This window comes from Arthrobacter sp. MYb23 (genome assembly GCF_002979775.1).
Lineage (GTDB): Bacteria > Actinomycetota > Actinomycetes > Actinomycetales > Micrococcaceae > Arthrobacter.
In genome coordinates, this window is record NZ_PCPR01000006.1 from 56,403 (window position 1) to 114,073 (window position 57,671).

Annotated in this window: 49 protein-coding genes, 1 tRNA gene and 1 riboswitch (2 of these 51 cut by a window edge); of the genes, 25 read left to right on the forward strand and 25 right to left on the reverse strand. The window is 63.0% G+C overall.

Annotated elements, in window-relative coordinates:
• The 4 genes from CQ020_RS08995 to CQ020_RS09010 form a co-directional block, all read left to right on the forward strand.
• Window positions 1–878, forward strand: the 3' portion of a protein-coding gene (locus tag CQ020_RS08995) for a molybdopterin molybdotransferase MoeA (RefSeq protein WP_105691534.1). It extends 481 nt beyond the left edge of the window; the window shows 878 of its 1,359 coding nt (coding positions 482–1,359); the start codon falls outside the window, past its left edge; it ends in the stop codon at window positions 876–878.
• A gap of 51 nt (window positions 879–929) precedes the next feature.
• Window positions 930–3,236 (forward strand): FdhF/YdeP family oxidoreductase, encoded by a 2,307-nt coding sequence (locus tag CQ020_RS09000; RefSeq protein WP_181151820.1) that lies wholly within the window; start codon window positions 930–932, stop codon window positions 3,234–3,236.
• A 1-nt stretch (window position 3,237) separates the two neighbouring features.
• Window positions 3,238–4,146, forward strand: coding sequence for a formate dehydrogenase accessory sulfurtransferase FdhD (gene fdhD / locus CQ020_RS09005; RefSeq protein ID WP_105691536.1), 909 nt, complete (start codon window positions 3,238–3,240; stop codon window positions 4,144–4,146).
• Between the two features lie 129 nt (window positions 4,147–4,275).
• Window positions 4,276–7,305 (forward strand): glycoside hydrolase family 38 C-terminal domain-containing protein, encoded by a 3,030-nt coding sequence (locus tag CQ020_RS09010; protein WP_105691537.1) that lies wholly within the window; start codon window positions 4,276–4,278, stop codon window positions 7,303–7,305.
• A gap of 45 nt (window positions 7,306–7,350) precedes the next feature.
• On the opposite strand, the gene CQ020_RS09015 is transcribed toward CQ020_RS09010, so the two are convergent.
• The 7 genes from CQ020_RS09015 to CQ020_RS09045 form a co-directional block, all read right to left on the reverse strand.
• Entirely contained in the window at window positions 7,351–8,361 is a 1,011-nt protein-coding gene (locus CQ020_RS09015; RefSeq protein ID WP_105691538.1) for a hypothetical protein, read from the reverse strand.
• A gap of 2 nt (window positions 8,362–8,363) precedes the next feature.
• The gene (locus CQ020_RS09020; protein ID WP_105691539.1) at window positions 8,364–9,275 is read right to left on the reverse strand and encodes a hypothetical protein; all 912 of its coding nucleotides are present in this window, start codon (window positions 9,273–9,275) and stop codon (window positions 8,364–8,366) included.
• 67 nt (window positions 9,276–9,342) lie between these two features.
• Window positions 9,343–10,149, reverse strand: a complete 807-nt coding sequence (locus tag CQ020_RS09025) for an amino acid ABC transporter ATP-binding protein (RefSeq protein WP_105691540.1) — start codon at window positions 10,147–10,149, stop codon at window positions 9,343–9,345.
• Window positions 10,136–10,795, reverse strand: a complete 660-nt coding sequence (locus tag CQ020_RS09030) for an amino acid ABC transporter permease (protein WP_024819820.1) — start codon at window positions 10,793–10,795, stop codon at window positions 10,136–10,138. The genes CQ020_RS09025 and CQ020_RS09030 overlap by 14 nt, the downstream gene beginning before the upstream one ends.
• Entirely contained in the window at window positions 10,796–11,611 is an 816-nt protein-coding gene (locus CQ020_RS09035; RefSeq protein WP_105691541.1) for an amino acid ABC transporter substrate-binding protein, read from the reverse strand.
• 230 nt (window positions 11,612–11,841) lie between these two features.
• Window positions 11,842–12,549 (reverse strand): hypothetical protein, encoded by a 708-nt coding sequence (locus tag CQ020_RS09040; RefSeq protein WP_105691542.1) that lies wholly within the window; start codon window positions 12,547–12,549, stop codon window positions 11,842–11,844.
• On the reverse strand, window positions 12,546–13,268 hold the full coding sequence (locus CQ020_RS09045) for a hypothetical protein (RefSeq protein ID WP_105691543.1): 723 nt from the start codon (window positions 13,266–13,268) through the stop codon (window positions 12,546–12,548). Before CQ020_RS09045 ends, CQ020_RS09040 begins: the two co-directional genes overlap by 4 nt.
• Before the next feature lie 210 nt (window positions 13,269–13,478).
• Here CQ020_RS09045 and CQ020_RS09050 point away from each other — a divergent pair, with 210 nt between their 5' ends.
• A complete protein-coding gene (locus CQ020_RS09050) occupies window positions 13,479–15,140 on the forward strand; it encodes an ABC-F family ATP-binding cassette domain-containing protein (protein ID WP_105691648.1) in 1,662 nt (553 codons plus the stop codon).
• A gap of 2 nt (window positions 15,141–15,142) precedes the next feature.
• Window positions 15,143–17,056 (forward strand): ABC transporter ATP-binding protein, encoded by a 1,914-nt coding sequence (locus tag CQ020_RS09055; RefSeq protein WP_105691544.1) that lies wholly within the window; start codon window positions 15,143–15,145, stop codon window positions 17,054–17,056.
• Window positions 17,057–17,113: 57 nt separating this feature from the next.
• Here CQ020_RS09055 and CQ020_RS09060 read toward each other — a convergent pair whose 3' ends face one another.
• The 3 genes from CQ020_RS09060 to CQ020_RS09070 all read right to left on the reverse strand — a co-directional run bounded on the left by CQ020_RS09060 (window position 17,114) and on the right by CQ020_RS09070 (window position 18,056).
• Window positions 17,114–17,527, reverse strand: a complete 414-nt coding sequence (locus tag CQ020_RS09060) for an NUDIX domain-containing protein (RefSeq protein ID WP_105691545.1) — start codon at window positions 17,525–17,527, stop codon at window positions 17,114–17,116.
• Entirely contained in the window at window positions 17,524–17,982 is a 459-nt protein-coding gene (locus CQ020_RS09065; RefSeq protein ID WP_105691546.1) for a DUF6314 family protein, read from the reverse strand. The genes CQ020_RS09060 and CQ020_RS09065 overlap by 4 nt, the downstream gene beginning before the upstream one ends.
• Window position 17,983: 1 nt before the next feature.
• Window positions 17,984–18,056, reverse strand: a tRNA-Arg gene (locus tag CQ020_RS09070).
• A gap of 108 nt (window positions 18,057–18,164) precedes the next feature.
• Between CQ020_RS09070 and CQ020_RS09075 the strand changes: the two genes are divergently transcribed.
• On the forward strand, window positions 18,165–18,950 hold the full coding sequence (locus tag CQ020_RS09075) for a DUF998 domain-containing protein (RefSeq protein WP_146116646.1): 786 nt from the start codon (window positions 18,165–18,167) through the stop codon (window positions 18,948–18,950).
• A gap of 358 nt (window positions 18,951–19,308) precedes the next feature.
• Here CQ020_RS09075 and CQ020_RS09080 read toward each other — a convergent pair whose 3' ends face one another.
• Window positions 19,309–19,935 carry a hypothetical protein gene (locus CQ020_RS09080; protein WP_105691548.1) on the reverse strand — a complete coding sequence of 209 codons (627 nt, stop codon included), beginning with the start codon at window positions 19,933–19,935 and terminating at the stop codon, window positions 19,309–19,311.
• Between the two features lie 33 nt (window positions 19,936–19,968).
• Here CQ020_RS09080 and CQ020_RS09085 point away from each other — a divergent pair, with 33 nt between their 5' ends.
• From CQ020_RS09085 to CQ020_RS09115, 7 genes are all read left to right on the forward strand, one after another.
• The gene (locus CQ020_RS09085; protein ID WP_105691549.1) at window positions 19,969–20,814 is read left to right on the forward strand and encodes an inositol monophosphatase family protein; all 846 of its coding nucleotides are present in this window, start codon (window positions 19,969–19,971) and stop codon (window positions 20,812–20,814) included.
• Between the two features lie 166 nt (window positions 20,815–20,980).
• Complete coding sequence (locus CQ020_RS09090; RefSeq protein WP_105691550.1) at window positions 20,981–22,270, forward strand: choice-of-anchor G family protein; 1,290 nt, start codon at window positions 20,981–20,983, stop codon at window positions 22,268–22,270.
• 42 nt (window positions 22,271–22,312) lie between these two features.
• On the forward strand, window positions 22,313–22,495 hold the full coding sequence (locus tag CQ020_RS09095; RefSeq protein WP_105691551.1) for a peptidase: 183 nt from the start codon (window positions 22,313–22,315) through the stop codon (window positions 22,493–22,495).
• Window positions 22,496–22,586: 91 nt separating this feature from the next.
• On the forward strand, window positions 22,587–23,948 hold the full coding sequence (locus CQ020_RS09100) for a glycosyltransferase family 2 protein (protein ID WP_105691552.1): 1,362 nt from the start codon (window positions 22,587–22,589) through the stop codon (window positions 23,946–23,948).
• A 5-nt stretch (window positions 23,949–23,953) separates the two neighbouring features.
• A complete protein-coding gene (xrtS, locus tag CQ020_RS09105; RefSeq protein WP_146116644.1) occupies window positions 23,954–24,544 on the forward strand; it encodes an exosortase S in 591 nt (196 codons plus the stop codon).
• Complete coding sequence (locus CQ020_RS09110) at window positions 24,534–25,427, forward strand: septum formation family protein (RefSeq protein ID WP_181151821.1); 894 nt, start codon at window positions 24,534–24,536, stop codon at window positions 25,425–25,427. The genes xrtS and CQ020_RS09110 overlap by 11 nt, the downstream gene beginning before the upstream one ends.
• Window positions 25,420–27,048, forward strand: a complete 1,629-nt coding sequence (locus tag CQ020_RS09115; protein ID WP_105691555.1) for a hypothetical protein — start codon at window positions 25,420–25,422, stop codon at window positions 27,046–27,048. The genes CQ020_RS09110 and CQ020_RS09115 overlap by 8 nt, the downstream gene beginning before the upstream one ends.
• On the opposite strand, the gene CQ020_RS09120 is transcribed toward CQ020_RS09115, so the two are convergent.
• Genes CQ020_RS09120 through CQ020_RS09130 form a run of 3 tightly spaced genes read right to left on the reverse strand, consistent with a single transcriptional unit; the run spans window position 27,041 to window position 30,113 of the window.
• Window positions 27,041–27,739: a LuxR C-terminal-related transcriptional regulator gene (locus tag CQ020_RS09120; RefSeq protein WP_105691556.1), complete on the reverse strand. Its 699-nt coding sequence runs from the start codon at window positions 27,737–27,739 to the stop codon at window positions 27,041–27,043. The genes CQ020_RS09115 and CQ020_RS09120 overlap by 8 nt on opposite strands.
• Window positions 27,733–28,881 (reverse strand): hypothetical protein, encoded by a 1,149-nt coding sequence (locus CQ020_RS09125; protein WP_146116643.1) that lies wholly within the window; start codon window positions 28,879–28,881, stop codon window positions 27,733–27,735. The genes CQ020_RS09120 and CQ020_RS09125 overlap by 7 nt, the downstream gene beginning before the upstream one ends.
• Window positions 28,878–30,113, reverse strand: a complete 1,236-nt coding sequence (locus CQ020_RS09130; protein ID WP_105691558.1) for a sensor histidine kinase — start codon at window positions 30,111–30,113, stop codon at window positions 28,878–28,880. The genes CQ020_RS09125 and CQ020_RS09130 overlap by 4 nt, the downstream gene beginning before the upstream one ends.
• 75 nt (window positions 30,114–30,188) lie before the next feature.
• Here CQ020_RS09130 and CQ020_RS09135 point away from each other — a divergent pair, with 75 nt between their 5' ends.
• From CQ020_RS09135 to sucD, 6 genes are all read left to right on the forward strand, one after another.
• Window positions 30,189–30,866 (forward strand): response regulator, encoded by a 678-nt coding sequence (locus CQ020_RS09135; protein WP_181151822.1) that lies wholly within the window; start codon window positions 30,189–30,191, stop codon window positions 30,864–30,866.
• A gap of 53 nt (window positions 30,867–30,919) precedes the next feature.
• Entirely contained in the window at window positions 30,920–33,466 is a 2,547-nt protein-coding gene (pcrA, locus tag CQ020_RS09140) for a DNA helicase PcrA (RefSeq protein ID WP_105691560.1), read from the forward strand.
• Window positions 33,467–33,611: 145 nt separating this feature from the next.
• Window positions 33,612–35,054, forward strand: coding sequence for a putative Ig domain-containing protein (locus tag CQ020_RS09145; protein WP_146116642.1), 1,443 nt, complete (start codon window positions 33,612–33,614; stop codon window positions 35,052–35,054).
• 8 nt (window positions 35,055–35,062) lie between these two features.
• Window positions 35,063–35,752, forward strand: coding sequence for a hypothetical protein (locus CQ020_RS09150; RefSeq protein WP_105691562.1), 690 nt, complete (start codon window positions 35,063–35,065; stop codon window positions 35,750–35,752).
• A gap of 264 nt (window positions 35,753–36,016) precedes the next feature.
• Window positions 36,017–37,186 carry an ADP-forming succinate--CoA ligase subunit beta gene (gene sucC / locus CQ020_RS09155; RefSeq protein WP_105691563.1) on the forward strand — a complete coding sequence of 390 codons (1,170 nt, stop codon included), beginning with the start codon at window positions 36,017–36,019 and terminating at the stop codon, window positions 37,184–37,186.
• Between the two features lie 12 nt (window positions 37,187–37,198).
• Window positions 37,199–38,101 (forward strand): succinate--CoA ligase subunit alpha, encoded by a 903-nt coding sequence (gene sucD / locus CQ020_RS09160; RefSeq protein WP_105691564.1) that lies wholly within the window; start codon window positions 37,199–37,201, stop codon window positions 38,099–38,101.
• A gap of 153 nt (window positions 38,102–38,254) precedes the next feature.
• On the opposite strand, the gene CQ020_RS09165 is transcribed toward sucD, so the two are convergent.
• Both CQ020_RS09165 and CQ020_RS09170 read right to left on the reverse strand, forming a co-directional pair.
• Complete coding sequence (locus CQ020_RS09165) at window positions 38,255–41,188, reverse strand: chitobiase/beta-hexosaminidase C-terminal domain-containing protein (RefSeq protein WP_258141793.1); 2,934 nt, start codon at window positions 41,186–41,188, stop codon at window positions 38,255–38,257.
• A 127-nt stretch (window positions 41,189–41,315) separates the two neighbouring features.
• On the reverse strand, window positions 41,316–42,107 hold the full coding sequence (locus CQ020_RS09170; protein WP_105691565.1) for a gamma-glutamyl-gamma-aminobutyrate hydrolase family protein: 792 nt from the start codon (window positions 42,105–42,107) through the stop codon (window positions 41,316–41,318).
• 75 nt (window positions 42,108–42,182) lie between these two features.
• Between CQ020_RS09170 and CQ020_RS09175 the strand changes: the two genes are divergently transcribed.
• Window positions 42,183–43,316, forward strand: a complete 1,134-nt coding sequence (locus CQ020_RS09175) for an LOG family protein (RefSeq protein WP_181151823.1) — start codon at window positions 42,183–42,185, stop codon at window positions 43,314–43,316.
• A 4-nt stretch (window positions 43,317–43,320) separates the two neighbouring features.
• Here CQ020_RS09175 and CQ020_RS09180 read toward each other — a convergent pair whose 3' ends face one another.
• The 3 genes from CQ020_RS09180 to CQ020_RS09190 form a co-directional block, all read right to left on the reverse strand.
• The gene (locus CQ020_RS09180) at window positions 43,321–44,256 is read right to left on the reverse strand and encodes a matrixin family metalloprotease (RefSeq protein WP_258141794.1); all 936 of its coding nucleotides are present in this window, start codon (window positions 44,254–44,256) and stop codon (window positions 43,321–43,323) included.
• A gap of 119 nt (window positions 44,257–44,375) precedes the next feature.
• Entirely contained in the window at window positions 44,376–45,269 is an 894-nt protein-coding gene (locus tag CQ020_RS09185; protein WP_181151824.1) for a matrixin family metalloprotease, read from the reverse strand.
• A 102-nt stretch (window positions 45,270–45,371) separates the two neighbouring features.
• On the reverse strand, window positions 45,372–46,538 hold the full coding sequence (locus tag CQ020_RS09190) for a VIT1/CCC1 transporter family protein (RefSeq protein ID WP_105691567.1): 1,167 nt from the start codon (window positions 46,536–46,538) through the stop codon (window positions 45,372–45,374).
• 266 nt (window positions 46,539–46,804) lie between these two features.
• On the opposite strand from CQ020_RS09190, the gene CQ020_RS09195 reads away from it, so the two are divergent.
• On the forward strand, window positions 46,805–46,996 hold the full coding sequence (locus CQ020_RS09195) for a hypothetical protein (protein ID WP_105691568.1): 192 nt from the start codon (window positions 46,805–46,807) through the stop codon (window positions 46,994–46,996).
• Here the strand turns inward: CQ020_RS09195 and CQ020_RS09200 are convergent.
• Window positions 46,993–47,319 (reverse strand): hypothetical protein, encoded by a 327-nt coding sequence (locus tag CQ020_RS09200; RefSeq protein ID WP_105691569.1) that lies wholly within the window; start codon window positions 47,317–47,319, stop codon window positions 46,993–46,995. The genes CQ020_RS09195 and CQ020_RS09200 overlap by 4 nt on opposite strands.
• A 16-nt stretch (window positions 47,320–47,335) precedes the next feature.
• A riboswitch (SAM riboswitch) is annotated at window positions 47,336–47,455 on the reverse strand.
• A 178-nt stretch (window positions 47,456–47,633) separates the two neighbouring features.
• Entirely contained in the window at window positions 47,634–49,169 is a 1,536-nt protein-coding gene (locus CQ020_RS09205; RefSeq protein ID WP_181151825.1) for a sodium:solute symporter, read from the reverse strand.
• Between the two features lie 266 nt (window positions 49,170–49,435).
• On the opposite strand from CQ020_RS09205, the gene CQ020_RS09210 reads away from it, so the two are divergent.
• Window positions 49,436–50,011: a helix-turn-helix domain-containing protein gene (locus CQ020_RS09210; RefSeq protein ID WP_024819844.1), complete on the forward strand. Its 576-nt coding sequence runs from the start codon at window positions 49,436–49,438 to the stop codon at window positions 50,009–50,011.
• 30 nt (window positions 50,012–50,041) lie between these two features.
• Here the strand turns inward: CQ020_RS09210 and CQ020_RS09215 are convergent, their stop codons facing one another.
• Complete coding sequence (locus CQ020_RS09215) at window positions 50,042–50,947, reverse strand: DUF559 domain-containing protein (protein ID WP_105691571.1); 906 nt, start codon at window positions 50,945–50,947, stop codon at window positions 50,042–50,044.
• Between the two features lie 203 nt (window positions 50,948–51,150).
• Window positions 51,151–53,124, reverse strand: a complete 1,974-nt coding sequence (locus CQ020_RS09220; protein ID WP_105691572.1) for an APC family permease — start codon at window positions 53,122–53,124, stop codon at window positions 51,151–51,153.
• A 228-nt stretch (window positions 53,125–53,352) separates the two neighbouring features.
• Between CQ020_RS09220 and speB the strand changes: the two genes are divergently transcribed.
• Together speB and CQ020_RS09230 are read left to right on the forward strand one after the other, a co-directional pair.
• Window positions 53,353–54,414 carry an agmatinase gene (gene speB / locus CQ020_RS09225; RefSeq protein WP_105691573.1) on the forward strand — a complete coding sequence of 354 codons (1,062 nt, stop codon included), beginning with the start codon at window positions 53,353–53,355 and terminating at the stop codon, window positions 54,412–54,414.
• Window positions 54,411–56,111 carry a thiamine pyrophosphate-binding protein gene (locus CQ020_RS09230; protein ID WP_105691574.1) on the forward strand — a complete coding sequence of 567 codons (1,701 nt, stop codon included), beginning with the start codon at window positions 54,411–54,413 and terminating at the stop codon, window positions 56,109–56,111. The genes speB and CQ020_RS09230 overlap by 4 nt, the downstream gene beginning before the upstream one ends.
• Window positions 56,112–56,184: 73 nt before the next feature.
• Here CQ020_RS09230 and CQ020_RS09235 read toward each other — a convergent pair whose 3' ends face one another.
• Both CQ020_RS09235 and CQ020_RS09240 read right to left on the reverse strand, forming a co-directional pair.
• On the reverse strand, window positions 56,185–57,519 hold the full coding sequence (locus tag CQ020_RS09235) for an MFS transporter (RefSeq protein ID WP_105691575.1): 1,335 nt from the start codon (window positions 57,517–57,519) through the stop codon (window positions 56,185–56,187).
• Window positions 57,520–57,553: 34 nt separating this feature from the next.
• Window positions 57,554–57,671, reverse strand: the final stretch of a protein-coding gene (locus CQ020_RS09240; protein ID WP_105691576.1) for an MBL fold metallo-hydrolase. It continues 911 nt past the right edge of the window; only the last 118 of its 1,029 coding nucleotides appear in the window; its start codon lies off the right edge, out of view; it ends in the stop codon at window positions 57,554–57,556.

A 57,671-nucleotide genomic window follows, 5' to 3' on the forward strand; every position in this document is an offset into this window, starting at 1 on the left:
CCCATATTGCTGTGGCAGCGCTGGCGGGCTTGGATCATCTTGAGGTTCTCGGAAAACCGTTGGTCCGTTTCTTGCTGACGGGTTCGGAAGTGGTATCCCATGGGGTTCCACGGCCCGGCCAGGTCAGGGATACTTTCGGCCCGCAACTGGGGGCCGTGGTGGAGCTTTTGGGCGGCATTGCCGGGGAACAGCTAAGGGTAGGTGACAGCTACGAAGAGTGGATTGACGCGCTCCAGGATACTGAGCCGACGCTGGGCGAACTGACACCCGAGGAACCGTACGTTGAAGCGGAACCGCCTGCCGACGTCGTTATTACTACGGGCGGAACGGGACGCTCGGGAACGGACCACCTTCGAAAAGCCGTCGCTGAACTGGGTGGCAGTTTGCTGATTGATGGCATTGCCATGCGTCCGGGACATCCGGCAGTGTTGGCGGAGCTGCCCGATGGCCGGTTTGTGTTGGGACTGCCGGGAAATCCCCTGGCCGCCATGATGGCTTTGTTCACCGTGGGGGCACCCCTGCTGGCTGCTTTGGGTCACGGCCGTTTGAAGGAGGTGGGTGAGGTGCCTTGCGGTACCACCCTTGATGCCGAGCCCGGGCGCACGCGCCTGATGCCATTCAAGCTGGTGTACGGACTGGCATCGCCGGCCCAACATGCAGGCCCTGGAATGATGCGTGGCCTGGCCGGCGCGGATGGGGTGATGGTGGTGCCGCCCCACGGAGTCCAGCTGGGTGAGATGGTGCCTGCGTTCGCACTGCCTTGGGGCAAAGCGCTGCCTGTGCCGAAGGCCCCGGAAGAGAAGGCGCGGAAAGCGGCACCACGGCAACAAAGGAAGGCTCCTTCCGGCCCGGTGGACTGGAGCGGGCTGGACGCTTGAAGCGTGTCATAAGGGGCTTTGGGTCTGGTGACAAAGTGCAATGATGGACTCATGAACAGGCATGCTCCCGAACAGGACATCAACGAAGATGACCTGCAGATCCACCCGCCCAAACAAGCTGCGGCAGGCCTCAAAGCTGTCACGGTGGCCCTCGAACGCGGCTACGCCCAAGCTGGTGTAGGCCGTACCGTGCGTTCCATGCTCAGGGTCAACCAGCATGACGGCTTCGATTGTCCGGGGTGCGCATGGCCGGAATCAATTACGGGCAGGCGTAGTCCCGCAGAGTTTTGCGAGAACGGCGCCAAAGCGATTGCCGAGGAGAGCACCACCCGGACGGTGGACGCCGAATTCTGGGCCAAGCATTCCCTCGCGGACCTTGAGGATAAGACCGAGTACTGGTTGGGAAGCCAGGGCAGATTGTCCGAGCCCGTGGTGATCAGACCGGGTGGCACCCACTATTCGCCCATCACGTGGGCTGACGCTTTTGCCTTGATCGGTGAACACATTAACGCCTCGACGCCGGACAAGTGTGTGTTCTACACCTCCGGCAGGACGGCCAACGAGACCGCCTTCATGTACCAGTTGTTTGCGCGAAGCCTCGGCACCAACAACCTTCCCGATTGCTCCAACATGTGCCATGAGTCTTCCGGCAGTGCCCTCAACCCCACCATCGGAATCGGAAAAGGCACCGTCTCGCTGGAGGACATCCACCACGCTGAGTTGGTCCTGGTGGTGGGCCAAAACCCCGGAACCAATCACCCTCGCATGCTCTCCGCCCTCCGTGACTGCAAGAATAACGGCGGCAAAATCATCGCGGTCAACCCGCTTCCCGAAGCCGGTCTCCTGAACTTCAAGGATCCCCAGTCCCTCAATGGTGTCATCGGTGGCGGCACCACCATCGCTGATGAGTTCCTGCAGATCAAGGTGGGCGGCGACCTCGCCCTGTTCCAGGCTTTGGGCCACCTGCTCCTGGAGGAAGAGAAGCGCAAGCCGGGGACCGTCGTCGACCATTCCTTTATTGATGAGCAGACCGAAGGCTTCACGGCTTACAAAGAAGCCAGATCGGTGCTGGACTGGGACGAAACGGAGCGGGCAACAGGGCTGAGCCGGGAAGAGATTACCCAGGCGGCCGCGATGATGGCGGCGTCAAAGGCAACCATCATCTGCTGGGCTCTTGGTTTGACCCAGCAGCCCCACTCGGTGGATACACTCCGGGAGATCATCAACCTCTTGCTGCTTCAGGGCAACTTCGGAAAGCGTGGAGCCGGTGCCTGCCCTGTCAGGGGCCACTCCAATGTTCAAGGCGACCGCACCATGGGCATTTGGGAGAAACCCAAGGAACCGTTCCTCTCGGCGCTGGATGCGGAGTTCGGCTTCCACATGCCGCGGGATCACGGCTACGACTCCGTGGAAACCCAGCACGCCCTGGAAAAGGGCGAGGTGGATGTTTTCGTCTCCATGGGCGGAAACTTCGCCGCGGCAGGATCGGACACGGCAGCCTTGGAGGAAGGCTTGAAGAAGGCTGGACTCACGGTCCATATTTCCACCAAGCCCAACCGCGCCCACGTGGTGCACGGCAAAACGTCCCTGATCCTGCCCACGCTGGGCCGGACGGATACTGATGACAAACACCCCAAGGGAAAGCAGTTCCTTTCGGTGGAGGACTCCATGTCCGTCATCCACAAAACCCAAGGCCGGCTGGAGCCTGTGTCCGAGCACCTTCTGAGCGAACCTGTGATTGTGGCCCGCATGGCGCAGGCGACGCTGGGGGACAACCACAGCGTGGACTGGCGTGCCATGGCCGAGGACTATGACGTCATCCGGGACCACATCTCGCGTGTCATTCCCGGCTTTGAGGACTTCAATGCCAGGGTTCGAACCAAGAACGGCTTCGTCCTCCCCAACCCGCCCCGGGATACCCGGACCTTCGCCACGGACATCGGCAAGGGACGTTTCTCCGTGCGCCCGCTGGAGTACCTTGAAGCACCGGCGGGCCACCTGATCCTGCAGACGGTTCGCAGCCACGATCAATACAACACCACGTTCTATGGTTTGGATGACCGGTATCGCGGCGTCTCGGAGGGACGGCGAGTGATCCTGGTCCACCCGGATGACCTGAAGGAACTGGGCTTCGAGGACCGGGATCTGGTGGATGTGATCTCCACCTTCGCGGGAACGGAACGGCGGGCCAACCAGTTCCGGCTCGTCGGGTACCCCACGGCCAAAGGCTGTGCCGCGGCGTACTTCCCGGAAGCCAACGCGCTGGTGCACCGCGAGCTCGTAGCCCGGGAGTCCAACACCCCCGGCTATAAAGCCATGACGGTGCGTTTCGTCAAGCATGAGGAGAACGGATCCTGATATGGGACGCGTAACCCAGCGCCGCAAGGTGCACAAGTTTGTTTTGGACGGCTCACCACAGGCATTGGAGCATCCCGTCCGTTTCAAGGAAGACGTCCTGGCCGTTGAGGAACCGCTGGAGATCCGCTTAGGCGAGATGTCGTTCTCCGTGACCATGCGGACCCCGGGAGACGACTTCGACCTCGTGGCAGGGTTCCTTGTGTCTGAAGGAATTATTTGGGAACCGGGTCAGCTGGTCTCGGAACGTTTCTGCTCCGGGGAAGACGAAAACGGTGTGCAGACCTTCAACGTGGTGGATGCGCAGCTCCGCCCGGATGTGGAACGGCCCGATACCGGCCGTAACGTCTACACCTCCAGCTCCTGTGGAATCTGCGGCACGGACTCGATCGAGGCTGTCCGCAAGTCCTCCCATCACAGCCCTCGGGAGGACAACGTTACGGTCCCTGTCCGGGCCTTGGCCGCACTGCCGGACCGCCTCCGTGAGGCGCAGGCGGTCTTTGATAAAACCGGTGGCGTGCACGCTGCTGGTCTCTTCAGGATTCACGACGACGGCAGCACCGAGCTGCTGTGCCTGCGGGAGGACGTAGGCAGGCACAATGCCGTGGATAAGGTGGTGGGCTGGGCCTTGCGCGCCGGGATGCTCCCGCTGAAGGGCACGGTGCTCCAGGTATCCGGCAGGGCTTCGTTCGAGCTCGTTCAGAAAGCGGCCATGGCGGGCATTCCTGTGCTGGCTGCCGTGAGCGCGCCGTCCAGCCTCGCTGCGGAGCTGGCGGAGGAAACGGGGATCACCCTGGCCGGCTTCAGCCGTGGGCACAGCCTCAACGTGTACGCCGGGCGGGACAGGGTAGTGGTGGACGCCCCGGATACGGACGCGCAGGCTGTGGGCGATAGTGCGCAGTCACTTGGCTAATAAGATGGAACAACGTAGATTTTATCCATCGATTGGAAGCCCGGCGATGCCACCTTCGCCGTCCGCGCCCAGCACTTAGGGGCCAGTTTACGAGACTTGCCACCCAGCGAACGCCCAAAGGGGAACTCATTGCACGACGACCGCCGGATCACTGAACAGCGTCTCGACCGATTTGTTCGGGAACGCATTCTTCCGGCTATTTACGGCCGGGCGATCCCGCTTCAGCTGAGCAGTTGGGATGTGCCGGGCGAACCCGTACCCGCCGCCGAAGCGCTACGCCAGGTCTTTGCGCCGCAGGAGCCCGGCGCTGCATGGGGCAAGGCCTGGAGCACCAAGTGGCTGCGCCTGCAGGGCGAGGTGCCCGAGGACTGGGGCATGGCTGAGTCCACCACAGTGGAGATCATTGTTGACCTTGGCTTCAACAGCGACGTTCCCGGGTTCCAGTGCGAAGGCACCGCGTGGCGTTCTGATGGAAGCATCATCAAGGCGATTTCGCCCCGGAATTACCACGTGCCGCTCAAACTTCTGGGCGGAGGCCACTCAGTGGACTTCTATGTGGAGGCCGCAGCCAATCCTGACGTCGCACAGGGGTGGTCGTTCGCGCCCACGCCCCTGGGGGACAAGGCCACCTCCGGGGAAGAGCCCCGGTACCGGTTTGGCCGGATCGCCATCGCTGAACTGAACGAAACCGTGTGGGAACTCAACCAGGACATCTGGACCCTCAGCGGCTTGATGCACGAACTTCCCATGGACATGCCGCGACGCCATGAGATCCTGCGGGCGCTGGAGCGCATGCTGGACGTGATGGACCCGGACGACGTCGCCGGAACCGCCGCCGCCGGCCGCGCAGAGCTGGCTCAGGTCCTCAGCCGTCCCGCATACGCCTCGGCCCACGAACTGCTGGCTACCGGCCATGCGCACATCGACTCCGCTTGGTTGTGGCCCGTTCGCGAAACCATCCGCAAGTGTGCCCGCACCTTCTCCAACGTGGTGGCCTTGATGGATGAAGACCCGGACTTTGTGTTCTCTTGTTCTTCGGCACAGCAGATGGCGTGGATGAAAGAGTTCTTCCCTGAGCTCTTTGTGCGCATCCGGGAAAAGGTGAAGGCCGGCCAGTTCGTTCCAGTGGGTGGCATGTGGGTGGAATCGGACACCAATATGCCAGGCGGCGAGGCCATGGCCCGCCAGTTCGTGGAAGGGAAGAGCTTCTTCCTGAACGAGTTCGGCATCGATTGCCAGGAGGCGTGGCTCCCCGATTCGTTTGGTTACTCCGGAGCCATCCCGCAGATCGTCAAGGAAGCCGGTTCGCGGTGGTTCCTCACCCAGAAGATCTCCTGGAACAAGGTCAACCGGATGCCGCACCACACCTTCGCCTGGGAAGGCATAGACGGCACCCGGCTGTTTACGCATTTCCCTCCGGTGGACACGTACAACGCTGAGCTGCACGGACGCGAACTGGCCCACGCAGAGCGCAATTACCGTGATCACGGCCGCGGGACCATGTCACTGGTGCCTTTCGGCTATGGTGACGGCGGTGGCGGACCTACTCGCGAAATGGTTGCCGCTGCGCACCGCACAGCGGACTTGGAAGGCTCCCCGAAGGTCCGAATGGGCACAGCCAGGGAATTCTTCACGAAGGCCGAAGCCGAGTACACCAAGCTGCCGGTCTGGGTGGGTGAGATGTACCTGGAGATGCACCGTGGGACGTACACCAGTCAGGCCAAGACCAAGCGCGGCAACCGTCGGAGTGAACACCTCCTGCGCGAAGCGGAGCTGTGGTGCGCCACCGCTGCCGTCCGCCTGGGCGGGGCCTACGCCTATCCCGCGGACGAGCTCAAACGACTCTGGCAGCTGGTTCTCCTCCAGCAATTCCACGACATCCTGCCCGGCAGCTCCATCGCGTGGGTCCACCAGGACGCTGAACGGAACTATGAAGCCATAGCCAGGGATCTTGAGGAAATCATCAGCGATGCAGCCCAAGCACTGGTAGGCGAGGGCGATCAACAGTTCCTGCTGAACGCCGCTCCGCATCCGCGTAACGGCGTCCCCGCGCTCGGGGCGGCCGGGGCAACGGAGCCCGGGTCCGGTGTTCAGGTGGACGAGGTCGACGACGGCTACGTCCTGGAAAACGGCATCATCCGTGCTGTCCTGAACCGGGACGGCCTGCTGACGTCGCTGGTGGACCACGCAAGCGGGCGGGACGCAATCGCCCCCGGACAAACCGGAAACCTCCTGGAGCTGTTCCGCGATACCCCGAACGAGTGGGACGCCTGGGACATCGAAGAGTTCTACCGCCGCAACGTCACGCCACTGGCCCAAGCGGATGCGATCGACATTGAGCGCTCGCCGGCGGCCGTCGTCGTGGTGGTCAAGCGCAAAGTGGGTGCCTCCACCATCACCCAACGCCTGACGCTCGACGCCGGTGCGGCGTCGCTGGGGATCAGCACCACAGTGGACTGGCAGGAACGCGAAAAGATGCTCAAGATCGCCTTCCCCTTGGATGTCAGGGCGGACCGGTCAGCGTCCGAGACCCAATTCGGCCATGTATTCCGCCCCACTCACACCAACACCTCCTGGGAAACAGCCAAGTTCGAGATCTGCGCGCACCGCTGGATCCACGTGGCTGAGCCCGGCTACGGGGTGGCAGTGAGCAACTCCTCCAGCTACGGTCACGACGTCACCAGGGCAGTCCGTGCCGATGGCGGAACCACGACGACGGTCCGCACCTCGCTGCTGCGCTCCGCCCGGTTCCCGGACCCCGAGGCAGACCGGGGCGAACACACGCTCGAGTTGTCCATCCGGCCCGGCGCTGCGATCGCTGACGCCGTGGAAGAGGGCTACCGCACCAACCTGAAGCCGAGGTTCATCACCGGCGGACGGCCTGTGGAACCGCTGCTTTCCGTGTCCAACCCCGGAATCGTGGTGGAGGCGGTGAAGCTGGCCGAGGACGGATCGGGCGATGTCATTGTCCGGCTCTATGAATCGTTGGGGGAGCGCTCAACAGGCCTCCTCACGGCCAATTTCGAATGCTCTGATGCGGTTGCCACGGACCTGCTGGAACGCCCCACGGAAGCTCCAGGCGTGACCGTGGAGACGGGCTCCGACGTCAAGCTGGTGCTCCGGCCCTTCCAACTGGTCACGCTGAGGCTTATTCGCTGAGGCCTATTCGCTGGGGGGCTTGTTCGCTGAGGCCTCTTCGCTGGGTTACGCCGCCAGTTCGGCGTCTATGGCATCTTTGAGCACCTGGACCCGAAGGGGAATCACGGTGTCGTGGTGTTTAATCTGGGCTGCCACGTTCTTGGAGAACACTTCTTCAACCAGGGTGGGCATTTCCTTCACGCCGTTCAGATAGCGTTTGGCCGCAAAGTCGAACTCTGACCTGTTGTTCTTGATCCGGGTGTTGAACGCCTTGACTTCGTCCGCAATCTTGAGGAGTTCCTCCTCGGAGGCGTTCCGTGCGGTGGCGTCATCAGCCTTCTTGACGTACTCATCCTTCAGCCGAACAAACTCGTTGTAGTTCTCCTCGGACTTTGCGGTTGTCTCCGCGTGCGATTCCAGCTGGGCAATCTCGTTGTCCAAGGTGCGGGCAAACTCCACGTAGGAGATGTTCTTGGATTGTTTGAGTTGGTTGACGGCTTCCCGGCAAGGGACAGCGGCCTGTCCAAGGAGTGTCTGGCGTTCCCGGAGGTTTGCTGCTTTGGAGCCCACAAAGAGTCCGTTGCACCCGGCGCCGTCCTCCCTGAAGAGGCCTTCGAACTGGGCGTAGGACTCCACGAGGCCCTCCATGGAGTCGAGGTAGGCCTGGTAGGAATCACCAAGCTGGGCTGCCGCCACGCCGATCCCCTCCGCTTCTTCACTGGAGCCGTTGCCCGTCTGCACGGCGCTCAGGGCTGACCGTGCGGAATTGATGGCCTGTTGGAAGTCGTCCCGCTCTTTGGCGGAGTTCTTCTCAGCCTCCTCTCGTGTTGCGGGGACATTCCGAGCCTTCTTATAAGCGGCCAGGTAGGCATTGGCAGCGGGCTGGATCTTGTCCCTTGCCTCAACGAGTGCGTTCAGCCGCTCATCCTTGAGGAGGGTCAGGCTTTCCCTGCGCTGCTGACCGGCGAAGTTGGTCAAGGCGATCACCACTACCGAGGCGACCACCGCCAGCACAACAGCAATGGCAAGGGCAATGAGGACCGGGCGGCGCTTACTGCGGACAGGTTCCATGGTCATCTCTATTTCCCCTCACCGGATGCTGCATCAAACTGTTCCAGGCTCTTCTTGAGCACGCCTTCGAAGTCGGAGTTTGCGCTGTTGGCACTCTCGATGATTTTTGAGTACTTGTCCTTGGTGGCAGTCTCATAAGTTGTTTGAGCCTTGGCGAATGCGTCATTGATATCCAACAGTGCAAGTCCGGCAAGCATGCTCTTGCTGAGGCGCTCAAAGGTGTCCTTGCTATTGAGCACTTCCTGTTGCTTGTCCCGCTGCCCGCGGATGACTGCCTCCACCTCGGTGAGCAGGGTGGTGGTCTCGGCGTCGGCGCCGTCTTTGGCGGTGGCCAGCGCGGCCAGGCACTCATCAGCACTCTTGACGTAGTCCTGGGCGTAGGTCTCACTAGCCACATTCAGTGATGAATGCAGGGCTGCACACGGCCCGCCCACAGACCGGTAGATGTTGGTGGTGTTGATCAGCAGTTGATCGTTGTAGGCGATCACCGCACTGTACTGATCCTTGAAGCGGTTGAAAGACTCGGCGACTGCCTGGTCCTTGAGTATCGGCGATTCGGCCATGTGTTCCAGGCGGTCACGGTTTGCCTGCGACTCGCGCACTATGCGCTCACGGTCCTGGCTCAGGACTTTCTCCTCTTCCGGCTGTCCCGCTTTTTCGGAAATGGCGTTCGAGTACCGCCCCGAGAACTGTTCCACCAGGGGATCGTAGAGGTTCATCGAGTTGTCCACGATCATGCGGTGCTTATCCAAGCGGACAACATCTGCGCGGCCCGGTTCGGCAGGCCGGGACAGGGCAAACCAGGTGCCAAGCCCGGCGGCCACCAAAGCCGCAACGAGGGCAACAACAATGATGACCGTGCGTCTGGAACGGGCCCTGGGGGGCGCGCTGATTGTCTCTTCCAAGGATTTATCCCCCATATTTGTGTCCTACCTGGATCCTGCCAACCACTCAAATCCTGCGAACCGCTTACATCCTGCGAAACCACTAGACGTCGTGCTGGAGCCGCTTCACAAAGAGCTTGGTCCGTTCCTGACGCGGTGCCCGCAACACCTCAGCTGCCGGCCCGCGTTCCACGACGACGCCGCCGTCCATGAAAATTACCTCGTCTGCCACATGCTGGGCAAAGGCGAGCTCATGGGTGACGATCACCATGGTCCACCCTTCCTCGGCGAGTTCCTTGATCACGCCGAGGACGTCGCCAACGAGTTCCGGATCCAACGCTGACGTGGGCTCGTCGAAGAGGAGAAGTTGGGGCTTGAGCGCCAGCGCCCGTACGATTCCCACGCGCTGCTGCTGGCCTCCGGAAAGCTCAAAGGGGTAGGCATCGCGCTTGTCCGCGAGGCCAACGCGCTCCAGCAGGCGTTCGGCGTCGGCAATTGCCTCTGCGCGGGGCCGTTTTTGGACCTGAACGGGCCCTTCGATGATGTTCTTCAGGACCGTCATGTGAGGGAACAAGTTGTAATGCTGGAAAACCATGGCGCTGCGGTCCCGGAGCGCAGCCACCTCTTTCTTCCCCACCTTGGCGCCGAAGTCGATGGCGAGCTCTGCTGAGGCATCGCCGCTTCCAAAGGTGACCGTGCCGGCGTCGGGAATTTCCAGGCCGTTCAGGGACCGCAGGACCGTGGTCTTGCCGGAGCCTGAAGGCCCGATCAGGGCCACCACCTGACCACGCCGGATATCGATGTCGATGTCCCGCAGGACAACGTTGCTTCCGAAGGCTTTGGCCAGGTTCCGCGCCACCAGGACCGAGGCGACGTGCGGCTGCTGTGCAGACTCGTTAGTGGGCGACATAGCGGTCCAATCTCTTTTCCACGGCGGATTGCGCTGTGGAAAGGGCCAGGCAAATGACCCAGTAAACCAGGGCTGCCTGCAGGTAGAGGGCCATGAACTCCTGGCTGAACGCCGCGATTTGCTGGGCGTTGCGGAACAGTTCGGTGACCAGGATGAGCGAGGCGAGGGACGTGTCTTTTACCAGCGAAATGAAGGTGTTGGACAACGGCGGAACGGACACCCGTGCTGCCTGGGGAAGGATGATGCGCACCAGCGCCTGCGGGCGGGACATGCCGATGGTGTGGCCGGCTTCCCACTGTCCCTTCGGAACGGACAGGATGGCCGCACGGATGATCTCCGCGGCGTACCCGCCCACGTTCAGTGAGAAGGCGATGATGGCGCTGGGCCAGGGGTCAAGCCGGATGCCGATGCTGGGCAATCCAAAGAAGATCACAAAGAGCTGCACCAGCAGGGGAGTGCCGCGGATGACCGAGACGTAGAAGCGGCCAATGCCTGACAGAAACCAGTTGGGGCTCAGGCGCATCAGGGCAACAACCAGCGCCAGAATCAAGCCGAAGGCAAAGGACGCGAGCGTCAGCGGAATGGTCCCGGTGACGGCGCCGGTGATCAGTGGCCCGAAGGAACTCCAGATGAGGTCCCAGTTCATCTACTTGGTGACGTCCGCACCGAAGTACTTTTCCGAAATTTTGGCCAGGGTGCCATCAGCCTGGAGATCGGCCAGTGCCTTGTCCACGGCTGCTGTGAGCTCCGTGGAGCCCTTGCGGAACACCATGGCGCTCTCGGTCTTTTCCGGTGCCTCGGCGGCCACCTTCAGGCCGGAGTCGGGAGTGTTCTTGGCGTAATCCAAATACGTGAGTTTGTCGTTCACCGTGGCGTCCACCCGTCCCTGCTGCACCAGCGTGGCGGACTGGGCCCAGCCTTCCACTGCCTGGACATTGGCGCCTGCTTCAACGGCCATCTTGTAGAAGTTGCTGGTCAGTGACTGGGCGGTGGTCTTGCCCTTGAGATCCGCGAAGCTGTTGATGCTGCTGTTGTCCGACTTGGTGACTACCACGCCGGTGGAAATGGTGTAAGGCGTGGAGAAATCGTACTTGGCCTTGCGCTCGTCATTAATGGAGATCTGGTTGGCGATGGTGTCGAATCGCTTGGATTCCAGGCCGGCAAAGATGCCGTCGAACTGGGTCTCCTGGAAGGTGGCCTTCACGCCGAGTTTCCCGGCCACAGCCTGGGCGATCTCGACGTCGAACCCGGTGAGCTCCCCGGCGCCGTCAGCGTGGAAGCTGAAGGGGCGGTAGGTACCTTCAGTTGCAATGATGAGTTCGCCCTTGGATTTCACGTCTGAAAGGGACGTGTCACCGCCAGACTGGGCGGGCGCAGATCCTCCGCCGCACGCGGAAAGTGCGAGGGCGGCCGCGGCCAGGGTAGCTGCGAGGACAGAGCGGCGGGTACGAAGGCTGTTCATGGAGCCATCTTAGTCACCGCCCCGGCCAGGCTTGGTGGGCGGCGTGCGAAAGTCCCCTTAAAAAGGCTGAGTGGGGGCGGTCCCCAACAGCCCGCCACCACTCATCCCCCCAATTGTGATCACGTGGGCGCCACATCCACCGGAAACCCGTTCTCTGATTCCGGTGTCAGGCTGCAAGCCGCGTTCACACATTCATGATTGTGCCACGATCTAATGGTTTTGTGAAAGTCTTACGTCGAGAAACGTTGCTTTCGTCGCGCAAATGACTTGGAGAACCAGATGCCAGCCAGTCCGAGGCAGGTGAAGAGGGCCGCCGAATAGTTGATGAGGACCCGCAACCAGGCCTCCGAAAAGGGAATGAGGGGAAAGAGCTGGGAGGACAACAGCAGCGATAGTCCCAGCAGGAGGAATGCTGAGGCGACGCGGAGCAGGACAGGGGCCGTGCTCACCACCGTTCGCCAGATGGCGGGTACCAGGCAGGCAGCTACGAACCCTGGATACAAGCGGCCCATCGCAGCGTATCCGTCCAAAGAAGGTCCCCATTTCAGCCCGCTCATTCCGGCCGAGGATCCCTGCGTGTCCGTAATGACGAAGAAATAGATGGTCAGGGCGCCGATAATTGCAGCGGCGGTGATGCCGAGGGGTCCCCGGATGGCACGCACCGCAGAGGGTGAACCGAAAGCTGTGGCGATCTTGATGCCCATGAAGTAGAAGGTGCCGTACAGCAGGAAACGGAGCACCAGATTGCAGATGTTCATCCCGCCGAACCACCCGTCAATAACCAGGTAGGGTGCCTCGATACTGATGAAGATGCTCAACGAGATCAGGGCAAAAATGTAGAACACTTCACGGTTTTCCCCCCGGAATGCGCTTGGAACCCGGGCGAGGGTAATCGCCAGGCACACCACCAGCGTGACCCAGGGCAGGACGGCCGTCATCCGAGGTTCTCCCAAATTCGTTCAGTTCGTTCGTGGTCTTGTTCCTGCCGGCGGAGTGTTTTGCCGAGCGCCAAAAGGCGTTCGCCGGCCAACGTCACCAGTCTGCCCTGTGACAATTTGTCCAGAGCTTCCTGCCGGGCGTTGGGGGGCCATCCTGCTTCGGCCTCCGTAATCAACCCACCGGCCACCAGTCCTCCCGCCGGCCCCACCCCGGCGGCGCGCGAGGTGGCGATGGCCAGTTCGGGCGGGAGCCGGTTGGCTGTCAGATGTGCGGAGAAGTTCTGCGGTGCAATCCCGGTGGTGTCGCTGACCCGGTGCCGCAACTCGCCGTCGTCGATCGCGTCCACCCAGTTCCGCACTGAGGTGGGGTGCGGTGGCTCGGAAAGACGCGGGGCAGGGGTGGAGCCGGGTTCGCTGCGGTCCACCACTGCGCGCAGCAAGTCGATGGTGGCTACCTGGCTGACCAATTCACAGGACGTGGGCGGAACGGGATCGCCCCGGAGCTCGGCGTAAAGATCAAAAGTGGCGAGGGCTTCAACAGGATTGACGGCGAAGCCGCGGCTGATACTCACCAAAGTGGATTCGGCAACCTTGCCACGGACCAGCTGCTGGGCCAACGTTGTCCGCTTGATGCCCGCGATCCTGCAGACGTCAGCTGTGCTGGCCTCGGGCGCAACACCATGAAGCCAGCGCTGGAACGCCTTGGACTGTAAGGGCATGGAGAACTTTCCTTGAGGGGCCGCTAAGGCCAGACAAGCTGAGGACCTAAGTGGGAGTACGAAACGATTTTACGCTGACGCCACATTGAATTATGCTTGATGATTGAACCCGCTGGTCCGTACACCCCCCAAGTCCGGACCAGCGGGTTTTTCCATGCCCGCGGGAATCGCGGCCTGAGTTTCCGCGTTCCCTTGCTGGAGGATAGACAAATGACTGCAACTTTGGTGGCTAAGGATCTTGCCGGTGGTCATGGCCATCGCACACTTTTCTCGGACCTTTCCCTGACCGTCGCGCCGGGCGATGTTGTGGGCGTGGTGGGAGCCAACGGCGCCGGAAAATCCACGCTGCTGCGCATCCTCGCCGGAGTGGACCAGCCACAAGCGGGGACCGTCAGCCTTGCTCCCTCGGATGCCTTTGTGGGCTGGTTGCCGCAGGAACACGAGCGCACCGCCGGCGAAACAATCGCGGCGTACATTGCCCGGCGCACGGGCTGTGCGCAGGCAACGCATGAGATGGAATCCACGGCCGAAGCTCTTGGCTCGGGGGCTCCCGGAGCCGATGACGCGTATTCCCTGGCCTTCGATCGCTGGATGGCCTCCGGCGCAGCAGACCTTGAGGACCGGCTCCCGGCCGTCCTGGCAGACCTCGGCCTGGAGCTCGGCGCCGACGCCCTGATGACCGGCCTTTCCGGCGGGCAAGCTGCGCGCGTGGCGTTGGCCGCGTTGCTGCTCAGCCGCTTCGACGTAGTCCTTCTGGATGAGCCCACCAACGATCTTGACCTTGATGGACTTGCCCGGCTTGAGGCCTTCGTCCAGGGCCTCCGCGGCGGTGTGGTGCTGGTCTCGCACGACCGCGAATTCCTGGCCCGCTGCGTTACAACCGTGGTGGAACTGGACCTCGCCCAGAACTCCGTAGCGGTATACGACGGCGGCTACGAAGCCTTCCTCGAAGAACGCGCCGTAGCCAAGCGCCACGCCAGGGAGCGTTATGACGAGTTCGCCAACACCAAGGCTGACCTCGTCTCCCGGGCACGCACCCAGCGCGAGTGGAGCTCCCAGGGCGTCCGGAACGCGATGAAGAAAAACCCGGACAATGACAAGATCCGTCGCGCCGCGAGCAGCGAATCGTCCGAGAAACAGGCCCAGAAAGTCCGCCAGATGGAGTCCCGCATTGCCCGGCTCACCGAGGTGGAAGAGCCCCGCAAGGAGTGGCAGCTGCAGTTCAGCATCGGCCAGGCACCCCGCTCAAGTGCCGTCGTCGCCACCTTGCGCAACGTCGTCGCCCGCCAAGGTGACTTCACGCTGGGTCCGGTGAACCTGCAACTCAACGGTGGCGAGCGCATCGGCATCACCGGGCCCAACGGGGCCGGCAAGTCGACGCTGCTGCGTCTGTTGTTGGGGACGCAGGAACCTGACGACGGCGATGCCTCCATGGGTGCCTCGGTGGCCATTGGCGAAATCGACCAGGCGCGTGGGCTGCTCGACGGCGGGCGGCCGCTCGGTGACGCTGTTGAAGCTGTGTTGATGGACTGGAACAGTGCGGATGTCCGCACTCTCCTGGCCAAGTTCGGCCTTAAAGCCGATCACACCTCCCGCACCGTGGATTCGTTGTCCCCGGGGGAGCGGACCCGTGCTGCGCTGGCGTTGCTGCAGGCCCGCGGCGTGAACCTGCTGGTGCTGGACGAGCCCACGAACCACTTGGATCTTCCGGCCATTGAGCAACTGGAGGAGGCGCTGGAAAGCTACGAGGGCGCGCTCCTGCTGGTCACCCATGACCGCCGGCTGCTGGAAAACGTTCGGCTCGATTCGCGCTGGCACTTGGATAACGGCCAAGTCCAGGAACTGCACCACACCCCAAGCCAGGAGAAGTAAGCATGAGCATGGACCGCGTTGCCTGGAGTTCGTTGTACAACATCACCACTGCCAAGAGTGGCTCGAAGCCGTTCTCCAAGGAAACCCTGAAAAGGGTCATGGCTTTTGCTGCGCCGCACAAGGGCAAGCTCATTGCCTTTGTGATCGCTTCGATCGCGGGTGCTTTCCTGGCTGTGGCTACTCCTGTGCTGGCTGGTCAGGTGGTGGATGCCATTATTGCCAACGCCGGCGTGGGCACAGTCATTTGGTTGGCCGTCCTGATTGCCATCGTCGCCGTGGGCGAGGCTGGCGTGGGCTTGGTGACCCGTTGGTTGTCTTCGATCATTGGCGAGGGCGTCATTGTTGACCTTCGGACGCGTGTGTTCGATCACGTGCAGCGCATGCCCATCGCGTTCTTCACCCGCACACGGACCGGCGCCTTGGTCAGCCGCCTGAACAATGACGTCATCGGGGCTCAGTCGGCTTTCGCGGGCACATTGTCCGGGGTGGTCAGCAATGTGGTGGCTCTGGTCCTGACGCTTGCCGTCATGCTCAACACGTCCTGGCTTGTGACCGTGCTGGCCATGGTGTTGCTTCCCATCTTCCTGATCCCGGCCCGGCGCATGGGGTCGAAGTTGGCGGACCTGCGCCGCGAAGCTGCGGCGCACAACGCTGCCATGGGCACCCAAATGACGGAGAGGTTCTCCGCACCGGGTGCCACGCTGGTGAAGTTGTTCGGCCGCCCGGACGAGGAATCCCGTGAGTTTGCGGCACGTGCCGGCCGGGTCCGGGATATCGGAATCCGGACTGCCATGCTGCAGTTCACGTTTGTCACTGCACTGACGTTGGTTTCGGCGCTGGCTTTGGCGTTGGTTTATGGTTTGGGCGGTTGGCTGGCAATCGGCGGGCAGCTTGCACCCGGTGACGTGGTGGTGCTCGCGCTTCTTCTGACGAGGCTCTACGCTCCGTTGACGGCGCTGTCCAATGCCCGTGTGGAAATCATGAGTGCTTTGGTCAGTTTTGAGCGGGTCTTCGAAATCCTTGACCTGAAGCCGTTGATCACCCAGAAGCCGAACGCCGTTGACGTTCCGGGCGGTCCTGTTGCCGTGGAATTCGACGACGTCCGCTTCTCCTACCCCTCGGCCGAAAAGGTGTCACTGGCATCTCTTGAGGACGTTGCCACCTTGGACACCCGGGGCGGGGAGGAAGTCCTGCACGGGGTCAGTTTCAGGGTTGAACCCGGCCAGACTGTTGCCCTGGTGGGCTCCTCCGGTGCTGGCAAATCCACTGTGGCCCAGTTGCTCTCGCGCCTCTACGACGTCGACTCCGGCGCCGTGCGCCTCGGCGGGCAACAACCCGGAACAGGCGTGGACGTCCGCGACCTCAGTTTCGACTCCCTCCGCGACACCATGGGCATGGTGACCCAGGACGGCCACCTCTTCCACGAAACCATCGCCTCCAACCTGCGTCTCGCCCGGCCGGAGGCCACCGATGAAGACATGTGGGATGTGCTCCGGAGGGCACGCCTGGAACCGATGATCCGGTCCCTGCCTGACGGTTTGGAAACTGTGGTGGGGGAGCGCGGCTACCGGCTCTCCGGTGGTGAACGCCAACGGCTCACCATCGCACGGCTCCTCATCAAGCAGCCCCGCGTTGTGATCCTCGACGAAGCCACTGCTGCGTTGGACTCCACCAACGAGGCCGCCGTCCAGGCGGCCCTGGGCGAAGCGCTTGCGGGGCGTACCGCCGTCGTGATTGCGCACCGCTTGTCCACCATCCGTGCCGCAGACGCCATTCTGGTGGTTGAGGACGGCAGGATCGTGGAGCGTGGCACGCACACTGAGCTGCTGGCTGCGGACGGACGCTACGCGGAGCTCTACCAAACCCAGTTCGCTGAGGCCACCGCTGTGGCACAGGAAGCGGTCCCGGAGCTTTAGCCCAACTGGGTAGCAGATCAGGCCGTTCTGAGCGCTCAGAACGGCCTGATCTGCTACCTACTTGGGCGGGGTCAGCAGCGGGATGACGTGGTCCGTCAGCAACGGCGCCAGGTCGGCGGGAAGCGGCGCATTCAAGTCCAGCCAGCGGATTTCCGCTATCTCCGCAGAAGGATGCGCCTCCCACGTTCCGGGGGCGGCGAAGACGGTGGCGTGGATGTCCGTGGCAGCCTCATTGGCGGCTGCCGCCAGCCACACGCCCAGGGGTTGGAGAACCTCCGGCGATACTTCGATGCCGACTTCCTCGAAGAGCTCCCGGGAAGCAGCCTGGGCAGCGGTTTCGCCGGCTTCGGGCTTGCCGCCCGGGTGCATGAACTTGTCCGTACCGCGTTTGCGGACGGTCAACAGCTGTCCTTGCTGGTTGTAGACGCAGACGGCGCTCACAATGATCAGGTCCGTGCCGGTTTCACTCACAGTTGCCTCCCGGCGTCGATCCGTACCAGGTGCGATTCCAGTAGCAGATCCTTGGCGGGCCCGTGGACATCCCACGTGAAGCTGAACGAGTCAGGTCCCTCACGCATGTACTCCACACGGTAATCGTCAGGGTCGCACCAGTGCTTGTCCTGGTTGCCCTCGTCGGAGAAGCTCATCACATGGAATGGCCGGCCGTCGGGGAAGAATACGTCCATCGAATCCGGCCCGGCGCCCGGTTTCAGAAGATACTCGCGGAATGCCGGCCCTGAGTGAGTAGGCCAGTGCATGGTTCCGTCTTCGCGGTAGTCCAGGCCGCCGTCGGGGTTAAGGGTATAGCGCACGACGCCGGTAAAGGTTCCGTTGGTGCCGGACGTCCGGTCCAAGAGGGTCCGCTCCACGCGCCAGCTCCCGGCCAGGTAGGCCTGCAAATCCGGGGTGGGCTGCTGGTGGTTCAAGTGCCCTCGATTGGAATCGAACCAACGACACCGGCTTTAGGAGAGCCGTGCTCTATCCACTGAGCTACGAGGGCCTGTGTGTCCATGGCTCTAAATCCCACTGCTGGAGCTCGAGGGCCCGGACACGACTACAAGCATACAAGCTGCCGGGGCGCTGCCCGAACACCGCTAGGCTGACGTTCATGAAAGGGCACGTGAGCGCACCGGCAACAGCTGGATCCTTCCTTCCGGATACCCGTAGCATCAGGGCGAACATCGGCGGCTGGGCGCAATTGAGCGTGGTCCAATACTTCGTTGCTGAGGCTGCAGTGATCGCGGCTTGGTCAGGCCCGGAGCCCTACAGCAGGACCACCGGGTTCATCAGCGACCTCGGGGCGGTCTCCTGCGGCATCTACGAGGACAGGGCAGTTTGTTCGCCGCTGCATCTGCTGATGAATGCCTCGTTCGTGGTGCAGGGCCTGGCCTTGGTCCTCGGTGCGCTGTTCCTGACGGCAGGGCTGTTGAGCGTTGCTGCGCGGCCCGGTGTGCAAGCCCGGCGTTTTCGGGCTGTTGCGGGTGGATCCCCGCAGACACGCGTGTTGACCGTGCCGTGGATCCTGGCTGTCGCCATCCGGATCCTCACCGGTGTTGCCGGGGTGGGAACGGTGATTGTGGGTCTGGTGCCGGAGGACCTGGGCTCTCCCTGGCATTTTGCGGGCGCCTTGATGTTTTTCATCGCCGGCGGCTTTGCGCTCCTGCTGCTGGGAGTCCTGTGGTGGCGGCAGACGCCGATGAGCTGGTTCCTCGCTGCCTGCGGGCTGATCTGCATCGGGGCACTCGTCATCGGTGCCATCACAGGGATGGAAGTGCCGCAGCCGGGATTGCTGGAACGGTTCATGGGCTACCCGGTGACTATCGGCCTGGCAGCCGCTGGCCTGGTGATTGCCCAGCGCGTCCACACAGAGAGGCGCGGGCTCCGGGTCCTTTGAGTTTTGCGCACCCGTAGCCGCCGTTTGCGCCCGTAACCACTGGTGCGCCGGGCGGGTACTGGTGCGGTGCTGGTGAACGTGTAGTGCGCTGGGCGGGTAAGGGTGCGGTGGGCGCGAACCACGGGTGCGCCGGGCGGGTAAGGGTGCGGTGGTGGTGAACGTGTAGTGCGCTGGGCGCGTAGGGGCGCGCGGGTGGGGCTCTGTGAGTTTTGCGCACCCGTTGCCGCCGATTGCGCCCGTAAGCTCTGGTGCATTTGGCGGGTAGGGGTGCGGTGCCGACGAAGGTGTGGTGCGCTGGGCGGGTAAGGGTGCAGCGCCGGCGAACGGGTGGCGCAGAAAACGGAAAGCCCGAAAATAATCAGGAGGGCTTGGGGTTCTTCCTGCCCAGGAACACGGCCAGTACGCCGCACAGGAGACTGATCAGGAACAGTACCCAGGACGCAACGGTGACTGCTGAGGCCAAAGCCACCGAACCGGCGTCCGGCGCTTCGGAAGCCAGCACCGAATCAATGGCCACATTGGACCAGAGGTGAGCCACCGCGAACAGCAGGGGAGCAGCCCACAATGCCCATCGCCATGACTTTCGCGCCACGTTGGTGCCGATCAGCAGGAGCCAGCTGAAACCGAAAATCAGCGGAAACAGGGTGCCGGCAGTCTTATGGACGTAATTGAGCTGGCCGCGGGCCGACTCGTCCATGGCCTCCCGAAGCTGGACGATGTAATCCTGCGAGAAGCCGCCGATCAACGAATCAGGCATGGCCAGGCCGCCCGAGAGCTGCGTCATCTGGTTGAGGGTGAGCAGGTGCAGGTACCAGAACAGGAAGAGGCTCGCCACGACTCCCGCGATCACAATGAGTTTGGAGTTGCTCTGCGCCTTTTGCGGGGTGCGCTGCGTGGTGGCGTTGATCACGGGAGGCAGCGAGTGATCGGGAACCACTGCCTTTGCTCCGTGCTTCTTGATGCGCTGGGCGGGTGTCTTGGCCATGTCATTCATTATCCCGCCACATAAGCTGGATCCATGACCACTGGCAGGCACACAGCAACTGAACTCGATCCATCACTGGATGACTACCAACTGGCCAGCGCCCTGGTCCGCGAGGCGGGCCAGCTGGCGCTGCTCATGCGGATGGGCGGACTGCAGGGCGAACGCAAGACCTCAGTGTCCGACGTCGTCACTGCAGCCGATCACGCAGCAGAGGCTTACGTCATGGATCAGCTGCGGCGATGCCGTCCCGACGACGGCATCCTCGGCGAGGAAGGTGCCTCCGTTGCCGGGACCAGCGGCCGGACCTGGGTGATCGACCCCGTTGATGGCACCTACAACTTCCTCCACGGCTCCACGTACTGGTGCTCGGCCATTGCCCTTAAGCGCGACGATTCAGACCACGGCGGCAAGCCGGTTGCAGATCCGGAGGTGCTCCTCGGGGCCATCTATCAACCGGAACTGGACAAGCTCTGGCTGGGCGGCCAAGATCGCCCGGCCACCCTGAACGGCGAATCGATCTCAGGTTTCGGCGACCTCCCCGTGAACCAAATCTCTGCTGCCACCTACATCCATCCCACCTGGTTGGCGGATCCCCGTGCCGCCATGCCGTGGCACGCTGCTGCAGTTTCCGCCGCATCATTGCGCATGTTCGGTTCAGGCTCCTGCGACCTCGGCCGGGTGGCTGACGGCGAACTTGGCTGCTGGTTCCAGCACAGCTGCCCGGAATGGGACTGGCTTCCCGGCAAGGCGATCGTCCGCGCGGCCGGCGGGGACACCGCCGTCGTGCAGGTCAACGGACTGAACTGGTTCGTGGCGGGAGGCCCGACGGCGGTACGCGAGTTGAGCGCCGCCCTCACCTCTGTTCCCCAATTTGCCTAGTCTTTTCCAGACTCTTTGAGGCCCTGAAACAGGGCGGTTAACCCCTTCGGGTACCTCCGCATGGTGGGGCCCTTTCCCCTTGTTATTTTGCACCGGGGAGGCGATTGCCTCCACGGTCTCAGCTGCAGGCCTGCTTTGTCCTGCAGCGTTCGCAAGGGGGAAGTACTTGAACAGCAAGAGCAAGTTGTGGCCCGCCGCTGTCGGCGTCACCGCAGTCTCGGCCTTGGCCATTGGCCTGGTGGCCGCACCGGCTGCCAACGCAGCACCCACTGACGTGATTTCCATCGGCAGTGGCCAGATCATTGATGGCTCAGTCCTCGCCATCCCGAACTTCGCCGGACTCGCTGCCAACGGTGCAGCAACCGCCCAGCAGATCGGGACGCCGCCAGCTGGACCGGCCGTCATCGAAAACACCACCCCGCTGGACCTCAGCGCCGTCTTCGGCGTGGTCAACGTGGGCGCGGGCAACATCCCGTTGCTGCAGAACAACGGCATCATCCAGGTAGGTGCAGTCAGCCAGTACGGCAAGGCTGTTAACGATGGCTCCTCGGAAGCGTTCTCCGGTACCGTGAGCGGCGCTCCCGGCCTGGTGACCCTGCCCGGCGGCCTTCCGAGCAACGGCGATCCCGCCATCCCGGCAGCCCGTATTACGGCCGGCACCGCAGCCATCCTCGGTGGCGCCGATCTGGTGAACGTCAACCTCCAGGTCACCACCCTCGCGGCAGCAGCCAAGAAGGACCAGGGCGCAGCACCGCAGGGCGCCTACGCCCTTGCCGGTGTTTCGGCTGAGGTTGGCGGCACCGTTGTTGGAGGCGTTGCAGGCACCGTTAGCGCAGCCATCAACACCGCCAACGCCGTGCTGACTCCGCTGGGCATCACCGTTGCCAACCCGGTAGCTGGCGGCACCATCGCCATCACCGAAGCTGACCTCCTGGCTGTTGCCGGCGTTGCTGACCTGAACTCGCTGCCGGCCGGAACGGACCTGATTTCCTTCCTGCCGCAGGCTGTTGCCAACAAGCTCACCTCGGTGGTCAGCAGCACCCTGGCAACCGCCACGGCTGCGGTCAATGCCCTCGGACCCATTCCGAAACTTCTTGCGGCTCCGGCCCTGGCAGTGCTCACTACCGCGCTGAACGGCGTGACCAGTGCAGTGGCTACCAGCGTTGTGGCTCCTCTGAGCACCGCCCTGACCGCCCTGGTTTCGGCCAAGGTCAACGTTCAGGAAACCGCTCCGTCGGGCGCCTTCACCCAGCGTGCCCTGCAGGTGGCCATTGCCGGAGGCTCCATCGCCACCGTCAACCTGGCCAACGCAACTGTTGGTCCCAACCTTGATGCAGCGGCGATCCCGCTGGTCAACGCTGACACCATGGCCATCACCGGTGGCGTGGCACTCCTGGCACTGCTCAGCTGGCTGTTCGTTCGCTCGCGCCGCCGGACTGCAGTAGCTGCTGCCTGATCGCCTTGCGCGAATCAAGCATCAGCGAAAGGAGAACCCCTCATGTACGGCAATAACTGGACGGCCGGCGGCACAGCTGCAGGCGGTACCACGCTCGCTGTCACCGGCGCCCCAACCCTTGGTTGGGTCATCCTGGTGGGGATCGCCCTGCTGATCACCGGATTTGTGGTCCTGCGCAACAGCAGGCTCAAAGCGGCAAAGCGGGGAGCAGACCCCAACTCGTAATACCATCGGCGGGGCGGCTTCTTCAGGGAGCCGTCCCGCCACACCAATTTTCCCCATGGCCCCTCCGGCCTTGCACAAGCATCGGAATTAAATGTCGGTACTCGAATCCGCACAGGCGCTGGCTTTTGTGCTCCTGGTGGTTTTTTTGTCGTACATCCTTGTGATTCTGGTGCCCTTCCTGCGGCGTAAACCCGATCCCGAGGGCGATCCTGACGCCTTCTCCTGGCATGTGTTCATCCCGTGCCGGGATGAGGAAGTGGTCATCGCCAACACCTTGGACCTGCTCCGCGCCCGGTTTCCACAGGCGCACGTCTGGGTGGTGGATGACGACAGCGACGATTCCACCGCCGGGATCGTGGAGGCCGCCTCGGACCGCGACAGCATGATCCACCTGGTGCGCCGCCGCCGTCCGCTGGCCCGCACCGGCAAGGGAGACGCGCTCAACGCCGCTTACCGCACCCTGGACCGGTGGCTGCCTGCCGACGTCGACCGTTCTTCAGTGATCGTCCTGGTGGTCGACGCCGACGGCCACCTCGCGGACAATGCCTTCCGCCAGGCGGCTGGTCCCCTCGCGTTCGGTGACGCCGAGGTGGGTGCTGCCCAGACTGCCGTCTGGATGTCCAACCTTGATGACCCTGACCTCAAGGGCGGCACGGGCCTTGCCCGCCTCAAAAAGTCCTTCGGACGGTACCTGGTGCTGATGCAGGACATGGAATTCCGCACCACCATCGCGGCCATGCAGTCATTGCGCCGCCACACCCTGACCGTTGGTTTGGGCGGCAATGGTCAGTTCACCCGGTTGTCCGCACTGGACGCCATTGCCAAGACGTCCGGGCAGCCATGGCATGGCGCCCTGCTGGAGGATTATGAACTCGCCATCCACATCATGCTGGGTGGCTACAAAACCGTGTACATGCATGACACCCACGTGGCCCAGGAAGCACTCCCGGACCTTCGCCGCCTCCTCACCCAGCGGACCCGCTGGTGCCACGGCGGTATGCAATGCAGCGTCTACTTGAAGAGGATCTTTGAATCGCCCTACTTCAGCAATGTGGGCGCGATCGAATCCAGCTACTTCCTGATCCAGCCCTTCATCCAGATTGTTGGCCTGGTCCTGTGGCCAACCCTGTTCATCACCATGGTGGCCCAAGGTGCCCTCACCATGGGCAGTTTTGGGGCCTGGATCAGTGCGGCCTGGTTCATCATTCCGCTGATCTTTGCAACGGGCGTGCTGCCCTTTGCGTTGTGGGGACTGGTGTACAGGCGGCAGGTCACCCCGGAAAAGAACTTCATGCTGGGCGTGGTGTGGGGCCTGGGCTACTGGCTCTACATGTACCAGAACTACGTCACCGTGCTGCGGGCAACCTACCGTCTGATCACAGGCCGGCAAGGGTGGGCCAAGACCCGGCGCAACCAGGAAACAGACGTCAAACTCCTAGCGAAGGAAGCCTAGTGGCGATGAGTGCCGAGATCAGCGACGTCCCTGTCCCGCACGGACCACGGGCCATCCCGGTAAGGAAAGCACGCGGCGGTGGGCTCATCGGGCTGGTCTTCCTCGCGGCGGCCGCTGCTGCAATGATGCAGCAAGAGCAGATCCGGGCAGCGGAAGCCTGGCTCATGGCAGCTGTGTTCGACGGCATCCTCGGCGGCGCCTCCTACAGCGTGGGCGACATCATCTTCCATAACGTGGGAGGGGGACAGCCGTTCGCCCTCCAGGTCACCGGGCTCTGTTCCAGCGCCGTGCTCCTGGCCCCGATCGCCGGACTGGCCGGGATTCTGTTCCTGATGGGGCGCATCCCGGTGTCGCGCCTGATGCCGGCGGCCATCATTGCACTGGTGATCGTGAGCGTCAGCAACGCCACCCGATACTTCATGATTGCCGCAGCCCAACAAAGCTGGGGCCAGCAGGGCTTTGACCTCATGCACCACTTCCTGGGGTCCTTCGTGGTGATCTTCGGCTTTGTTGCCGCCATCATCGTCCTGGTGCGTGCCGCCGTCGTCCGTAAAGGCCGTTCCGGCTCCCGACACAAGGGCCGGCGTGCGTCGTAATCCGCCTGTACCCCGCATCCCAAGGCTTGGCATCGCAGTTGCGTCTCTGGCCTTTGTCCTCGCCCTGACCGGCTGCGGTAGTGCCGGTCCAACCACGCTCGACGCCGCGAAAGTCTCCGAAAAGACCTCTGCCGAGGTGGACAGCTGCCACATCATCACAACACCGGAAGAATTCGGGGCACCGAGCGATGCGAGGCCGCCCGTGGACTGCGCAGAGCCGCACAGCACGCAAACGTTCCTTGTGACCAGCTTTCCGCAGCCGTTGGCGAATCAGAAAGAGCGGCCCCTGCAGGAGCAGCTTCACAACGCCACCAACCGCCTGTGCCCCGCTGATGAACTGCGCAAATACCTTGACGGCACCCCTCGTGACGCCACCACCGGGATGGAGATCGCTGGTTACTATCCCAGCCGCGCGGAATGGGCCGCAGGAAGCCGTACGGTCCGCTGCGATGTCCTCTTGACCGAAAAGTCCGGGGGCCCGCAGCAAACCACCCTCAACCTCAAGGGAGCGCTCGCAGGCCCCGACTCGGCACAGATCCGGCTCTGCTATTCACAGGAGATCAAGGACGGCGTCCTGAGCAGCGAGGGGGCGGACACACTGTGTTCCGAACCGCACACGGCAGAAGATGTCAGCGCCTGGATTGGTCAGGATGCTTCTTTGGTCAGCCTCGCCGCACAACAGGAGCGCTGCTTGCCATTCGTTCTGGAGTTCCTCAAAGCCGAGGTCCTTCCGGAAGACCGGGAAGTCCGTCCCGTCCTCAGAATCGACGGCGGTGCAAGGGCCATCCGCTGCGCCGTTGCACCCAGGCAAGACGTCCCGGCCGCGTGGACCGGTACCTTGGTGCCGGCACGTGCCGTCAGTGATGGAGCAGTAAGTGGTTGAGACCAAGCCGGAAAGTTCGGCACCAGCGGAGGAATTCGAACCCACGCCCGTGCGGTCCGGCAAGAATCCCAGGCCTGGCCCGCTCCGCAGAATGGGCAGGTTCCTTGCCCGGGTGTTTGGTCCCGGCCACCTCACCACCGGAGGCGCTCTTCTACCTGCCCTCATCACGGGTGCAGTCTCCGCCATAGCCATGATGGTCCGCCTGTTCGTTCCCGGACCCGTCGGCATGGGAGACCAAGGCGACGGCCACGCGCTGCTCTGTTCACTGGGAGTAAGCAACGTCCGTCCATGGGATTACGGCGAGTTCACCCGCTTCATCTACCCAAGCTGGGTGCCGCATGAATTCGTGGGAGAAGCATGCGGCGCTGCGGGTTCCGGTGAACCTGTCTACTCATCCCAGCTGGCCCTCCTGTGGTTGGGCAAGCTGATCACCCCGCTCCTGGGATGGGGTCCTGGCTTGGACACACGCGCCGTGGGCGTGGTGTGCTGCCTTGTGTTTGGGGCGTTGATGGCTGCACTGGTTGCCGTCCTCCCGGGCCGAGCCAGCTTCCGGATCCTGATAGCAGCTTTGGTCACGGTGGTGATGGCCGACGGTATCTTCTCTGACTTTTTCATCTCGCCTTACCCTGAAGCCGCGGCTTTCCTGGGAATCCTGGCCTTGATGGTGGCACTCCTGCATTACTGGAACGGCCGCGGCAACCGCTGGCTCGCGCTTCTGTTCGTGCTGGGGGCCGGAGCCTTCACGATTGCTGCCAAACCGGAGATGGTGTCCTGGCTTCCTTTGCTTGCCTTGGCCCTCCTCTGGCTGCCGGACAGCCCGTCACGGCGCTCCGGGCGCCGCTTGCCGCAGAAGACATGGTGGCGGAAGAGCATTGTGCCGTTCACCGCGGTGATAGCCATTGCAGCCATGTCCGTAGCGGTCCTATCCTTACAGCCCAAACGCACCACCGACGTGAACCTGTACAACGCAGTTTTTGCCGAACTTCTGCCCCACAGTCCCGTTCCAGAGGACGACCTCGCCTGGCTGGGACTGGACCCGGGCTTCCTCGCCTCAAGTGGCACTACGGTGGCATCACCGAAATCAGCCGCCCTGAACCCGAAATTCCACGAGTTCCAGGAAAAGGTTGACCCGGCCAAGCTGGCTGGTTTCTACGCCAGTCATCCTGAGCGCCTGATCGGAATGGGGGAGCGGGGGATCACGGCCATGTTGACCCCCGAATTGGGCTACATTGGCTCCTTCATGGAAGGCCAGGGGCAGGAGCCATACGCCAAGGACCGCAGGTTCCCTGTGGTGCTGGGGCTCTACACCGCGATGAAGGCCGTGCCTGTGGCCCTGGTAGCCATGCAGCTTTTGACCCTCATGTTGGGACTGGCCGTTGCCTTCCGCAAGAGGGCCGCGATGGGGCGCTTGGCTGTGGTGGTTGTCCTGGCCGGGTGGCTGCAGTTCTGGGTGGTCATGGTGGTGTCCGGACAACCCGAGATCTACCGGCAACTGGTCATTTCAGGGTTCCTGGGCGCTCTGTGTGTACCCCTGTTGGTCGCCTTGATCAGTGTCCTTGCGTCGAATCCGGCCGCCCCCAAGCTTGGTGATCCAGCAGTCATTGATCCAGCAGCTACGTGATCCAGCCGTCGGTGCTGAGCTGCCGGCGCAGGCTGATCACATTGCCCAGCTTGATTCCGGCAGCTCCATAACGCTGACGGATTCTGTGCAGGTGGGCTTTGACGGTCTGTTCGCTGATTCCCATGGCGTCCGCTACACCGCGCACTGACATGGCGTGGCTTCCGAGGTACAGCTCTGCGAGCCGTTGTTCCCGGGATGACAGTTTGACGCGTACCGGCGCCGTGTCCACCAAGACTGCGGCCGCGTCAGGGTGAACGTATTCCTGTCCTGCCGAGGCTGCGCGGACGGCGAGCTCGGTGTGCCGGGGACCAGCAGATTTGGGTACATACCCCAGCGCGCCGGCGGCCAAGGCAGCCCCGGCTTCCCAACCGTCCAAGCGGGTGGCAAGAACCACCACGCGCAGGCCGCAGTCCACCAGCCGGTGAACTGCCGGGATCAACTCCGTGTGGAGGTCCAGGGTGCCCAGGATCGCCACGGTGATTTCCGGGTCTGCCCAGGACGGGTTTGCCCAGGACGGGTCTGCCCAGGACGGCGCTGCCGCTAATGGCTCAGGGTGAAGCTCAGTGTTAAGTTCAGGGACAACGTTGAGTCCGGCTGCCACCACCAAGTCCGGGGCACTGCAACGGAACCATGCAGACAGCGTGTCGATCATCAGCTGGTGATGATCCACAACGAGTAAACGCGTCACCATGGCCTGGGCGCCTTCACCCGGACCATGATGCTGGCTCCTCCGGGATCGGTCTGGACGCGTGGCCTACCCAGCGATTCAAGCTCGCTCCATAACGCCGGCGTGCAACGTTGGGGGTTCAGGTTGGTCACCCTCCACGTAATGAGGACCGTGTCCTCCACATGGGGTTCAACGTAGACGTGGAGCTTTCCTGCTGCCGCGAACGCCGGGACTTCAGGGGAATGGACGGGTGTGGACGCCAGCAGCATGGTGCTGGCCAAAACAGCGGAGCGGGAGGCCTGCGGGAGATGTTCAACGAGGTCCGGCTGCGCCACCACAACCACTTTGGACTCAAGCCCGGCCAATGCCAAGGACTCAGTAAACCAGTTGGTGGAGTGGCACACCATCAAGTGGGCCCGGAGTTGCCCGGCCAATTCCTGCGCCTGCTCGGCCAACTCGGGGCGGAGGGGAAGTCCGCGGGTTTCGGCCACTTTGGCGAAAAGTTCCTGGATGTGTTGATGCGTCACCGCCAGCTCTCCAGACCTGGCTGAAGCCCTCGAGTCAGCGTGCTCCGTGAGCGTTTGCAAGGCCTGGATTGTCTGCCGTGCTGTTTGCCCTTCCGCCATGCTGCGAAGGATGAAAACGGTCAGTCCGCCAACGAGTCCCGGGAAAAGCGTGATGAAGAAAATAAGGAGTCCGTCTCCGGAACCGAAGCGTGGAGTGGTGGCGTAGTAGATGCCGCTGAGGACGGAGTTTGCGGAGATCAGCACCAGGAAGCCCAACAGGTCCCAGCGCAGGGCAACCAGGAACACCAATGACGTTCCGAGCAGGACGTTCAAGGCCAGGGCAGGGAAGCCGGAAGTCGGGGTCATCACTCCGGCGGTCATGACGCCCGAAGCGATGGAGGAGGCGAGCCAGATCAGCCTCAAGCCTGGGAGCTGGCCGCGTGGGGTTTGCGGATGCGAGGCAATGACGGCCACTACAAGGCCAAGGAGATCGAAACCCAGGGCAACAACCGTCAGTTGCCGGGCGCCGCCTTCGTTCGGGGACAGCACAGCGGTAACGAACGAGACCATCCATAGAGTCACACTCGAAACCAGAAGGATGCCGCGGGAGATGAAGAGCGGTCCGGTTGTCGTCGCCGTCTGGAGAGGCACTAGGCTCATGGGGCCTCTATTTCAAGGACCTCGGCTTCAAGAACTACGGTGGTTCCGCGCCCGGGGGCGGACAACACCCTCGCCCTGCCACCCACCTCGTCCATGCGGTTGACCACGGACTGCCTGACACCAAACCGCTCCCCGGGGATCGACTCAGGATGGAACCCGCAGCCGGCATCGCTGATCAGAACGGACACCAGGGAACCAGTGCGGGAAACCAACACGTCCACCCTGTCGGTTCCCGCATGCCGGGCGGCGTTGACCATGCACTCCTCCGCAGCGTCCACCATGGCGGACTGCGTCCCCTCCGGAAGCGTTCCGGCTTCGCCAAAGACAGAGATGGAAAACCCCTGCCGGCTATGGCGGACGGCACGCTCGGTCAGCAGGGAGGCCAGATCGTGTGAGCTGGAACGTTCGACGACGGCCACGGCTCTGTGGGTCCGTTCGGAAGCGTCGGCGTCCACCGCAGCGGTGCGGGGTGAGGAAGTCCTGGAACCCAACGCGCCGCCGTCGAACGGCCTGACGGTGAGCACTTCCCGCAACTTTTCAGGATCGGCTCCCGCTCCGCCATGGGCTACTACGGCCAAGGATCGCAGGACGGTGTCATGCAGGAGCCTGGCGTCTGCCTGGTTCGCACTGATGATGTTCCGGGCCACGGCCTGGGCGGCATTCGATACAGCCTTTACCTCTTGGTCGCTCCACAGGGCATCCAGCGCTTTGGGCGCGGTGTGCCGGATGGCCAGCAGGATCAACCAGAAGCCCGTGACGATCAACAGGGTGGTTGGGCCCAGGTTGTGGACCATTGATGAAGCATGGGTGTGTCCCAAGACCAGAGCACCGAGCAGCGCAGTGAAGGCTGCCGATTTCCACGTGGGGCGCAGGGACAGCGCCACCACTGAGCTGGCCCCCATGGCAAGGCTGTGCGCGAGGAGCAGGGAGTCTGACTCCTGGCGGTAGGTCACACCTGCAAGGACCTCGGAGAACGTGATCAGGCCGAGCACCAGAACCAACCGCAGGGGCCAGATATCCGTCCATAACATCGCAGCGAGGCAGGCAACCAGGAGAATCACCAGTACTGAAGCCGCTGCCCGCTGCCAGAGCGGACCGCCCATGCTTGGCCTGACATAGAGCCATGAACACGCGATGAAAACAAAGGCCACCAAGGCGCCACCCCGAACCACCAGATCTGAACGATCCAAGTTCAGCAGGCGGGTTGCCAGTCCCCTGATCTCTGCCCCCACTAATTGTCTCCCCCGAAACAGGCCACCTCATATGATGACTACTTTAGGCAAGATCATATGTTGGGGAGGCCGGAAATGTTGCGATACCCGGTGTCGAGGCCCACCGTCGAAGTTGACATCGTGGAAGACCATGCTGTGTTGCGTGAAGGGCTGGCCGAATGGCTCCAGGCAAATGCACAGGAAATCAGCGTGGTGGGACGGTACGCGTCCTGGGCTGAAGCGGCCGCAAACCTGGGCGCGCTGTCCGACGTCGTGATCCTTGACGTCCTGCTGGGGGACCAGATTCCCTTGCGCGCCAAGATCCAGGCAATCTTGTCCTCCGGCCCACAGGTGGTGGTCTGCAGTTCCGTTGTTGACCCCGCAGTGATGCGGCAAGCGATCACGGCAGGAGCCTTGGCCTACATACCCAAGACGGCGGCAGCCGCGGTGGTGGAAACAGCGGTCCTGCAGGCTGCCCAGGGGCTGGCGTATGTTACGGCAGAAGTCGCCTCAGCCATGGAAGCGGGAAAGTCTGAGCCGCAATTGTCCGCCAGAGAGCATCAAGTGGTTGCGGTTTATCTGGGTGGCGTTGCCGGGACCATGGCAGAGACCGCTCGTGTCCTCGGGATTTCCATCGATGGCGTGAAGAAGCACCTGGCCTCCGTCCGGCGGAAGTTCCAGGAAGGCCAGGAGCCGCTGACGAGGCTGGCGTTGAGGGAACGGCTGGTCTCGGGCGGGTGGCTGCTGGAGGACCAGAGCCACCCGGAAAGCTGACCCGGGTACGGTGCCTTTGAGTGTCAGAGGCACCGCCTAGACTGGTAGGCACCATGGATATGTTGTTTGACCCCTACGCAGACGGACCCTTCAAAGCAGGCACCAAAGCCGCAGTCAAGGCTGCCCCGGAGCTTTCCCCTTCCGGTGGAGGCGCCTCCGGGCCCCGCCTTCAGGAGGGAGCCGGTGGGTCAGGAAACGCTTCCCGGCAGCCGTCCCAGGGAGGGTGGGACAACCAGGGAGCCCACGGCTTGCCCACCGCCGAGGCGCTCCTCCAAGGACTCAATCCGCAGCAGGAAGAGGCTGTGAAGCACTCCGGAAGCCCCCTGCTGATCGTTGCGGGCGCGGGGTCCGGCAAAACCCGCGTATTGAGTAACCGGATCGCCTACCTCATCGCCACCAAGCGGGCGCATCACGGTGAAATCCTGGCCATCACCTTCACCAACAAGGCAGCGGCCGAAATGCGGGAACGCATCGAAGCCTTGGTGGGACCCCGGGCCAAGGGCATGTGGATCTCCACGTTCCACTCATCCTGCGTGCGTATCCTGCGCCGGGAAGCGGCCAACGTGGGCCTGAATTCGAACTTCTCCATCTACGACTCCGCCGATTCCCTGCGCCTGATCACCCTGGTGGCCAAGAATCTGGACCTCGATCCCAAGAAGTTCGCGCCAAAGGCCATCCAGCACAAGATTTCCGCGCTCAAAAACGAACTCATTGATGCCGACTCCTATGTATCCTCGGCAAACCATAACGACCCCTTTGAACAAGCCGTGGCTGAGGTGTTCAAGGGCTACACCCAGCGTCTCCGGCAAGCCAACGCGATGGACTTCGATGACCTCATCGCCGAAACCGTGTACATGTTCCGGGCCTTCCCGGCGCTCGCGGAATCCTACCGCCGCCGCTTCCGGCACGTCTTGGTTGATGAGTACCAGGACACCAACCACGCCCAGTACGCACTGGTCAGGGAAATCGTGGGAGTGGGAACAGCTACGGAGGTGGCACCCAGCGAACTGACGGTGGTGGGCGATTCCGATCAGTCCATTTATGCCTTCCGCGGCGCGGACATCCGCAACATTGTGGAGTTCGAAGCCGACTACCCGAATGCCCGCACCATCAAACTCGAGCAGAATTACCGCTCCACGCAGAACATTCTCAGCGCCGCCAACTCGGTGATCTCCCGTAACCCGAACCGCCAGGAAAAGCGTTTGTGGACTGCGGAGGGGGACGGCGAGAAAATCGTTGGCTATGTGGGGGAGAACGAGCACGACGAAGCCCAGTTCATAGCCAAGGAAATCGATAGGCTGCAGGACGAGGACAATTTGCGTCCGGGCGATGTCGCCATCTTCTACCGCACCAACGCCCAGTCCCGTTCCATTGAAGACGTCCTGGTCCGGGTGGGCTTGCCGTACAAAGTGGTGGGCGGTACGCGCTTTTATGAGCGCAAGGAAATCAAGGATGCCCTGGCGTACCTTCGCGTCCTGGTGAATCCGGACGACGACGTCAACCTCCGCCGGGTGCTGAACGAACCCAAACGCGGGATTGGTGATCGCGCCGAGGGCGCAGTTGCCGCTTTGGCCGAGCGGGAGCGGACATCCTTCATGACCGCCGCCCGCCGTGCCGATCAAGCGCCGGGCATGGCCACGCGTTCGGTCAACGCTGTGCTGGGATTTGTGAAGCTGCTGGATGACCTCGCCGAGGTGGCGTCCGGCTCCGGTGCCGCTGCTGCCCTGGAGGCCGTCCTTGAACAGACTGGTTACCTGGCAGGCCTGCGCGCCAGCAACGACCCCCAGGACGAATCCCGCGTGGAGAACCTGGCCGAGTTGGTGGCCGTGGTCCGGGAATATGAGCGCGACAACCCGGACGGGTCCCTCGGCGAGTTCCTGGAGCAGGTCTCCCTGGTGGCCGATGCCGACCAGATCCCCGATGCCCCGGGTGCGGACATCGATGCCGCCGTGGCTGAGGCCAAGAGGATGGGCGTTGTCACGCTCATGACCCTGCACACGGCCAAGGGCCTTGAGTTCCCGGTGGTCTTCCTCACCGGCATGGAACACGGCATCTTCCCGCACCAGCGCTCGGCGACCGATCCCAAGGAGCTCGCGGAAGAACGCCGCCTGGCCTATGTGGGGCTCACCCGGGCGCGCAAACGCTTGTACGTCACACGCTCGGAAGTCCGCAGCATGTGGGGCCAGAGCCAGTACAACCCCGCCAGCCAGTTCCTGGAAGAGATCCCCTCCGAGCTGGTGGAGTGGAAGCGCGAAGGAATGAGCCGTCAGGCCGCAGGCGGCTGGGCGAGTGCGCCTATCGGGTCCAACCGTTACGGTGGTTCCTTCTGGGGTGCGGGCGCATCCCGCGGCGCTGCCGCCAGCCCCACCGCAGGGTTCGACGCCGACGTCCCTGCCGCCGTCGTACGCAACAGGGTCCAGCCGCAAAAGGAAGTCATTTCCGTGGTGGCGGGGGACAAAGTCAATCACACAAGCTTCGGTAACGGAGTGGTGTTGGGCATCGAAGGCTCGGGCGACAAAACGGTGGCGAAGGTGAAGTTCGACGTCGGCGAGAAGCGCCTGCTGTTGCGGTATGCGCCCCTGACCAAGTTGGATGCGTGATCTTCGCCGGCAGCTGGCCTCCGTACCTCTTGTCCTGATCTCCTTCCCGCCCTAGACTGACGGGGCGTTGCGCTGGGGCCGACGTCAATTCTCTGCCCCACCTTGCAATCCCAAAAAAGTTGCATTCCTGTGGGGGAGAACGCGCGTGGGCGCCATTATTGGGGAACGTGGATTATTCGGTAGCGCCTTGAGGATCATGCTGGCCGGTGCCCTTGCAGGTGCCTTGGCGCTTCAGTTCGCGCCGCCTGGGGTCGCGGATGCCGACGCGTCCCCGCCTCCCACTGAGCCTGCTGCTTCGGCGAGTCCGGCCCCGACGGAAGCTCCACCGACCACGGAACTCCCCGCCGTCGTGCCAACGCCGACTGCCACCGCGACGGAGCCGGAGGCCACGTCAGAACCCAAACCGGGGCCGTCAGAATCGACGCTGCCGACGGAAACGCCTCAGCCCGATGCCTTGGCTCAGGCTGCACAGCCCATCATGGTGGCACCTGGCAATCTGCGTGCTTTTTCCGGCAAGAGATTTGAAGAATCGTTGTCGATTACGGGCGGGACAGCACCGTACACAGCGTCAACCACAGATGTTCCCGAAGGATTGTCTTTCGATCCGGCAACTCTGACGTTCTCGGGCATTCCCACCAGTTCAGGGTCCTTGGTGACGGTAACGGTGACTGATTCCTCGCAACCCCAGCAGACGGTGGAGGCGTACGTCTATGTCGATGTTGCCACCTACTGGGAACCCTCGGTGTACCCGGCTTACGGTGAGTTGCCACCCGGCTACGCGGGCTTCCCTGACGGGGTGGTGGGAAGGCAATACGAGGTTCCACTCGGCTACACCGGGTCCGATCGTGAGAACATCACCGTCGGTGTGCTCTCCGGGCAACTCCCGCCCGGGCTGAGCTTGGCCCAAGAGAGGGTTCACAGCGTACCCACCTCTGCAGGCACCTACCATTTCACGCTAAGGGTCCAGGACCGGTACGGCTTCAGAGATCAGAGTTTCAGCATCATTGTTCACGAACTGGGCATGGAGACGGCAGGATATCCCGTGCCGCCCGCAGTGCTAGGTGAGCCGTACTCCGCAAGGATTGCCTCCGCCACAGGCGGCGTGGCTCCCTATGTCTTCGGCTATGCCACCCGACGGCACTTCGCCGGGGGCCTCAGTTCGAGCGACCCCGGGCCGGACGGGTTGTTCATGGACGCAAATGGGTATCTCACAGGCACGCCAACGCGGGCCGGTTCATTTTTGATACGTGTCTATGTCCGCGATGGGGATGCCCTGACCCAGGACATCTTCTGGACTACAGTGACCGTACTTGAAACTCGGCCGGACACGGAGCAGCCTATCGCGGTGAACCCGCCTGCAGACGTGGCACCTCCAGCACCTCCAGGAGCGGTGCTTCCCGCTGGGACCCTCGGGTCGTCGTCGGGCGCTGGACTCACCGACGTCGAACTGGCCGCCACCGGCGTGCAATCCGGAAGGCTCACTACCACCTTGTGGTCCATCGCGGGGCTCCTGACAGTGGGATTCCTGGTGGCCGCAGCGGGCCGCCGGCGGCACCGGGGCGGGCGGAGCAGCGCCCGACCGGCATAATTGGTGGCATGCGACGGACGATAATGGGGATTCTTGCCGCCTTACTGCTGCTGGTGGCCTCGGGGTGCTCGTTCGCCACCAAGGATCCGGACTACGTGCCGCCGGCTCCGCTTCCGCCGCTGGAACAGCTGCAGCAGGTTCCTGTCACCGAGCAGACCACCCTGTCTGCGGGCGAGGATGTCACAGCGTTCGTCACGGCAGATAAGAACATTGTGTGCGCCATGACATCCTCGAGGGGCGGGCACCTCAATCTGCCCTATGAGGCCAACTCCTACTCGGATGCAGCCAACAACAAGTTCGCGGTTGTTCCCGTGGTCCACTGCGAACTGGCCAAGTACGCCGCACCTGAACCTGACGATATCTCTGACGATTGCGCGGGAATCGGTCTTGGATACCTGGGCGGGACGGCGCTCCTGACTCCGGAGAAGGCAAGCTACGGCTCATGTCGTTCCGGCGTAACACAAATGGAGTCGGAGTTCGGGCCGAAGGGCAGCCGGGCAGGGCCGGTCTCCAAGCTGCGTGAGCTGGCCGAAGGGCAGAACATTGAGCGCAACGGTCTTCGGTGTTCGGCGTATAACGGCGGCGTCGCTTGCGGAAATATCTCCGGTGGCGTGGCATTCTTCGTGAGCCGCGAGGGATACCAGTTGATTTCCGACGGCGGCAAAACGGTCACGGGGAACCTGAAACAGGCGTCGTGATCGCCGTCGGACAGCCGGTGTAGAGCCCAAAAACCGCGTCATTCTGCGGGTTTTCTACAGCCGATAGAAGTGTAAGGTTACTCACTTAACAGGTAGTGTGTAGCTGGCGGGACTCCTCAAAGGGCTAAAGTTCCGAGAGGACCTTACGCAATGTGACCGGCTTCAATCCTGGTTGTTACCGCGTACTTTCCGCAGCTGGCTATCGCGGTCATCGCGGTTCCCGGCTGAACAGAAAACTACTTCGACGTAGAAGGACACTAAACCGTGGACCTGTTTGAATATCAGGCGCGCGATATGTTCGAGGCGCACGGTGTACCCGTGCTCGCTGGCATCGTGGCGCACACTCCTGAAGAAGCAAAGGCAGCTGCCGAGAAGATCGGCGGCGTAACTGTCGTCAAGGCACAGGTTAAGGTTGGTGGCCGCGGCAAGGCTGGCGGCGTCAAGGTTGCCAAGACTGCCGACGAGGCACTTGAGCACTCCACCAACATCCTGGGCATGGACATCAAGGGCCACACCGTCAACAAGGTGATGATCGCCCAGGGCGCTGACATCGCCGAGGAATTCTACTTCTCGGTCCTCCTGGACCGCGCCAACCGCAACTACCTGGCCATGTGCTCGGTTGAGGGCGGCATGGAAATCGAACAGCTTGCCGTAGAGCGTCCCGAGGCCCTGGCCAAGATCGCCATCGACCCCGCTGTGGGCATCGACCAGGCCAAGGCTGACGAGATCGTCGCAGCTGCAGGTTTTGCTGAAGAACTGCGCGGCAAAGTGGCCGACGTCATTCTGAAGCTCTGGGATGTCTTCAAGAAGGAAGACGCAACCCTGGTTGAGGTCAACCCGCTGGTCCGCACCGGCGCCGGCGAGATCGTTGCCCTCGACGGCAAGGTTTCCCTGGATGAGAACGCTGACTTCCGCCACGTGCACCACTCCACGTTGGAAGACAAGGATGCAGCTGACCCGTTGGAGGCCAAGGCCAAGGCCCAGGACCTCAACTACGTCAAGCTGGACGGCGAAGTTGGCATCATCGGCAACGGCGCCGGTCTTGTGATGTCCACCCTCGACGTCGTTGCTTACGCCGGCGAAAACCACGGCAACGTGAAGCCCGCCAACTTCCTGGACATCGGCGGTGGAGCTTCCGCTGAGGTCATGGCCAACGGCCTCGACGTCATCCTGGGCGACGCTCAGGTCAAGAGCGTGTTCGTGAACGTCTTCGGCGGCATCACCGCTTGTGACGCGGTCGCCAAGGGCATCGTCGGTGCACTGGCTGAGCTCGGTTCCTCCGCGAACAAGCCGCTGGTAGTTCGCCTCGACGGCAACAACGTTGAGGAAGGCCGCCGCATCCTGACCGAGGCCAACCACCCGCTGGTTACCCTGGCCGCCACCATGGACGAGGGCGCCGACAAGGCCGCCGAGCTCGCCAACGCAGCTAAGTAAAGGGACGCGACAATGTCTATCTACCTCAACAAAGACTCCAAAGTCATCGTTCAGGGCATCACCGGCGGCGAGGGCACCAAGCACACCGCCCTCATGCTCAAGGCCGGCACCAACATTGTTGGTGGCGTCAACGCCCGCAAAGCCGGCACCACGGTTCTGCACGGCGACAAGGAAATCAACGTCTTCGGCACCGTCAAGGAAGCCATCGCTGAAACCGGCGCAGACGTCTCCATCGTCTTCGTTCCGCCGGCATTCACCAAGGACGCCGTTGTTGAAGCAATCGAAGCCGGCATCGGCCTCGTTGTAGTCATCACCGAAGGCGTTCCGGTTCAAGACTCCGCCGAATTCTGGGCACTCGCCCAGTCCAAGGTGGACGCAGACGGCAAGCAGATCACCCGCATCATCGGACCGAACTGCCCCGGCATCATCACCCCGGGCGAAGCCCTGGTTGGCATCACCCCGGCGAACATCACGGGCAAGGGTCCCATCGGCCTCGTGTCCAAGTCCGGTACCTTGACCTACCAGATGATGTACGAGCTGCGCGACCTCGGTTTCTCCACCGCAATCGGCATCGGTGGCGACCCCGTCATCGGCACCACGCACATCGACGCCCTGGCTGCGTTCGAAGCTGACCCGGAGACCAAGGCAATCGTCATGATCGGTGAGATCGGTGGCGACGCTGAAGAGCGCGCAGCTGACTTCATCAAGGCCAACGTCACCAAGCCGGTTGTTGGCTACGTTGCCGGCTTCACGGCTCCCGAGGGCAAGACCATGGGCCACGCAGGCGCCATCGTGTCGGGCTCCGCGGGCACCGCCCAGGCCAAGAAGGAAGCTCTCGAAGCCGCAGGCGTGAAGGTCGGCAAGACGCCGTCCGAGACCGCCACGCTGCTGCGCGAAGTTTTCGCAACGCTCTAGGTTTATCGCCGAACGGCACAAGAAGTACGACGACGGCCCGCCGCCTTCCGCACGGAAGGTGACGGGCCGTCGTCGTTCTATAAGCGGACAAAGCTGACGCGGGCCGAAGAGTCTGGGGGAAAACTCCGACCCGCGCCAGGTCCATGGGGCCGGCTAGGCGATGATCTTCAACGCCTGCCACCCGGTGCCCAGGCTGATGGGCGGTACGGAGCTGAACGCTCCGCTGCCTGTGCCCGGGTACAGCCACAGAGTGTCTCCGATGCGGCCAATGACGTCGTTGCTGCCATCTCCGTTGAGGTCGCGCGGCCCGGCTATCGATGTTCGGTTATCCCAACCCGTGGAGATTTGCGTCCACTGGAGCCATCCGCGGGTTCCATTTCCGGGGTAGAGCCAGAGGGCGCCTGTGTCCGAGCGTCGCGCCAGCACGTCTCCCTTTCCATCTCCATTAAAGTCCCCCGTGCTGAAGATTGCATTCATAATGTTCCAGCCGGTTCCAATGGTGGTGGGTGTCCGCTGACCGCCGGTCCCGTTGCCTTCATACAGCCTCAGTTCGCCGTTGCTTCGCCGGCCGATGAAATCGGGGATGCCGTCGCCGCTGAAGTCGCCGGGGGAGAACAACTGGCTCATGGTGCTCCATCCGGTGCTGACCTGTACCCGGGCCCCGAAACTTCCGGCACCGTCGCCCGGGTAGAACCACAGGACGTCGCCGGCGCGGGCCAGGAGGTCAGGCTTGCCATCTTTGTTGAAGTCGCCGGGGGTGACGGTGTCCGTGATGGTGGACCACGCTGGTGCCGCCAGGGCGACCTGCCGCGGATCGAGTCCGCCCGAACTGTTGCCGGGGTAGAGGTACAGGTTGCCGGCGGTATCAGCGGCCAGCACGTCCGCACGGCCGTCACCGTTGAAGTCATGGGCCGACGGCGGTCCGGCTGCGGGCACCGTGTAGGTCTGGGTGCCCACGGCCGAGGCGTTACCTGCTGTGTCCACCCCGATGTACTTGAGTACCAACGTTGAGCTTCCCATGACGATCGGGTTCGCGGAGTTGTACTTGATGTTGGTAGCTGATTCGGTGGCCGTCGGTGTGCTGCCGTTGGTGGTGTAGTAGATGGCACCTGGCTCGTTGGCTGTCAGTGCGATGGTGGCACCGCTGGCCAGGGCCCTGCCGGTGGGATTGGCTGTGACGGTGGGGGCGGTGGTGTCCGGGGGTACCGTGTACGTTTGCGTTGCTACGTCGGACGTATTCCCGGCCGTATCCTTCGCGAAATACTTCAACGTCATGGAGCCCGGACCGTTGAACGGTATCGCCGTGCTGTAAAGAAGACCGGCCGTGAGTGGATCGGTGCCATCCGTTGTGTATCGGATTTCAGCGGGTTCATTGGCGGACAATGTGATGTTGGTTCCGGGTGCGTATGCTCCACTGAGTGGGTTGGCCGTCACTACTGGCTTGGTCACATCCGGACCCGTGGAATACGTCTGGGTGACGACGGCCGAGGAATTGTTGGCGCTGTCCACGGCGAAGTACTTCAGGGTCAGCGGTCCACTCAACGTCAGCGGGGTGGCGTACTTGCTGCTGGCCGTGGTGGGGGTGCTGCCATCGGTGGTGTAGTAGATCGTCGCCGTTTCGTTGGACGTGAGCGTCACAGTCTGACCGACTGCGTAGGTACCCCCTGGCGGGGCCGGGGTGACAACGGGTGCCACGTTATCCGTCCCGAGGTAGGTCTCAAACTCGGACAAGCCGGCATTAGTGGTTCCGGCGCTCACCGAGGTGATGGTGAAGCGGACCGAACTGACCGTCTTGGCGGGGAAGTTGATGGTGAGGCCGGACCCGTTGTTCGGGAGGGCGGGGACGGTGACGGTACTGCCATCGGAGAACAGCAGGTTGCCGCCGGTGACCTGGTCGGTGAGGAGAGGCCGGTCAGACAGGGTCACAGAACTGATGGTCTTCGTCGGGGAGTAGTTGTACTGAATCCAGCTTCCAGCTTTCTCACCCGCTGAGACCCACTCACGGGCAGCATCCATGGGAGCACCCCAGAAGTAGCCGTCGCGGGCTTTCTCCGGGCTCTGTGCCGCGGCCTTCTGCGACGACGCGGTGACCGTGGTTCCCGTGGACTTGGAGCCGTTGCCCGTCCACTCGATGGCTGTGATGTATTGCCGTTTGAGCCATTCATCGTAGGGGGAATCCGGGCAGCCTTCGCCCGGGCTGCTGCAGATGTACATGTCGAAGTCGGCGAACCGCACAAAGGTGTCTACCTTTGCCGTGAGTTCGGCGCCCGTCACGTTTTGCGGGTACTCATCGATGACGTAGGCATCGTAAGCCATGGAGGTATGGGGGCCCGTGTAGCTGCGGGTAGCGAGCTGCGCGAACTTGGCGGTGGCCCAGTGGTCACTGTGGTCGTAAGGGCTGTTGAAGTTTCCGGTCCAGTCCTGGGTTCGGAAAGTGGTGGGCTGGAAGTTGGCTACCAGCCGGTTCAAGGCCGTCTGAAACTGGGACTTGGTGAACGTGGCAGCATTGTCCACCGGCCTGATGGAGGAGAGCCGCCCATCCCAGAGCTTCAGGATGCTTTGGCCGTTATAGGCTGTGCTGCCGGCGCCGTTCGGGAAACCGTCCGGGAGCCGCATGAAAACTACGGAAATGTTCGGTGCTCCATTGAGCGTCTGGAGGGTCAGCGGACGGTTGGGCACACCGGCGTCCGAAGTGGTCCAGGAATCAGCGACACCTGCCATCTTGGAGTAACTGGCCCGGATTCCGGCCTCAAGCCCCTTCCAGTACGAGGCTCCTTCGCCGGCCTCACCAGCGGTGGTGAACACGGTTTGAACGCATCGCTTGGCCTGTATGTCCCTCATGAAATCCGGGCTGAGGAAGAGGAGGTCGTCATCCGTGTGGGCAACGATCTGCATCGCTCCGCCCGTGCCTGCGCACGGCGGAACAGCGGCCACTGCGGGTACTGCCGAAGAAATTACCAGCCCGCTTGCGGCCAGAACGCATCCAAGAAGTATGCCAAGGATGCGTTTGGAGAATGAAGGAGAGCTGGACAGGGGTGAGCGGGAATCACGAAGAGTATGACGACGAACGTATTTTGGACGGTCCACAACTGTGCTCCTTGAGCAGATGTTGGGCCCCCCAGCCGGCAAACTTACGACGCCCCCAAGACGTCATGTCGAATTGAGTTATTCACTGCTCCGAAAGAACAGCGGTGTAAAAGCAATGCAGTGAGCGCTACTGTACTCCCGCGGAAGGGCCATGGGTAGGGTTCCGGCAAACATCCACAAATTTCTTGAAGGGCAGCAAACGATCGGCGTCGGGCAACTGGGAGGCCTCCGGATGCCATTGGACCGAAACCACCCACCGCGAGGGATCTTCCAGGGCTTCCACGGTTCCGTCGTCCGCGATGGCCGTGACCAAGAGGCCTTCGCCCACCCGCGCCACGGCCTGATGGTGTCCGGAGGCGATCTTGATAGTGCCCGCATCAGGTGATCCATACAGCCCTCCTGCCTTGGAACCGGCTGTCAGTTGCACGTCGTGCCAGGCCCATTCGCCGGCCTCGGGATGGTGCGGATCCAAGCCGTTGTGATTCACTGCCGACGGCGCCATGTCCTGGATCAGTGTTCCTCCGTAGAGGACGTTCAGCAGTTGGTGGCCGCGGCAGACGCCCAACAGTGGCAGGCCGGCGTCAATGGTTGCCCGGGCAACGTCCATGTCCAGGTGGTCCTGCTCAGGGTTCACATCATAAAGGGACTCGTCAGGGTCCTGCCCATAGAGGCGCGGGTTGATGTCGCCGCCGCCCGGCAGCAACACGCCGTCGAGCGTTTGCATCTCGATGGCCAACCGTCCGGCGCTGTCTGCGGAAACCGGAGTCAGCAGCACCGGTTGCGCACCCGCGTCACGCAACAGGTCCACGATGTACGTAAAGAGCCGGTTGGCTTCACCCACACGGGAATCGGGCGTGTCAGAACTGCTCAGTCGTACCGGAACGCCGATGCGCGGACGAACAACTTCTGAACTCTTCATGCTTCATGATGCACCGTGCTGTTGCCGCGCACCCAAACACCGGCCGCGAGGCCGACGCACCACTACGCTGAAAACATGAATCGCTCCGGAGCTTTGAACCCGAGTCCGCGAACGCTCGACGTCGAAAGCGTGACCCACTTCCACCAGCTGGTCAGTGCTGGTGCCGGCTCCATGCACGGTTGGCACGCACAGTCCCTGGACCTGCGAGGCCACTCACGGGACCTCAAAGCCCTCAACCCCGAAGGAGCGATCTTCCTGGGCTGCACCTTCGACGACGGAGTGGAGGAAAGCCTCCGCCGGCGGGGAGCGCTCATCTTCCCCAAGCTTCACAATGTGCCGTTCAACCCCTACCGAAGCAGTGTCTACACTGCCGCTGAACTGTACCCGGACCTTTCCTCCACGGAATACGAATCCACCCTTGACGCCCGCGTCTATCAATGGAGTATCCTGCCCGGACAGCGTGGCAGCCTGGACGCCACACTCGCCGCGGCCCTCCACGATCATGCAATCGGTGACGCCCTGGACGAGTTACTGGAGCAGGGCGCACTCGCCGGCACCAAGCTGGTGGGAGTGATGGGCGGGCATGCAGCACAGCGGGGCACCAAAGAATTCGCCGACGCCGCACTGCTGGGACGGTTGCTGGCCCGGGCCGGCTTTACCGTCGCCACGGGCGGGGGCCCCGGCGCCATGGAAGCGGCCAACCTTGGTGCCTACCTCAGTGGCCTACCCGACGACGACGCTACCGCCGCCCTTGAGGCGCTCGCCGCAGTGCCGGGGTTCAGGCCCTCGGTGACGGCCTGGGCGCGGAAAGCAGCCGCCGTCGTCGAACGTTATCCGAACGGTACTCCGACGCTCGGTATTCCAACATGGTTCTACGGCCACGAACCGCCCAACCTGTTCGCCACCCACATCGCCAAGTACTTCGCCAACGCGGTGCGCGAAGCCATCCTGCTGGAGCTCTGCAACGGCGGGATCGTGTTCCTCCCGGGCGCGGCAGGAACAGTGCAGGAGATCTTCCAGGATGCCTGCGAGAACTACTACGGCGCCCCGGAGACCATCACGCCCATGGTGCTGGTGGGACGTGAACACTGGGAACGGACTTTTCCCGCCTGGCCCATGCTGCAGAGCCTCGCGGCTGGAAAGCCGATGGCAGAGAAGATCTTCCTGGTGGACACCGTGGAGGAGGCCCTCGCAGTGGTTGCCGGATAGGACCTTAGAAGTCCTTACTGCAAGGACCCGTACCCAGCTGAGCCAGGCCTGTGAGGTCGCCGGCAGCGTATCCGCGCACCCAGGAAGCTTGATCGAACATGAGCTGCCGGGGATCGTCCACATGGTCCAAGCCCAGGAGGTGCCCGAGCTCGTGCATGATCACGGCTACGCCGATTTCTTCTCCGCTGGGGGCGTTCACGATCTCAGCGAACTGTGGAGCATCCAAGGACACCGTCCCGGTGACGTAAGCCTTGTAGCCGTTGCTGAGGCCCACGGAGGAACTTCCGCCTAGGCCCACGGTCTGCCCGGTCAAGCGTGGTACCTGCTCGGGGGTGCTCCACGCAATGAGGACAGGGGCCCAGCGGTCTCCGTACCTTTCGGGTTGGTATCCGGACCTGGTGGGGGAGGGAACTTCGGAACTGGGGCCGTCGTAGATGAACCTCAATCCCGTGGCTGCTCCGGCCTGTTCCACGGCCTCTTCCACCAAGGGCTGCCAGGAGGCGGGCGCGAGGTCCGAGTTGACCACGTAATGGATGGGCCGGCACGGTGAGTAGGTCAGCGGGGTTCCGTCTTCCTTGAGGGCCAGGAATTTGTACGAGGAACTGGTGCGGTTCAATGGCGACGGCGTCCCGAGCGGCGCGTCCGCTTCCTCAAGCCCCGGGACAGGATCCTGGCGCTGGCCGAACGGAACCAGCCCGGGCCGGGGAGCCTGGCTTTGCGTGGAGGGAGAGCCATACACAAACTGGCGGAGTTCGCCGCTGAAGTAGGCTCCCGCGCACACCAGCGCGAGAACGCCGAAAAGGAACATGATGGCCACAACACTGCTGTGCTTGATGGGCGGCCTGACCTGGGGAGGCTCAGGCGGACGCTGGAAATGCGGGAGGTACTGAGGGCGAGGGGGATCGGGGTCCGGCCACTTGGGCGACCCGTAAGGTTCCATGGAACCCCCTGACGTGAAGGCTGCGACGGGAGGTGGGGCGCCGCCGTCGGCCGTACTGGCCAGCATAAGTCCCGTTCCGCCGGGAGTCCATGGCGGACTTGCCCAACAGCGGAGGGCGTCTAGATGTCCTTGCGGCAGGGCGCCGAGGCAAGAAGATGCAGGCCATTCAGGTCGCCCGCCGCGAGCCCGTCGGGAGCTCCGATTTCCGGGTACATCAGCTGGATTGGATCATCCACATGATCCAGACCCATCACGTGGCCCAGTTCGTGTTGCATGACTGCCAGGACATGATCGGCGCCGCCGGGACTGGCCAGCAGTTCCGTTACCTGCGGCGTATCCAACTGCAGGCTCCCGGTGATGTAACTCTTGGGACCCTTGTCCAGGGAGTACATGGTGCTGCCACCAGTACCAATGACGTTGTCCGCCAGCGCAGGTGCTTCCACGGGAGTGGTCCACGAGATCAGCAGGGGAGCCCACCGATCGCCGTATTTGGCAGGCTGATATGGCTCGCGCCGGTCTACGGGCAGCTCGTCCGTGGCGCCATCGTTGATGAACTGGATACCGGACGCTGCTGAAATATTTGCCAAAGCGGTGGCCAGCAGGGCATCGGAACCAGCGGGTGCGCTCGCATTGTTGACGACGTAATGAAGCGGACGGCAGGGCGAGTAACCTACCGGCGTTCCGTCGTCGTTGGTGGCGAGGAACTTATACGAATCATTGGTGGTGCCGGGCGCTGACGGGGAGGCCAGCGGGGCGTCCGCCTCCTCAAGCCCTGGCGGCGGCGCGTCCGGGGTGCGCGGCGTTTCGGCAACACCGGGCCCCTTCTGCGGGGCGCCCGGAACGCTCAGGCCCGGGAGAAGGGCGGTGATGCGAGGATCGCCCTGAAGGTACCAACCCACCAGAACGGCCACGACGGCGGCAATGCCGGCCATGAGGACGCCGCGGAAAACCTGCGCGACTGCTCCACTGCGTCGGTGTTTGGGCGCGCGCGTTGTTTCCCGCTCCGGGTCCACGGTTCTCCATTCCTGGTGCCCTGGTCACGCGGGGCAGCGCGGAGGACGAACCAACATTACGGTCTGCGGCCCGAGCCGTCCAAACTTATGAGCCGTCCAGACCTAGATGATGGTTGCGCCGAACACCAGGCCCAATCCGTAGGTGGCGGCCGCCGCTCCCAGGCCGATGGCCAGCTGCCGCAGCCCGCGGCTCAGCGGTGACGTTCCGGACAACAAGCCGACGACGGCGCCGGTGGCCAGGAGCGCCAGGCCCACCAGAACCCCCGCTACCATCAAGGCTGCAATGCCCGTCATGCCGAAGATGAAGGGCAGGATGGGCACGATGGCGCCCGAGGCGAAGAAACAGAAGCTGGACAGTGCAGCGCCCCACGCAGAGCCAACGGATTCGTGCTCATCCGCGGGCGGTTTTTCAGGCTGCAAGGACAGGCTCGGATCGCAGTCGCAGCTGAACAATCCCATGCGTTCGGCAGCGCGGTGCTCTGCGGCTTCGTGGGTCATGCCCCTGGCCAGGTACACCAGGACCAGCTCGTTGTGTTCGATGTCCAACGACGGCGCAGCAGTCAACGTTGCCTGCGTGGGCAACGTGGCGTTAAGGAGTTCCCGCTGGGAACGGACCGAAACGTATTCGCCCGCACCCATGGACAGTGCACCGGCCAAAAGGCCTGCCACACCACTCATCAGGACCACGGGGCTGGGCACGCCGGTTGCTGCCATGCCCATCACCAACGAAAGGTTGCTGACCAGGCCGTCATTGGCGCCAAACACGGCGGCCCGGAAAGTCCCGGAGAGCCTGTTGCGTCCACGAGTGGCCAGGCCCCGGACTACTTCTTCGTGGATTTGTTCATCGGCCACCATGGCAGGCGTTGCTGCAGGCTCGGTGCCATAGGGGGAACGGCCTTCGGCCCGCTGAGCCAACGCGAGCACAAACACGGAGCCGAAGTTGCGGGCAAGGAATCCCAGGAATTGGCTTCGGCTGGATGCTGCCTTGGGCATTCCGGCGTGCTCACCCAGGAGTTTGAGCCAGTGGGCCTCGTGCCGGCCTTCGGCTTCGGCCAAGGCGAGCAGAATTTGGCGCTCCTCACCGTCACGCCGCTGGGCAAGTTCGCGGTACACGGCGGCCTCGGCGCGCTCGTCAGCCAGGTATTGGCGCCAGCGGCGGATGTCCGCGTGCGACGGCGGCGCGGGTTGGGTACCAGCGTTTTCGGCGGCTGCTGATTCGGGGGTGGGGTCCGGAGCGGGGCTCGACGAACTCTGGAATTCCTGGTGCATCTGCACTTTGTCTCCTGTGCTGGGTGGGGTAGTTGCGGCCCCATTGCACGCACCACACTACCGCTTATCCGCGCGGATTTTTGGCTGGTATTCCTCAAACGGAATGTTCGGCGCACCGTAATTTCCGGCGCTCCTTGACCCTTGCTTGTGCCGGTGCTCAGATGGAAGGACAGGGGATTGGGGTCCTCCCGCCCCTGGATTCCTGCATTCGGGTCAACGGGCTGAACAGGCCCACCAGAACCGGCCCACGAGACGGAGGTTGCACCATGAACACCACCGAATCACACGCCAACCATCAGGAACGGACAACCATCGAGTCCGACCCCGCCTACGACTACGCCGAAGACCAGGAAGTGGACCAACCCTGGGTTGAGGAAGTGGACGCCCCCGAGGACGACGAACGCGTGGTCCCCATCGACGACACCGAAGAGTTCCGGGCGGAAGACGAGGAAAGCTAGGCTTGACCCCTCCGACTGAGGGTGAAAAGCCGTTGTTGGCCCCCGCGTTTCCCGACGGCGGCAACGGTCACCGTCAGCGTCCTTGATACTTCACACCAACGCGTTGGCCGGACCGCTTGGGCCAGCGCTTGGGCGATCAATTGCGGGTGGGGATGGCTGAAGCGCCCGGTCGGGGCCTTGGCGCCGTTCCCGGTCAGGATGGTCACCGTGCCCAGGAAGAGGTCGACGGCGGGAATCACCGTGACCGTGCGGCCTTCAGCCAGGTCCGCGGTGCTGGGTGCGGTGGTGGTTGGTGCTTGGGTCGTATCGCCTTCGTACGGCAAGGGACTGCTCCTTGGTGGAGTGCTCTTGCCCGCTCGGTTGTCTCTGGTCCGGGACGGGCCGCTTCCTCATCCGAACCACCCGTGAACATGGGGTTGGTGCGTGGCAAGTCGGAGCTTGGCGCCACATCTCTTGAAGCTGGCATAACCCTACCCCACGCTTCCCGCTGTGGGGCCCGTATGACGCCCCCTCCACCCCCTGGAGCGCGCAGAGTGGGGCGCCCAACGCACCTGCCGGGGCGGACGTTTCTCCCGGAAACAAAACAACGGCGGCGCTGCCCCGAAAAGGGGAGGCGCCGCCGTCGAGCTTTGTTCTTTTACTTGTGGCTGCTGATCGGGTGGGCCTCAGGAGGAAGCTCTTCCGAGACGGCACCCGCCACCCGCTTCTCCCAGGCCTCGCGAACCGCGGGATCGGTGGGCGGCGTAAGCAGCGAAATCACCACGTAGGCAACGAACGAGGCTGCCAGTCCGAAGTAGATCGGCTCGTTGGCGTAGACGCCGTCCGCGCTGGGGATCGCTCCCACTGCGAAGAGGATCAGCAGGGCGAGGGTCAGGACCGAACCGATGGCCATGGACCACGCCGCGGCGATTCCGGTTCCGCGCTTCCACACGAGGCCGCCGAGAATGGCTACCAGCAAGCCACCCACCAGGATGTCGTAGGCGATGGTCAGGGCAACCACCACGTCCTGCGCTGCCATGGAGATCAGCACGGCAACGATTCCGAGTCCCAGAACCCAGTAGCGGTTTGCTTTGACGTCGTGCTCGGGGTTTTCACTGTCATCAGTGTTGATGGTCTTGCCGAACCAGCTGGCCACGAACGGGACGACGTCGGCGCGGGCCACCGTTGCGGCCGCAATCAGGGCGCCGGATGCGGTGGACATCATCGCTGCAACGGCCGCGGCCATAACCAGGCCGCCGATGCCGACAGGCAGGATGTGGGTTGCCACTTCTGCGTAGACCACGTCCTTGCCGAGGTTGGCGACGTCGATGTCCGGCAGGGCAACGCGGGCGGCCAGGCCGATCAGGGCGCCGGCGATGCCGTACAGGATGCAGTAAACGCCGGCAGTTGCACCGCCCCAACGGGCAACGGTGGGGGTCTTGGCAGTGAAGACGCGCTGCCAGATGTCCTGGCCGATCAGCAGGCCCAGTGTGTAGACCACGAAGTACGTGATGATGGTCTGGATACCGATGCCGTCAATCTGGAAGAAGCTTGCGTCGAGGCGCTCGCGGATGCCGTCCATGCCGCCAGCTGCGTTCATGACGAACGGGAGCATCAGGAAGAAGATACCCACGGTCTTGATGATGAACTGGACCTGGTCGGCCAAGGTGATGGACCACATGCCGCCGATGGTTGAGTAGACCAGGACGATCGCGCCGCCAACAGCGATAGCCAGCCAACGCTCCCAGTCGAACAGCACCACAAAGATGGTGGCGTACGCGCCGGTGGAGGTGGCACACAGCATCAGTGTGTAGGCCAGCATGACGATGCCGGAGGTCTGTGTTGCCTTGCTGCCGTAGCGGAGGCTCAACATTTGGGAGACCGTGTAGATCTTCAGCCGCTGGATGGTCCCGGCGAAGAGGAGGCTGAGCAGCAGCACACCTGAGCCGATGGCCACCACAAGCCACATACCGGAGATGCCGAACTTGTAGCCGAGGCCGACGCCGCCCACGGTGGATGCGCCACCAAGGACCACTGCAGCCATGGTGCCGGTGTAAAGGAAGGGTCCCAGGCGGCGGCCGGCCACCAGGAAGTCGCTGTTGTTCTTGGTGCGGGACTTGCCCAACCAGCCGAATGCCAGCATGGCGAGCAGGTACACCACCACGATTGCGATGTTTATAGCCGAAGATTCCATGAACGGTCCTTGGAGCTGATGCACAGAGGTTGGGGTTTTCGACGATACTCCTGCGAAGCGACGAAGTCTCTGTGCTGATGATTGGAGATTGGGGACGTGTTGTGTGCCTCACAGACAACACTTGTTGCCTATGAGGATATGTTGTGATGGGAGTAACAGTCAAGATCCTTTGGTCATGCTTCCGCGTATTCTGGCGTTCTTGGCCTGTCACCCGGCTACTATTGCTCCAATGACAGGGCCACATGACAGGCCTGAAAGGTTCGTGAATGAAGGCTCTACCCGTTGAACCGAGCAATGTTCCAGTTGCCATCGGTTCCAGAATCCGCGCAGCCCGGCAAGCGCAGCGCCTCACCATTGAGCAAGTGGCCGACGCCACCGGACTGACCAAGGGCTTCCTCAGCCGTGTGGAGCGCGACCTGACATCGCCGTCGGTCGCTTCTTTGGTGACCCTGTGCCAAGTGCTGTCCGTGTCCGTGGGCGATTTGTTCGCGGCTCCGGAGACTCACCTGACCAAACGCGACGACGGACCCCGCATCTCCCTGGGTGGCCAGGGCATTGTGGAGCGCTTGTTGACTGCCCGCTCCGAGCGGCGCCTCCAGATCCTGCAGGCAACCATCGAACCTCGTGGCCGCGGTGAGAACGAGCTCTACGCAGTGGACTGCGACGTCGATGTCCTCCATGTGGTCAAGGGCCGGATCAAGCTCATCCTGACCAACGAGGAATACGACCTCGAAGAAGGGGACACCCTCTCCTTCCCGGGCCGTGAACCCCACACCTGGATCAACCCCACGGATGAAACCGTCGAGGTGCTGTGGGTGCTGGTGCCGGCGGCGAGCCGCTAGCTTTTTGTGCCTCGCTGCGCTCCCTCCCAGTTACTTCCCGTTCTGGAGCCGGGGGAGTGGGTTGAACCCTGGAAACCCGGGGCTCAGAGGTGCAAGGTTGCCCACCAACTGGGCAGGAGCGTCGCGACGCAGCGTGAGAACCGCCTGAATCTCCGCAATCACCCGCTCCGGCTCGAACCAAATCATCTCCGGCGGGTACCTCAGGACGGAATATCCGTGGACGGTAGAGGCGTTGTTTCGTGCCAAGTCGTTCCGCAGGGCCCTTCTGTTGGAGTGGAACGCGAAGCCGTCCACTTCAACAATGAGGAATTCTTCGAGAAGAAAGTCCACGCGCCCGATTCCAGGTATGGCTACCTGCGCCTCGAAGGCGATTCCATGGGTGCGGAGTAGGTGCTGCGCGTCGACTTCAACGATCGACTCTGCACGGAGATCGAGCTGGTGTAGCGCCGTCAGCACCGGTCTGGATCTGTCCCCGCGAAGCTGGTCCTTGAGCAATGCCAGCGGCACCCCGTGCAGGCGAATGGCCGATGTGGCCATGGCTGTTGACGACGGAGGCTCCAGACAACGCATCGCGTGAAGCACTGCGTCCTCCAGCGCCGCCACCGGCAGGGTGGGGTGGGGCTCGAACCGGGCCGTCCTGTGCCGGATAAACCCGCTGCCGTGCCCATGATCGCACGCCAGGTGATGTTGGCTTGGGGCGGTTCTTAGCCAAAGCCCGAAGTGTTTCGCAGCGCTTGCGCAGGATACAAGCGCGTTGTAACGGATGGCAGCGGCGAACTCCGGCTTGTGATTATTGAGCATGTAGACACCACGCCGCGGGCGGCTGGCTCCCCGGGATAACAAAGAAGCGACGTCTGATCGGGAGAAGCCTGCGCTGAGAAGTTGTCCGGTCCGGGCTACGCCGCCCAACTCTTGAAGAAATAGATAGATGTCCATGTGGCCAGTCCACTGACTCTGGGCAGCTGCAGGAACGGTCCATTTCCCTTATGTGGGTAAGTCAGCAACTGCGGTCCTCCCCAGTTGCTGACCCCTCCGTGAGCAGACGAGGCCCGCTGGCCCCGGAAATCCGGGGGCTGGCGATGCGCGGTGGTCACAAAGTGGGTCACAAACTGGGGAGGAGCGGGGAACGCGCGGGGCGCTTAGCCTACGTGCACCCACGGCCGGCGGGTGATGTCCGGTTCGGCTTCCCTGAGCACCTCGCGGGTTACGGGCGCGATCTCTCCCTCACCGAAGAACAGGAACTTGCTCAGGTTGGAGATCGGGTTGCCCTCGGTCCAGCGGAAGTAGATGTGGGGCATGAACCCCGTGACGTCCCGGATGTGGAGGAGTACTGCGGCCACGGTGTTGGGCACGTTGTTGCTGTGCACCTCCAGGATTTTGAACCCATGCCTGAGCTTGCCCACCACCTGGAGTTCCTGCTCGAAGTCCGAGCTATCGTCCACAATGACCTCGATGAAGACGGCATCGCAGTCAACGGGCAGGTGGCTGGCCTGCTGGGCGTGCTGAAGCTTCTCCCGGTATCGGCTGGCGCTGAGGTGTTTGGGTTCGTGGGCGATGATGCGAACGGGTCCCTCGGAAGCATTTGCGGCGAATTCGAGGGCTTTTTCGTCCATCTTGATGTGGGTGGCCCGGAGTTCGAACGCTCGCCGCATGCGGGAGATGAAACTGACAACCATGATGGCCAGGATGAAGAGGGCGGCAATCTTCAGGCCGTCGGGGCGTTCGATCGAGTTGACCACGGTGGTGTAGACAAACACGAGGGAGATCAGGCCGAAGCCAATGACCTGGGCGCGCTGTTTCCGGCGCCGCGCAGAGAGGGTCACCGCGATGGAGGCTGAGGTAATGAGGACCAGCACACCAGTGGCATAGGCGCCGCCCTGTGCGTTGACGTCGGCCTGGAAAATGATGGTCACAATGAAAGCGATGACCGTGAACACCAGGACCAGGGGGCGGAGCGCCCGGGCCCACGCCGGTGCCATGCCGTAGCGAGGCAGGTAGCGGGGGACGAGGTTCAGCAGGCCGGCCATGGCTGAGGCGCCGGCAAACCAGAGGATGGCGATGGTGCTGATGTCATAGATGGTTCCGAAGCCGTCGCCGAGGAACTTGTGCGCCAGGTAGGCGAGTGCACGGCCTTCGGCTTTGCCGCCGTCCTGGAATTCGGCGGCGGGGATCAGCATCACAGTGGTGAAGCTGGAGGTGATGAGGAACGAGCTCATGATGATGGCCGCGGTGGTGAGGAGCTTGTGGGCACCCTTGATCCGGCCTGTTGGTCTGGCATCGGTGTCGGTGGCGTGGCCCTTGATTTGGGGCATGACGGCGACGCCGGTTTCGAATCCGGAGAGTCCAAGTGCCAAGCGGGGGAAGACCAGGAGTGCCAGGGCGATCATCATGATGGGGTCGCCATGGGAGGTGGTGAGTGCGGTCCACCAGTCAGTAATGACGCCGGCTTCGGTGAAGAGATGGGTCATGGATACGGCGATCACCACAAGGTTCAACGCGAGGAATGCTGCCACCAGCACTACGGCCACGTTGATGGCTTCCTTGAATCCGCGCAGGAAGACGATGCCGAGTCCTGCGATCAAGGCGATGGTGATGACCACTTGCTGGCCTTCGAGGAAGTGCGGGGCGAAGGGGTTCTCGATGAGGTGGGCCGTGGCGTCGGCGGCGGAAAGCGTGATGGTGATCATGAAGTCCGTGGCTGCGAACCCGAGGAGAGCCAGGACGAACAGCTTGCCGCCCCATCGGGGCAGCAGGCGTTCCAGCATGGCGATGGATCCTTCGCCGCGCGGGCTTTCCTTGGCAACGCGGCGGTACACGGGGAGCGCGCCAGCCAAGGTTGCGAACACAAGAAGCAGCGTGGCCAGGGGCGACAACAATCCTGCAGCGAGTGCGGCAATGGCGGGCTGGTAGCCGAGGGTGGAGAAGTAGTCCAGCCCCGTGAGGCACATGACCTTCCACCAAGCTTGCGGTTTGTGTGAGTCCGTCGGTTTTCCGTGAGGTCCCTGGCGCTTGCCTGAGGTGTCCGGCATTCCTTCGAGCAGCCACGATTTGAGGTTGAAGGAGTGCTTTGGCCGGTCGGCCGGGTCGGCCGGAGGCCTCGTCAGGGTGGTCACGGTGTCCTTTCGCGCAGCACGGTGCTGCTTCCGTTAGGAGCGTATGGCCGCCGTTGATGCCGGGACCCCGGTTTTTATGGAATCTTTACGCCTGCTGTGACCGGCATCTCATGCCCGTTTCTGTAATCAGACTTGTAAACATGTGATGCATATTAGGAAACTTCGAGTGTATGATGGGTGTCACAGCTAGTGATTCAATCGCCCCATGATTACAAGGAGTGGCATATTTTGGAAGAGCTCCGTATTGAAGCCAACGGGAACCTCGGCCCCATCGATTCGTCCCGCATTCCGCGCTACGCCGGTGCCGCCACCTACGCCCGACTGCCTCGCCTGGATCAGGTGGCCAAGGCCGATGTCACGGTTGTCGGCGTCCCCTTCGACTCGGGCGTTTCCTACCGTCCCGGCGCGCGCTTCGGTGCCAACCATGTGCGCGAGGCCAGCCGACTGCTGCGCCCCTACAACCCCGCCTGGGATGTCAGCCCCTTTGAAAACATCCAGGTTGCCGACGCCGGCGACATGGCCGTAAACCCGTTCAACATCAACGAGGCAATCGAGACCATCCAGCAGAACGCCCTGGACCTCACGGCCAACGGCAGCAAGCTGGTCACGCTCGGCGGTGACCACACCATTGCCCTGCCCCTCCTTCGCGCAGCGGCAGAGCGAGCCGGCGAACCCATTGCCATGCTCCACTTCGATGCACACCTGGACACCTGGGACACCTACTTCGGCGCTGAGTACACCCATGGCACTCCGTTCCGTCGCGCTGTGGAAGAAGGGATCCTGGACACGGAAGCCATCAGCCACGTCGGTACCCGCGGTCCGCTGTACGGCAAGAAAGACCTCGACGACGACCACCGCTTCGGCTTCGGAATCGTCACCTCCGCCGACGTCTACTACCAGGGCGTCCTCGAAACCGTGGCTAAGATCCGCGACCGCATTGGCAACCGTCCGCTGTACATCTCCGTGGACATTGACGTCCTGGATCCGGCGCACGCACCGGGCACCGGCACCCCTGAAGCCGGCGGCATCAGCAGCCGCGAACTCCTCGAAATCATCCGTGGTTTCCGCGGTATGAACCTCGTTGGTGCGGACATCGTGGAAGTTGCCCCGGCCTACGACCACGCAGAGATCACCGGCGTCGCAGGCAGCCACGTAGCCTACGAGCTCGTGACCCTCATGGCGGACAACGCAGTGGAAGGTGACCGCCTCGGCGCCCCGAACGGTTACGCGCAGCAGGCACTCGGCGCCCGCATCGCGGAACTCGCCAAGGCAACAGGAGATCAGCGATGATCGACTTCGATCCCGGCACAGCAGCTCCCACCAAGGGGACCAACCAGCGCAACGGTGGGGACCTCGTCGTCGAGACCCTTGAAGCGCTGGGCGCAAAGACTGTCTTCGGTATCCCTGGGCAGCACGCGCTGGGTCTCTTCGATGCCATGGGCCGTGGCAACCTGCACTTCGTTTCCTCGCGCGTGGAGAACAACTCGGCGTTCGCAGCTGACGGCTACTCCCGCGCAACCGGAGAGGTGGGTGTGCTGTTCCTGTCCACCGGTCCCGGCGCGCTGACGTCCCTGGCCGGGTTGCAGGAGGCGTACGCCACGGGTGTGCCCATGGTGGTTGTGGCCAGCCAGATCCCGCTCGATGGCCTGGGTGCACGCCGCAAGGGCATGCTGCACCAGCTCGATGACCAGAAGGCTTCGGCCGCGAACGTCACCAAGAGCCAGCGCCTGATCCAGCACGCCTCGGGCATCCCGTCGGCCATCCAGGACGCCTGGACCGAAGCGATTTCCTCGCCGCAGGGTCCGGTCTGGATCGAAATCCCGCAGAACGTCCTCCTGGATCCCATCATGGTTCCTCCGGTGGAGGATGCGCTGGCCGAGGCATTCGATAACCCGCCGCGCGTCGAGCTGATCCGCGAGGCCGTGAAGTGGCTCTCGACGGCGGAACGTCCGGCGATCATCGCCGGTGGCGGTACGCGTCGTGGCCGGGCTGAGAAGTCGCTGCTCTCGATTGCCGAGCAGCTGCGCGCCCCGGTGATCTGCACTCCCGGCGGCAATGGTGCGTTCCCGTGGACCCACGAGCTGTCACTGCAGTCGTGGATCGAGGACCGGTACATGACCGATGTCCTCGAAGACGCCGACGTGCTGATCGTCATTGGCTCGTCCCTGGGTGAAGTGACGTCGAACTACTTCACGTTCGAACCCCGCGGCCGCATCATCCAGATCGACGCCGAACCCCGGGTCCTCGAATCCAACAGGCCGGGACTGGGCATCCGTGCCGACGCCGGCCAGGCACTCGCCGCGTTGGACGAAGCCCTCGCCGCAGCAGGTGCCGCGGACGCAACAAAGCGTGATTGGCACGGGACCAGCCCGGAAGATGTGGTCAAGGAATCCCTGGCCAAGGTCACCGCACGCCTGGAATCACAGGACCTGGCCAAGGAACTGAAGTTCATGGCAGACATCCGCGAGGCTGTCCCGGCTGATATGCAGACGTTCTGGGACATGACCATTTCCGCGTACTGGGGCTGGAGCTGCTGGGACGCCCGCCAGGGCCAGTTCCACTCCGCCCAGGGCGCCGGTGGCCTCGGCTACGGCTTCCCCGCAGCAATCGGCGGGGCCGTGGGCTTGGAAACCACCGGTAAGCCGAGCCGGGTGCTCGCAGTATCCGGTGATGGGTCCTCCATGTACTCGATCTCCGAGCTCGCCACCGCCAAGCAGCACAACGTCCCGGTCACCTGGCTGATCGTGGACGACGGCGGTTACGGCATCCTGCGTGAATACATGGTGGGCGCCTTCGGCCAAGCCACGGCCACCGAGCTGGCCCGCCCGGACTTCGTCAAACTGGCCGAGTCCTTCGGTGTCCCGGCCCGCCGGGTTGCCCCGGAGGAAGTGGGGGAGGCGCTCAAGGCGTCCTTCCAAGCGGACGGCCCCAACGTCGTCGTGGTTGAAACGCTGCTGAAGATGTTCGGCCCCGCTCACTTGGATTAGACAGACGCGACTAACCCCCCAGACAGCCAGCCCCCGCACGGTGATCCGTGCGGGGGCTGGCTGCTTTATACAGTTAGTCGAGTTCGCGTTGAGTGCCTTCGGCAGTCAGTTTCACGGCAACTACTGCGGCGAGCATCGTGGCGATCCAGAAGATCGCGATGAGCCACAAACCACCGCCGGCTGCGAGGCTCAGGCCGGCGACGATCATGGGTGTGAAGCCGGCGCCCACCATCGAGGCACCTTGATACGCCAGCGAAGCACCTGTGTAGCGGTTGCGGGTGGGAAATTGTTCGGCCACGTAGGCGGCGATAGGACCGTAGAGGAAGCCTTGCACCAAGCCGTTGCCCAACACGATCGCCAAGGCAAAGGCCCACAGTTCCCCGTTGTCGATGAGCAACAGGATGGGATAAGCAAGGACAGCGCCCAAAAGGGATGCACCGATGAGGACCCGACGCCGGCCAACCCTGTCGCTGAGTCGTGCCGAGTAGAAGCAGATAATCAAGGTCAGCAACGCCGCGAACGCTTTGATGTTCAGCACACCGTTCTTGTCGGCACCGTTCTCCACGGCAACCGATACGCCCCACACCGTGGTCATCGATTGGCATACGTAGAAGGCCGTGGTGGCGAGCAAACCGAGCATCACGGCGCGGCGGTTGTTCTTGAGGACATCGAACAGGGGCACCCGACGCTTGGCTCCCTCTGCTTCAAGTTTCTGGAAAGCGGGTGTTTCGGACACTTTGAGGCGGATGACCATGCCAACAGCGATCAGCGCGGCGCTGAGCAGGAACGGTACCCGCCAACCCCAAACCAGGAAATCGTCACCGGACAGTGCTGCGAACAGGGACAGTGCGAGGGTGCCAAGGATGGCTCCTGCCGGACCGCCGGCGTTGGCAAAGGCCGCAGCGAAACCTCTGTGCTTCTTGGGTGCGTGTTCGATGGCCATCAGCGCAGCCCCACCCCATTCGCCGCCCACTGCCACGCCTTGGACCAGCCGGAGGACCACCAACGCAAGGGGTGCGGCAATCCCGATCTGGGCTGTGGTGGGCAGCAAACCGATCATGGTGGTGCCGAAGCCCATGATGAGCATGGAGAGCACCAGCATCTTTTTGCGGCCCAGCCTGTCCCCGAAGTGTCCGAAGATCAGGCCACCAAGGGGGCGGGCCACGTACCCGACGGCGAGGGTGACGAAAGATGCGAAGAGGGCAAAGCCGGGGCCAAGATTTGCGAAGAAGACCTTGTTGAAGACGAGGCTCGCGGCAGTGGCGTAGAGCATGAAGTCGTAGTACTCGATTGCACTGCCGATGAAGCTGGACGCGAGGATGCGCCGCATGTCCTTGGACTTCATGGAGTTTTCAGGCACGCTGCCGGGTGCTTCAGGGAGGGTGTCCTGGGATGGTGCTGAGCTCATGTGGTTCCTCGGTTCCGGGGATGGGGTTCGCGCATCAGCGCTGGCGCGCGAACGGAATGACGTCGAGATCGTTGGGAACGGTGAATTTTCCGGTGAAGTGCTCTTCGGCTTCGAGCCACACGGACGCGGGTGCGTGCCCGGGCACCAGGTGA

Bases quoted from the DNA above. Each gene is read 5' to 3' on its own strand.
- CQ020_RS09100 (WP_105691552.1), top strand. From the start codon at position 22,587: ATGTCGGTACTCGAATCCGCACAGGCGCTGGCTTTTGTGCTCCTGGTG.
- xrtS (WP_146116644.1), top strand. From the start codon at position 23,954: ATGAGTGCCGAGATCAGCGACGTCCCTGTCCCGCACGGACCACGGGCC.
- CQ020_RS09125 (WP_146116643.1), bottom strand. From the start codon at position 28,881: ATGAGCCTAGTGCCTCTCCAGACGGCGACGACAACCGGACCGCTCTTC.
- CQ020_RS09085 (WP_105691549.1), top strand. From the start codon at position 19,969: ATGACCACTGGCAGGCACACAGCAACTGAACTCGATCCATCACTGGAT.
- CQ020_RS09045 (WP_105691543.1), bottom strand. From the start codon at position 13,268: ATGCCCTTACAGTCCAAGGCGTTCCAGCGCTGGCTTCATGGTGTTGCG.
- CQ020_RS09080 (WP_105691548.1), bottom strand. From the start codon at position 19,935: ATGGCCAAGACACCCGCCCAGCGCATCAAGAAGCACGGAGCAAAGGCA.
- CQ020_RS09135 (WP_181151822.1), top strand. From the start codon at position 30,189: ATGTTGCGATACCCGGTGTCGAGGCCCACCGTCGAAGTTGACATCGTG.
- pcrA (WP_105691560.1), top strand. From the start codon at position 30,920: ATGGATATGTTGTTTGACCCCTACGCAGACGGACCCTTCAAAGCAGGC.
- CQ020_RS09230 (WP_105691574.1), top strand. From the start codon at position 54,411: ATGATCGACTTCGATCCCGGCACAGCAGCTCCCACCAAGGGGACCAAC.
- CQ020_RS09025 (WP_105691540.1), bottom strand. From the start codon at position 10,149: ATGTCGCCCACTAACGAGTCTGCACAGCAGCCGCACGTCGCCTCGGTC.
- CQ020_RS09020 (WP_105691539.1), bottom strand. From the start codon at position 9,275: ATGGGGGATAAATCCTTGGAAGAGACAATCAGCGCGCCCCCCAGGGCC.
- CQ020_RS09170 (WP_105691565.1), bottom strand. From the start codon at position 42,107: ATGAAGAGTTCAGAAGTTGTTCGTCCGCGCATCGGCGTTCCGGTACGA.
- CQ020_RS09175 (WP_181151823.1), top strand. From the start codon at position 42,183: ATGAATCGCTCCGGAGCTTTGAACCCGAGTCCGCGAACGCTCGACGTC.
- CQ020_RS09210 (WP_024819844.1), top strand. From the start codon at position 49,436: ATGAAGGCTCTACCCGTTGAACCGAGCAATGTTCCAGTTGCCATCGGT.
- fdhD (WP_105691536.1), top strand. From the start codon at position 3,238: ATGGGACGCGTAACCCAGCGCCGCAAGGTGCACAAGTTTGTTTTGGAC.
- CQ020_RS09050 (WP_105691648.1), top strand. From the start codon at position 13,479: ATGACTGCAACTTTGGTGGCTAAGGATCTTGCCGGTGGTCATGGCCAT.
- CQ020_RS09055 (WP_105691544.1), top strand. From the start codon at position 15,143: ATGAGCATGGACCGCGTTGCCTGGAGTTCGTTGTACAACATCACCACT.
- CQ020_RS09015 (WP_105691538.1), bottom strand. From the start codon at position 8,361: ATGACCATGGAACCTGTCCGCAGTAAGCGCCGCCCGGTCCTCATTGCC.
- CQ020_RS09215 (WP_105691571.1), bottom strand. From the start codon at position 50,947: ATGGACATCTATCTATTTCTTCAAGAGTTGGGCGGCGTAGCCCGGACC.
- CQ020_RS09190 (WP_105691567.1), bottom strand. From the start codon at position 46,538: ATGCACCAGGAATTCCAGAGTTCGTCGAGCCCCGCTCCGGACCCCACC.
- CQ020_RS09235 (WP_105691575.1), bottom strand. From the start codon at position 57,519: ATGAGCTCAGCACCATCCCAGGACACCCTCCCTGAAGCACCCGGCAGC.
- CQ020_RS09205 (WP_181151825.1), bottom strand. From the start codon at position 49,169: ATGGAATCTTCGGCTATAAACATCGCAATCGTGGTGGTGTACCTGCTC.
- CQ020_RS09075 (WP_146116646.1), top strand. From the start codon at position 18,165: ATGAAAGGGCACGTGAGCGCACCGGCAACAGCTGGATCCTTCCTTCCG.
- CQ020_RS09120 (WP_105691556.1), bottom strand. From the start codon at position 27,739: ATGGTGACGCGTTTACTCGTTGTGGATCATCACCAGCTGATGATCGAC.
- CQ020_RS09095 (WP_105691551.1), top strand. From the start codon at position 22,313: ATGTACGGCAATAACTGGACGGCCGGCGGCACAGCTGCAGGCGGTACC.
- CQ020_RS09035 (WP_105691541.1), bottom strand. From the start codon at position 11,611: ATGAACAGCCTTCGTACCCGCCGCTCTGTCCTCGCAGCTACCCTGGCC.
- CQ020_RS09040 (WP_105691542.1), bottom strand. From the start codon at position 12,549: ATGACGGCCGTCCTGCCCTGGGTCACGCTGGTGGTGTGCCTGGCGATT.
- CQ020_RS09180 (WP_258141794.1), bottom strand. From the start codon at position 44,256: ATGGAACCTTACGGGTCGCCCAAGTGGCCGGACCCCGATCCCCCTCGC.
- CQ020_RS09000 (WP_181151820.1), top strand. From the start codon at position 930: ATGAACAGGCATGCTCCCGAACAGGACATCAACGAAGATGACCTGCAG.
- sucD (WP_105691564.1), top strand. From the start codon at position 37,199: ATGTCTATCTACCTCAACAAAGACTCCAAAGTCATCGTTCAGGGCATC.
- CQ020_RS09030 (WP_024819820.1), bottom strand. From the start codon at position 10,795: ATGAACTGGGACCTCATCTGGAGTTCCTTCGGGCCACTGATCACCGGC.
- CQ020_RS09150 (WP_105691562.1), top strand. From the start codon at position 35,063: ATGCGACGGACGATAATGGGGATTCTTGCCGCCTTACTGCTGCTGGTG.
- CQ020_RS09195 (WP_105691568.1), top strand. From the start codon at position 46,805: ATGAACACCACCGAATCACACGCCAACCATCAGGAACGGACAACCATC.